The 55209-nt window shown below is 70.2% G+C and carries 58 protein-coding genes and 2 pseudogenes (2 of these 60 running past the window's edge); 41 read left to right on the top strand and 19 right to left on the bottom strand.

The genetic code is table 11. The features are described 5' to 3' along the window. Both B0A89_RS03895 and B0A89_RS03890 read right to left on the bottom strand, forming a co-directional pair. Positions 1-1287, bottom strand: partial view of an MFS transporter gene (locus B0A89_RS03895; RefSeq protein ID WP_085377008.1) — the 5' portion only. 345 nt of this gene lie to the left of the window's left edge; the window shows 1287 of its 1632 coding nt (coding positions 1-1287); it begins with the start codon at positions 1285-1287; its stop codon lies off the left edge, out of view. A gap of 140 nt (positions 1288-1427) precedes the next feature. Beyond that, positions 1428-1709: a GlsB/YeaQ/YmgE family stress response membrane protein gene (locus B0A89_RS03890; protein WP_085377007.1), complete on the bottom strand. Its 282-nt coding sequence runs from the start codon at positions 1707-1709 to the stop codon at positions 1428-1430. 346 nt (positions 1710-2055) lie between these two features. Here B0A89_RS03890 and B0A89_RS03885 point away from each other — a divergent pair, with 346 nt between their 5' ends. The 3 genes from B0A89_RS03885 to B0A89_RS03875 all read left to right on the top strand — a co-directional run bounded on the left by B0A89_RS03885 (position 2056) and on the right by B0A89_RS03875 (position 5244). Beyond that, a complete protein-coding gene (locus B0A89_RS03885) occupies positions 2056-2838 on the top strand; it encodes a L,D-transpeptidase (protein ID WP_085377006.1) in 783 nt (260 codons plus the stop codon). A 134-nt stretch (positions 2839-2972) separates the two neighbouring features. Continuing rightward, positions 2973-3650 carry a hypothetical protein gene (locus tag B0A89_RS03880; RefSeq protein WP_157115234.1) on the top strand — a complete coding sequence of 226 codons (678 nt, stop codon included), beginning with the start codon at positions 2973-2975 and terminating at the stop codon, positions 3648-3650. Between the two features lie 769 nt (positions 3651-4419). Then, a complete protein-coding gene (locus tag B0A89_RS03875) occupies positions 4420-5244 on the top strand; it encodes a lytic transglycosylase domain-containing protein (RefSeq protein WP_085378737.1) in 825 nt (274 codons plus the stop codon). Positions 5245-5999: 755 nt separating this feature from the next. Here the strand turns inward: B0A89_RS03875 and B0A89_RS03870 are convergent. From B0A89_RS03870 to B0A89_RS03860, 3 genes are all read right to left on the bottom strand, one after another. After that, positions 6000-7472 carry an ABC transporter substrate-binding protein gene (locus B0A89_RS03870; RefSeq protein WP_085378736.1) on the bottom strand — a complete coding sequence of 491 codons (1473 nt, stop codon included), beginning with the start codon at positions 7470-7472 and terminating at the stop codon, positions 6000-6002. A gap of 63 nt (positions 7473-7535) precedes the next feature. Next, the gene (locus B0A89_RS03865) at positions 7536-8234 is read right to left on the bottom strand and encodes a CDP-alcohol phosphatidyltransferase family protein (protein WP_085377004.1); all 699 of its coding nucleotides are present in this window, start codon (positions 8232-8234) and stop codon (positions 7536-7538) included. Between the two features lie 36 nt (positions 8235-8270). After that, positions 8271-8759: an Lrp/AsnC family transcriptional regulator gene (locus B0A89_RS03860; protein WP_085377003.1), complete on the bottom strand. Its 489-nt coding sequence runs from the start codon at positions 8757-8759 to the stop codon at positions 8271-8273. Positions 8760-8881: 122 nt separating this feature from the next. Here B0A89_RS03860 and B0A89_RS03855 point away from each other — a divergent pair, with 122 nt between their 5' ends. The 28 genes and pseudogenes from B0A89_RS03855 to B0A89_RS03725 all read left to right on the top strand — a co-directional run bounded on the left by B0A89_RS03855 (position 8882) and on the right by B0A89_RS03725 (position 34975). Next, on the top strand, positions 8882-9217 hold the full coding sequence (locus B0A89_RS03855) for a DUF2849 domain-containing protein (protein ID WP_085377002.1): 336 nt from the start codon (positions 8882-8884) through the stop codon (positions 9215-9217). Beyond that, positions 9210-10865, top strand: coding sequence for a nitrite/sulfite reductase (locus B0A89_RS03850; RefSeq protein ID WP_085377001.1), 1656 nt, complete (start codon positions 9210-9212; stop codon positions 10863-10865). Before B0A89_RS03855 ends, B0A89_RS03850 begins: the two co-directional genes overlap by 8 nt. Then, a pseudogene (locus B0A89_RS15070) lies at positions 10858-11595 on the top strand (phosphoadenylyl-sulfate reductase); the annotation flags it as partial. The gene B0A89_RS03850 and the pseudogene B0A89_RS15070, both read left to right, overlap by 8 nt. 129 nt (positions 11596-11724) lie before the next feature. Then, entirely contained in the window at positions 11725-12120 is a 396-nt protein-coding gene (locus tag B0A89_RS15065; RefSeq protein ID WP_169712187.1) for a DUF934 domain-containing protein, read from the top strand. Positions 12121-12163: 43 nt separating this feature from the next. After that, the gene (locus B0A89_RS03840; protein ID WP_085376999.1) at positions 12164-13003 is read left to right on the top strand and encodes a ferredoxin--NADP reductase; all 840 of its coding nucleotides are present in this window, start codon (positions 12164-12166) and stop codon (positions 13001-13003) included. Between the two features lie 115 nt (positions 13004-13118). Further along, positions 13119-13916, top strand: coding sequence for a DUF4142 domain-containing protein (locus B0A89_RS03835; RefSeq protein ID WP_085376998.1), 798 nt, complete (start codon positions 13119-13121; stop codon positions 13914-13916). Between the two features lie 149 nt (positions 13917-14065). Then, positions 14066-16909 (top strand): type I DNA topoisomerase, encoded by a 2844-nt coding sequence (topA, locus tag B0A89_RS03830; RefSeq protein ID WP_085376997.1) that lies wholly within the window; start codon positions 14066-14068, stop codon positions 16907-16909. 98 nt (positions 16910-17007) lie between these two features. After that, the gene (locus B0A89_RS03825; RefSeq protein ID WP_085376996.1) at positions 17008-17364 is read left to right on the top strand and encodes an MliC family protein; all 357 of its coding nucleotides are present in this window, start codon (positions 17008-17010) and stop codon (positions 17362-17364) included. 87 nt (positions 17365-17451) lie between these two features. Then, positions 17452-18156, top strand: a complete 705-nt coding sequence (locus tag B0A89_RS03820) for a CoA transferase subunit A (protein WP_085376995.1) — start codon at positions 17452-17454, stop codon at positions 18154-18156. Continuing rightward, complete coding sequence (locus B0A89_RS03815; protein ID WP_085376994.1) at positions 18156-18797, top strand: CoA transferase subunit B; 642 nt, start codon at positions 18156-18158, stop codon at positions 18795-18797. The genes B0A89_RS03820 and B0A89_RS03815 overlap by 1 nt, the downstream gene beginning before the upstream one ends. Beyond that, on the top strand, positions 18790-19356 hold the full coding sequence (locus B0A89_RS03810; RefSeq protein ID WP_085376993.1) for a putative glycolipid-binding domain-containing protein: 567 nt from the start codon (positions 18790-18792) through the stop codon (positions 19354-19356). The genes B0A89_RS03815 and B0A89_RS03810 overlap by 8 nt, the downstream gene beginning before the upstream one ends. Further along, on the top strand, positions 19353-19913 hold the full coding sequence (locus B0A89_RS03805; RefSeq protein ID WP_085376992.1) for a hypothetical protein: 561 nt from the start codon (positions 19353-19355) through the stop codon (positions 19911-19913). The genes B0A89_RS03810 and B0A89_RS03805 overlap by 4 nt, the downstream gene beginning before the upstream one ends. Positions 19914-20002: 89 nt before the next feature. Then, on the top strand, positions 20003-20398 hold the full coding sequence (gene ybgC, locus B0A89_RS03800; RefSeq protein WP_085378735.1) for a tol-pal system-associated acyl-CoA thioesterase: 396 nt from the start codon (positions 20003-20005) through the stop codon (positions 20396-20398). Positions 20399-20509: 111 nt separating this feature from the next. Then, a complete protein-coding gene (gene tolQ, locus B0A89_RS03795; protein ID WP_085376991.1) occupies positions 20510-21202 on the top strand; it encodes a protein TolQ in 693 nt (230 codons plus the stop codon). Beyond that, positions 21203-21652, top strand: coding sequence for an ExbD/TolR family protein (locus tag B0A89_RS03790; protein WP_085376990.1), 450 nt, complete (start codon positions 21203-21205; stop codon positions 21650-21652). It abuts the gene before it with no gap. After that, positions 21645-23261 (top strand): hypothetical protein, encoded by a 1617-nt coding sequence (locus B0A89_RS03785; protein ID WP_085376989.1) that lies wholly within the window; start codon positions 21645-21647, stop codon positions 23259-23261. Before B0A89_RS03790 ends, B0A89_RS03785 begins: the two co-directional genes overlap by 8 nt. A gap of 64 nt (positions 23262-23325) precedes the next feature. Beyond that, positions 23326-24705, top strand: a complete 1380-nt coding sequence (gene tolB / locus B0A89_RS03780; RefSeq protein ID WP_085378734.1) for a Tol-Pal system beta propeller repeat protein TolB — start codon at positions 23326-23328, stop codon at positions 24703-24705. Between the two features lie 44 nt (positions 24706-24749). Further along, entirely contained in the window at positions 24750-25280 is a 531-nt protein-coding gene (locus tag B0A89_RS03775; protein ID WP_085376988.1) for an OmpA family protein, read from the top strand. Then, positions 25280-26395 (top strand): tol-pal system YbgF family protein, encoded by a 1116-nt coding sequence (locus tag B0A89_RS03770; protein ID WP_240558630.1) that lies wholly within the window; start codon positions 25280-25282, stop codon positions 26393-26395. The genes B0A89_RS03775 and B0A89_RS03770 overlap by 1 nt, the downstream gene beginning before the upstream one ends. Further along, positions 26385-27629 carry a tRNA lysidine(34) synthetase TilS gene (gene tilS, locus B0A89_RS03765; RefSeq protein ID WP_085378733.1) on the top strand — a complete coding sequence of 415 codons (1245 nt, stop codon included), beginning with the start codon at positions 26385-26387 and terminating at the stop codon, positions 27627-27629. The genes B0A89_RS03770 and tilS overlap by 11 nt, the downstream gene beginning before the upstream one ends. Positions 27630-27689: 60 nt before the next feature. Then, positions 27690-29597, top strand: a complete 1908-nt coding sequence (ftsH, locus tag B0A89_RS03760; RefSeq protein ID WP_085376987.1) for an ATP-dependent zinc metalloprotease FtsH — start codon at positions 27690-27692, stop codon at positions 29595-29597. Between the two features lie 173 nt (positions 29598-29770). Then, the gene (sorA, locus tag B0A89_RS03755; protein WP_240558629.1) at positions 29771-30937 is read left to right on the top strand and encodes a SorA family sulfite dehydrogenase catalytic subunit; all 1167 of its coding nucleotides are present in this window, start codon (positions 29771-29773) and stop codon (positions 30935-30937) included. An 11-nt stretch (positions 30938-30948) separates the two neighbouring features. After that, the gene (gene sorB, locus B0A89_RS03750) at positions 30949-31242 is read left to right on the top strand and encodes a SorB family sulfite dehydrogenase c-type cytochrome subunit (protein ID WP_240558628.1); all 294 of its coding nucleotides are present in this window, start codon (positions 30949-30951) and stop codon (positions 31240-31242) included. Between the two features lie 75 nt (positions 31243-31317). Continuing rightward, on the top strand, positions 31318-31689 hold the full coding sequence (locus B0A89_RS03745; protein ID WP_085376984.1) for a chorismate mutase: 372 nt from the start codon (positions 31318-31320) through the stop codon (positions 31687-31689). After that, positions 31679-32557: a bifunctional methylenetetrahydrofolate dehydrogenase/methenyltetrahydrofolate cyclohydrolase FolD gene (gene folD, locus B0A89_RS03740; protein ID WP_085376983.1), complete on the top strand. Its 879-nt coding sequence runs from the start codon at positions 31679-31681 to the stop codon at positions 32555-32557. Before B0A89_RS03745 ends, folD begins: the two co-directional genes overlap by 11 nt. 77 nt (positions 32558-32634) lie before the next feature. Continuing rightward, positions 32635-33291, top strand: a complete 657-nt coding sequence (gene fsa, locus B0A89_RS03735; protein WP_085376982.1) for a fructose-6-phosphate aldolase — start codon at positions 32635-32637, stop codon at positions 33289-33291. Continuing rightward, positions 33288-34046, top strand: a complete 759-nt coding sequence (locus tag B0A89_RS03730) for a DUF484 family protein (protein ID WP_420814415.1) — start codon at positions 33288-33290, stop codon at positions 34044-34046. The genes fsa and B0A89_RS03730 overlap by 4 nt, the downstream gene beginning before the upstream one ends. Further along, positions 34043-34975 (top strand): tyrosine recombinase XerC, encoded by a 933-nt coding sequence (locus B0A89_RS03725; protein ID WP_085376981.1) that lies wholly within the window; start codon positions 34043-34045, stop codon positions 34973-34975. The genes B0A89_RS03730 and B0A89_RS03725 overlap by 4 nt, the downstream gene beginning before the upstream one ends. A gap of 87 nt (positions 34976-35062) precedes the next feature. On the opposite strand, the gene B0A89_RS03720 is transcribed toward B0A89_RS03725, so the two are convergent. The 6 genes and pseudogenes from B0A89_RS03720 to B0A89_RS03695 all read right to left on the bottom strand — a co-directional run bounded on the left by B0A89_RS03720 (position 35063) and on the right by B0A89_RS03695 (position 40996). Continuing rightward, on the bottom strand, positions 35063-35467 hold the full coding sequence (locus B0A89_RS03720; RefSeq protein WP_085376980.1) for a Na+/H+ antiporter subunit G: 405 nt from the start codon (positions 35465-35467) through the stop codon (positions 35063-35065). After that, positions 35464-35733 (bottom strand): K+/H+ antiporter subunit F, encoded by a 270-nt coding sequence (locus B0A89_RS03715; RefSeq protein WP_085378731.1) that lies wholly within the window; start codon positions 35731-35733, stop codon positions 35464-35466. Before B0A89_RS03715 ends, B0A89_RS03720 begins: the two co-directional genes overlap by 4 nt. Positions 35734-35735: 2 nt before the next feature. Continuing rightward, positions 35736-36227 carry a Na+/H+ antiporter subunit E gene (locus B0A89_RS03710; protein ID WP_085376979.1) on the bottom strand — a complete coding sequence of 164 codons (492 nt, stop codon included), beginning with the start codon at positions 36225-36227 and terminating at the stop codon, positions 35736-35738. After that, a pseudogene (locus tag B0A89_RS03705) lies at positions 36224-37818 on the bottom strand (monovalent cation/H+ antiporter subunit D). The gene B0A89_RS03710 and the pseudogene B0A89_RS03705 overlap by 4 nt, the downstream one beginning before the upstream one ends. Continuing rightward, positions 37815-38162, bottom strand: coding sequence for a Na+/H+ antiporter subunit C (locus tag B0A89_RS03700; protein ID WP_085376978.1), 348 nt, complete (start codon positions 38160-38162; stop codon positions 37815-37817). Before B0A89_RS03700 ends, B0A89_RS03705 begins: the two are co-directional and overlap by 4 nt. After that, positions 38162-40996, bottom strand: a complete 2835-nt coding sequence (locus B0A89_RS03695; protein ID WP_085376977.1) for a monovalent cation/H+ antiporter subunit A — start codon at positions 40994-40996, stop codon at positions 38162-38164. Before B0A89_RS03695 ends, B0A89_RS03700 begins: the two co-directional genes overlap by 1 nt. Positions 40997-41120: 124 nt before the next feature. On the opposite strand from B0A89_RS03695, the gene ruvC reads away from it, so the two are divergent. The 5 genes from ruvC (at position 41121) to B0A89_RS03670 (ending at position 45249) form a co-directional block, all read left to right on the top strand. Continuing rightward, positions 41121-41615: a crossover junction endodeoxyribonuclease RuvC gene (gene ruvC / locus B0A89_RS03690; RefSeq protein WP_085376976.1), complete on the top strand. Its 495-nt coding sequence runs from the start codon at positions 41121-41123 to the stop codon at positions 41613-41615. After that, the gene (gene ruvA / locus B0A89_RS03685) at positions 41612-42289 is read left to right on the top strand and encodes a Holliday junction branch migration protein RuvA (RefSeq protein WP_085376975.1); all 678 of its coding nucleotides are present in this window, start codon (positions 41612-41614) and stop codon (positions 42287-42289) included. Before ruvC ends, ruvA begins: the two co-directional genes overlap by 4 nt. 540 nt (positions 42290-42829) lie before the next feature. Next, the gene (ruvB, locus tag B0A89_RS03680) at positions 42830-43858 is read left to right on the top strand and encodes a Holliday junction branch migration DNA helicase RuvB (protein ID WP_085376974.1); all 1029 of its coding nucleotides are present in this window, start codon (positions 42830-42832) and stop codon (positions 43856-43858) included. Next, positions 43851-44039, top strand: a complete 189-nt coding sequence (locus B0A89_RS03675) for a hypothetical protein (protein ID WP_085376973.1) — start codon at positions 43851-43853, stop codon at positions 44037-44039. Before ruvB ends, B0A89_RS03675 begins: the two co-directional genes overlap by 8 nt. A 34-nt stretch (positions 44040-44073) precedes the next feature. Beyond that, entirely contained in the window at positions 44074-45249 is a 1176-nt protein-coding gene (locus tag B0A89_RS03670) for a pyridoxal-phosphate-dependent aminotransferase family protein (RefSeq protein WP_085376972.1), read from the top strand. 3 nt (positions 45250-45252) lie between these two features. Here the strand turns inward: B0A89_RS03670 and copM are convergent, their stop codons facing one another. The 3 genes from copM to B0A89_RS03655 all read right to left on the bottom strand — a co-directional run bounded on the left by copM (position 45253) and on the right by B0A89_RS03655 (position 47550). Next, a complete protein-coding gene (gene copM, locus B0A89_RS03665; protein ID WP_085376971.1) occupies positions 45253-45726 on the bottom strand; it encodes a CopM family metallochaperone in 474 nt (157 codons plus the stop codon). Between the two features lie 76 nt (positions 45727-45802). Beyond that, positions 45803-46636 carry a TIGR02186 family protein gene (locus B0A89_RS03660; protein ID WP_085376970.1) on the bottom strand — a complete coding sequence of 278 codons (834 nt, stop codon included), beginning with the start codon at positions 46634-46636 and terminating at the stop codon, positions 45803-45805. Beyond that, positions 46633-47550 carry a sulfite exporter TauE/SafE family protein gene (locus B0A89_RS03655; protein WP_085376969.1) on the bottom strand — a complete coding sequence of 306 codons (918 nt, stop codon included), beginning with the start codon at positions 47548-47550 and terminating at the stop codon, positions 46633-46635. Before B0A89_RS03655 ends, B0A89_RS03660 begins: the two co-directional genes overlap by 4 nt. Positions 47551-47670: 120 nt before the next feature. On the opposite strand from B0A89_RS03655, the gene surE reads away from it, so the two are divergent. The 3 genes from surE to B0A89_RS03640 are packed head-to-tail and all read left to right on the top strand — an operon-like array spanning position 47671 to position 50277. Next, positions 47671-48465: a 5'/3'-nucleotidase SurE gene (gene surE / locus B0A89_RS03650; RefSeq protein WP_085376968.1), complete on the top strand. Its 795-nt coding sequence runs from the start codon at positions 47671-47673 to the stop codon at positions 48463-48465. 5 nt (positions 48466-48470) lie between these two features. Further along, positions 48471-49163, top strand: a complete 693-nt coding sequence (locus tag B0A89_RS03645) for a protein-L-isoaspartate(D-aspartate) O-methyltransferase (RefSeq protein ID WP_085376967.1) — start codon at positions 48471-48473, stop codon at positions 49161-49163. 34 nt (positions 49164-49197) lie between these two features. After that, positions 49198-50277 carry a M23 family metallopeptidase gene (locus tag B0A89_RS03640; RefSeq protein ID WP_240558627.1) on the top strand — a complete coding sequence of 360 codons (1080 nt, stop codon included), beginning with the start codon at positions 49198-49200 and terminating at the stop codon, positions 50275-50277. A 49-nt stretch (positions 50278-50326) separates the two neighbouring features. On the opposite strand, the gene B0A89_RS14545 is transcribed toward B0A89_RS03640, so the two are convergent. The 4 genes from B0A89_RS14545 to B0A89_RS03620 form a co-directional block, all read right to left on the bottom strand. Next, complete coding sequence (locus tag B0A89_RS14545) at positions 50327-50479, bottom strand: hypothetical protein (RefSeq protein ID WP_157115231.1); 153 nt, start codon at positions 50477-50479, stop codon at positions 50327-50329. Positions 50480-50739: 260 nt separating this feature from the next. Then, on the bottom strand, positions 50740-51666 hold the full coding sequence (locus B0A89_RS03630) for a hypothetical protein (RefSeq protein WP_085376965.1): 927 nt from the start codon (positions 51664-51666) through the stop codon (positions 50740-50742). A 21-nt stretch (positions 51667-51687) separates the two neighbouring features. Further along, positions 51688-53043, bottom strand: coding sequence for a TolC family outer membrane protein (locus B0A89_RS03625; RefSeq protein ID WP_085378729.1), 1356 nt, complete (start codon positions 53041-53043; stop codon positions 51688-51690). A 53-nt stretch (positions 53044-53096) separates the two neighbouring features. Beyond that, positions 53097-53750, bottom strand: a complete 654-nt coding sequence (locus B0A89_RS03620) for a protein-L-isoaspartate O-methyltransferase family protein (protein WP_085376964.1) — start codon at positions 53748-53750, stop codon at positions 53097-53099. A gap of 160 nt (positions 53751-53910) precedes the next feature. Between B0A89_RS03620 and mog the strand changes: the two genes are divergently transcribed. After that, complete coding sequence (gene mog, locus B0A89_RS03615; RefSeq protein WP_085376963.1) at positions 53911-54450, top strand: molybdopterin adenylyltransferase; 540 nt, start codon at positions 53911-53913, stop codon at positions 54448-54450. Positions 54451-54560: 110 nt separating this feature from the next. On the opposite strand, the gene rsmD is transcribed toward mog, so the two are convergent. Then, entirely contained in the window at positions 54561-55115 is a 555-nt protein-coding gene (rsmD, locus tag B0A89_RS03610) for a 16S rRNA (guanine(966)-N(2))-methyltransferase RsmD (protein ID WP_085376962.1), read from the bottom strand. 92 nt (positions 55116-55207) lie between these two features. Between rsmD and rfbC the strand changes: the two genes are divergently transcribed. Next, positions 55208-55209, top strand: a 2-nt sliver of a protein-coding gene (gene rfbC / locus B0A89_RS03605; protein ID WP_085376961.1) for a dTDP-4-dehydrorhamnose 3,5-epimerase. The gene runs 577 nt beyond the window's last position; just 2 of its 579 coding nucleotides fall inside the window; only part of the start codon is in view: it crosses the right edge, with 2 bases visible at positions 55208-55209; its stop codon lies beyond the right edge, outside the window.

Raw genomic sequence — 55209 nt, 5'->3', positions numbered from 1 at the left:
CATGATCGGCCCCGACCGCCCGCGCAGATCCAGCGCCAGCTCGGGTTCCTGAAAGCGGTTCACCGGATCGAGATCGAGCTTGCCGAATTCGGGCTGGCTGAACCAGTGCCCGATGATCGCTCCCGCCAGCAGCACCAGCGCCGCCATCATCATGGCGCTGTCCACGCCCCGCGCCCCCGCGACGCCGCCCCAGACCCAGCTGCCCGCGGCCATCCCCCCGAATGTCGCCGTCTGATACAGCGCCAGCGCCCGCGCCACGACCCAGCGCGGGGTGGAGAGCTGGACCGTCACGTTGAACAGCGACAGCGCCATCACCCAGCTTGCCCCGGCCGGCAGCAGCACCAGCCCCTGCAGCCAGACATTATCCGTCCAGGACAGGACGGCGCAGGAGAACGCAAAGCCCAGGAACGCCAGCCGTACCACCGCTTCATTGTTGAACCGCTCGCGGATGCGCGGGTTGGCCGCGGCCCCCAGGATGGCGCCCAGCCCGTAACAGCCCAGCAGCAGCCCCAGCAGCAGCGATCCGCTGCCCGGATGGCCCTTGGCGATCAGCGGCAGCAGCGCAAGGATCGCCACCGCCGAAAAGCCGAACAGCCCCGCCCGCAGCAGCACCCGGACCAGATTGGGCGACAGCGCGACATAGCGCAGCCCCGCGGCAAGGGCGGGGCCGAGCGGCTCGGGCGCATAGGGGCGGGTGCGCGCGGGCGGATGCCAGCGGATCATCGCCGCGATCAGCGGCGCATAGCTCAGCGCATTGACGGCAAAGGCAGCTGCGGCACCAAAGCCGGCGACGATCAGCCCGCCTGCCGCAGGCCCGACCGACCGCATCAGGTTGAAGCCGACGGAATTGAGCGTAACCGCCGCGGGCAGATCCTCGCGCGGGACCAGATCGCCCATGCTCGCCTGCCAGGGCGGGTTATAGAGGGCCTGACCCATCCCGATCAGGAATGTCAGGCCGAGCAGGCTCAAGGGATTGAGCCAGTTCCAGAATGCCACCAGCGACAGCAGGACGGACATGCCCGCCATCACCGCCAGCGCCGCCAGCATCAGGCGGCGGCGTTCGAATATGTCGGCCAGCGCCCCCGACAATAGGGCGAATAGCATGACGGGCAGGGTGTTCGAGGCCTGCACCAGCCCGACCAGCGTGGCGCTGTCGGTCAACTGGGTCATCATCCATGCCGCTGCCACCGCCTGGACCATGCCGCCAAAATTCGACGCCAGCGTTGCGGCCCACAGGACGCGGAACGCCGGATGGCGGAAAGGGGCAAGGGCAGAAGGTCTCGGCATCGGCTATGCTGCCAGTTTGGGCCGCAGTCGGGCCGGCCGCAACCGGAAAGCGGAAGGGCAGGGGCCGCTGGGCATGTGAAAAAGACCCCCTGCCGCGGCAGAGGGCCTCATGGTCCGTCCCCTTGCGCGGGACGCGCCGCTCAGCCGCGATTGAACAGGCGCAGGATCAGCAGCAGGATGATGGCGCCGATGGCCGAGAAGATGATCGAGCCGATGATGCTGGTGCCGACCACGGCGTTGTCGACCGTCGCCGGGGCGGCGCCCAGGTTCCAGCCCAGCGCCGGGAACAGCCAGTTCGCCAGCAGGCCGCCGACGATGCCGACCACGATATTCATCAGGGTGCCCTGGCCATGGCCCTTGACGACCTGTCCGGCGATCCAGCCTGCGATGGCGCCGATGATGATGGCAATGATGAAGCCCATTGTGAGTTCCTTTTCAAACGCTTCGCGCGCCGAAAGTGGCGGCGGTTACGCCGTCTCAACCGCAACCATGTGCACAGGTTCCGGCCCGGCGGCGCCTTTGGGCCAAGTCGGGGTTTCCTGTCGCGGGGTGCGACAAAATTGCCACATCTCACGGCCGCTCAAAATATCGCGGGCGCGGCATTTATGTCACGCCAGGGCGCGGGGCCGGGCACAAAACTTGACGCTCGGGGGGATTGACGGCGTATGGCGGAATCCTGCCGCGATCTCCGAACTGCTCGTCGGGCGATTCGCGCGGCTTTCTTGCCACCTGCGGCCGCCATGCCGAAAACCCGAGGAATTGTCTGCGATGCGTATCGCCTCTGCTGTCCTTCTGGCCTGCGCCCTGGGCGTTGCCGCCTGCGGCCCCGAACCGGTCGTGCAGGCCCCCGCCGCCAGCATGCCGGTGCCCGACTATTATCAGTCGCGCACCGAAAGCGGCCCCAATGGCGAGCCGCTCGAGATCAAGGCCGTCAAGCCGGCCTATCTGCGCGAACGCAATGTGCGCGCCCAGGTGCCCTATAACGGCCCCGACGCGCCCGGCACCATCGTCGTCGATCCCTATGCCCGCTTCCTGTATCTGGTCGAACCGGGCGGGATGGCCACCCGCGTCGGCATCGCCGTGGGCAAGGCCGGCCTCGGCTTTGCCGGCGAGGCGACGATCAAGCGCAAGGCCCGGTGGCCCAGCTGGACCCCCACCGCCAACATGGTCGCAACCGAGCCGGAACTGTATGGCGCGGTCAAGAACGGCCTTCCGGGCGGTCTGACCAACCCCCTGGGGCCGCGGGCGCTGTATCTGTATCAGGGCAATGTGGACACAATGTATCGCATCCACGGCACCGTCGATCCGTCCTCGATCGGCAAGGCCACCTCGGCGGGGTGCATCCGGCTGTTCTCGCAGGACATCATCGACCTGTTCGACCGGGTTCCGCTCGGCACCCATGTCAAGGTGCGCACCCAGTCGGAATCGCTGGCGCTGGAGGGGCCGCTGAACGAAACCCCGGACGGCTATCTGGAGCCGGCCGGCGCCCCCGCGGCGGTTCAGGCATCGGCGGCGCCGGTCGTCGTGGCGGGCGGCGCCCTGCCCAACTGAGGGGCGGAGCGGCAGCGTCCCGGCCGGCAGGTGGCCATGGCCGGGACGTTTACCCGCCTGGGCGGTTCGTATAGGCTGGGCGCATCATCACCCAGCGCCGCTCTGCGGCGATCGAGCCCGAGGATCGTCCCATCATGGTCAGACAGACGACTGCTTTGCCCGGCACCGATCGGCCGGACACGGCCGTGCTTGTGGAAAAATCGCGCCAGCCTGCCTTGGGCAAGCATGCCGACCGCACGCTGAATGGCCTGGTGCGCAAGCTTGAGGCGGCGGTCGCGGCTGCGGGGGACGACGCCGATCTGGCCGCTGCCCTGCGCCGCGTCCGGGCCGAGGTGAAAAGGCGCCTGGCAAGCAACGGCGCCGATCAGGCGCCCCGCAAGGCCGCGGCCGGGCAGCAGGCCGGCGTTGCGGGCCGCGACGGCAAGGCAGAGCCGCGCGCGGCGGTCAGCCCGCCGCGCATGGCCCCCGCAGCCGCCGAGGACATGCCCGATCTGCCGCCCGCCGCCCTTCGCCTCGGGGGCTCCCCTTCGCCCGATGTCCTGCCGCGCGCCGTCACCGGCAGCGGGGTTGTGGAACGGAGCGGCAAGGGCGACAAGAAGGACAGCGCCGCGAAGGCTGCCGAAAAGGCCGACGCCAAGGCCCGCAAGGAAGCCGAAAAGGCCGAGCGCAAGCGCGTCAGGCAGGCCGAGAAGGCCGAGCGCAAGCGCGTCAAGGAAGCCGAAAAATCCGAACGCAAGGCCGCGCGCAAGGCGGAACGCAAGGCCAGCAAGCTGGCGGCGCAGAAGCCTGATGGAAAGCAAGACGACGCCTGACGCTCATGCGCGCCCTGTCGGCCCCGCCGCGATGGGCGCAGGGCGGTTTCCCTGTGCGGGCCAGTCTGGTAGATCGCGCATGACAGCTTTGACGAGGGCCGCCATGCGCTGGATTGTCGGGATCGCCGCTTGCGGACTGGGGTTGGGGCTGGGCGCTGCCTGGTCGGCGGACGATGCTTTGGCCCCGGCGCCTGCGTCAGAGATGCCGGCCCCGGTTCCCGGCACGGCCCCGACCCCCCGGATGGCGGCAGGCAATGCTGGTGGGGCAGGCGTAACCGCCGCGCCCGCATCGACCCCGCCCGCCGCTGCGCCCGCTGCGGGGGCCGAGGCCCCTGCGCAGCCGCCCGCCGCAGTCCCCGCGCCGGTTGCCGCCAAGGCGCCAGCCCCCAGCGACGCGACCATCCCGGCCCAGGCGCCCGCCCCCGGCGAAGCGCCTGCCCCGGCCGAGCCGTCCATCCAGAAGGCGCCCGCCCCTGGCGACGCGCCCGCTCTCGTCCCCACCGGTCCGGCACCGGCGGAGCCGGCCGTGCTTTCGCCCGCCGCGCCGCCGGCTCTGGCCGAGATGGCTCACGGTCCGCTGCTGCCGGGATCTGCAGGCGCTTCGGCACCCGCGCCGGCCGAGGCGGCGACGGCGGAGCCTGCGGGGGACGATGCCTCGCTTGATGCGCTGGCATCAAGCCCCGCGGCCCCGGCCGCCTCCTCTGCCCCCGTTGGGTCGACTGCACCGCCCCCCGCCGCGGACAAGGCGCGCACGGCACAGGGGCCGCAGATGCCCCCCAAGGAGGATGGCGCCCGCCGCTGCACCGTCGATGGGCGCAGCTGCATTGCCGCCAAGACCTATGTCGCCGATGTGTGCCGCGTGATCGAAACCGCGGCTGCCGAAAACCGGCTCGACCCCAACTTCCTTGCCCGGCTGCTGTGGAAGGAATCGATGTTCGAGCCGGAGGCCGTCTCGCCCGTCGGGGCGCTGGGCATTGCCCAGTTCATGCCGGAAACCGCCCGCATCAGAAAGCTGGACGATCCGTTCAACCCCGCCAAGGCGATTCATGCCTCGGCCGCCTATCTGCGTTATCTGATCGACGGCTTCGGCAATATGGGCCTGGCGGCCGTCGCCTATAACGGGGGCGAGGCGCGGGCCCTGCGCTTTTACAATGGCGGGCAGGTGCTGCCCTTCGAGACACAGGATTATGTCGAGGCCATCACCGGGCACAATGCCTGGAAATGGCGCGACGAGCCGCCCGCGGCTCTCGACATCCGCCTGGACAAGGACAGACCGTTCCACGACGCCTGCATGAAGCTGGCGCGCAACCGCACGCTCAAGGAGTTCACCACCAAGGCCCGCGCCTGGCCATGGGGCGTGATCCTGGCTGCCCATCCGCAGCAGTCGGGCGCCCAGCAACAGGTCAACCGCCTGAACCGGCAGCTGCGCCCGATCCTGGGCGGCAAGCGGGTGAGCTATGTGCGCAAGGCCGTGGGCGGGGCGGGCAGGCGGCTTTATACGGCGCAGATCGGCTATTCCTCGCGCGGCGAGGCAAACGCCTTCTGCCTGCAGTTCCGCGCCCTTGGCGGGCGCTGCATCGTCCTGAAGAACTGAAGGGCGGGGCGGCGGCGGTCGGGCGCCTTCGGGACGCTGAAGGCCCGCAAGCCCCTCCTGGCGGGCCGCGCGCCCATGCGGCTGATCCTGATGGCGGCCATGCAGCCCCTGTCCGGCTAGCCGCCTTAACCCCTTGCGCACCGGGCTGCGCGACAGGCCGGCATCCCGGCGATCTTTGACCTGCCAGAGGCGGGCCGGGGGCCGGACGCCCGGTCGGGATGCGACAGCGCAGGTCGGCACGGGCGCGCTCGCGCTTGTCGGGCGGTCTGCGCCGATGCCCCCCGAAAGCCTGAGGCAGGATGGGCCGGACCGGGCAGGCAGGCCAGCCTGCAAAGGCGGATCAATCAGGAAAGGCAGTCCAGCCCGCTGAGGCGGCTTGTCGTTGAAGGCAGGCCAGTCTGCGCAGCGCGTGCATCCGGCACCGCAGAAGCTAGCCGCAGCGTGAAACAGCCCCCCTCAGCCGGCCCATGCAGTCCTGTGCCTGTGCGTGCAGGCGCAGCCAGGCCCATGCCGGTACGAGCAGGCCCTTGCAGGCGGGTCCAGGCGAAGGGGGCAGGCGAGGGGGCCAAAGCGAGACGGAGCCAAGCAAGGCATGGCCAAGCGACGCATTGCCCGCCAGGCTGGATGCGGGCGGTGCCGACCCCAGCGCGCTCAGGCCCGGGGCAGCGGGGCGCGATCTGACAGGCAGGGGCCGGCCGCACGGATTGGCAGGACGGGACCGGCGCGCAGCATGTCATCCGCCGGTCCCGCAGGGTTCATTCGCGCCAGTGCACCTTGCTCAGATCATTGGCAGGCGAGGGGGCGTTCGCCCACAGCCCTTCGATCCGCGCGTCAGCCACCCCCGTCTTGGCAAGCTGGAACAGATAGGCGGCCGGGTGGTCTGCGGCCAGCTTTTCCTGCGCCTGCTTGAGGATGTCGCTCCGCTCGGCCAGGGTCAGTGCGGCTTTCAGCCGCTCCATCAGGGCGCGGTAATCGGCGTTGTCATAACCGATGTAATAGCCCTCGCGCGCATAGATATCGAGGTCCATCGGCTCGACATGGCTGACGATGGTCAGGTCGAAGTCGTGGTTCTTGTGGACCTGTTCCAGCCACTGCGCCCATTCCATGTTGGTCGTCTCGGTCTCGATCCCGACATCGCGCAATTCGGCCGCCACGATCTCGCCCCCGCGGCGGGCATAGGGGGGCGGGGGCAGGGCCAGCCGCAGCTTGAGCCCCGAAACGCCGGCCTCGGCCAGCAGCGCCCGGGCCCGCTCGGGATCATGCGGGGTCTTGGCGACCAGATCGACGTAATCGGGGTTGTGGGGGGCGAAATGGCTGCCGATCGGGGTGCCATAGCCGAACATGGCGCCGTCGATGATCGCCTGCCGGTCAACGGCCAGGGCGATCGCCTCGCGCACCTTGGGGTTGTCCAGCGGCTTGTTGCGGTTGTTCATCGACAGGATCGTCTCGCCCTCGGTCGTGCCGACGATCACCTGAAAGCGCGGATCGGCCTTGATCTGGTCCAGCGTTTCGGGCGCGGGATAGATCGGGAAGGCGTCGACATCCCCCGCCATCATTGCCGCGAAGGCAGCGGTCGGATCGGAAATGAACCGGAAGGTCGCCGATTTCAGCGCCGGCTTTTCGCCCCAGTATCCGTCAAAGGCCGCCAGCGTGACGTGATCGCCCTGTACCCATTCGCCGAACCGGAACGGGCCGGTGCCGACCGGATGCGTCGCATCCGTGGCGGCCGAGGCCGGGTCCAGCATCGCCGCATCGCCCCAGGCCATCTTCCACGGGAACAGCCCGTCCGGCTCCTTCAGCGTGACGCGTACCAGATCGGGCGACAGCGCCTCGACAGCGGTGATGTCGGCGAACAGCTGCTTTTGCGGGTTGGTCGAATCGGGCGCGCGGGCGCGGTCCAGCGAGAACACCACGTCCGATGCGTCAAAGTCGGCGCCGTCATGGAACCTGACGCCCTTGCGCAGATGGAACTCATAGACCTTGCCGCCGTCCTTGGCTTCCCACGATTCGGCCAGGCTGGGCACGATTGTCCCGTCGGGGGCAAAGCGGGTCAGCCCTTCGAACAGGTTGGCATAGGTGATCTCGTCGATGGCCGCGGCGGCGTTTGCCGTGGGGTCGAGGCCCGGCGGCTCGAGCACCATGCCGAGGCGGATCATGTCCTGCGCTGCCATCGCCGGCGCGGCAAGGCAGGCAAGCGCGGCGGCACTTGTCAGAAGTCGTTGAAACATCAGCATCCCCATGCGGCCGCTGCGGCCGTCTTGCGAGAGCCTAGGCGCGCCGATGCCCCTCGATCAAGCGCGCCGATGCTGGGGGATCAACTGCTGTGCCGCGCCTGCCAGCATCAGCCACAGCGACGTGACCATCAGCCCCCACAGCGCCCAGCTCTGCGGATGAAAGCCGACCATGATCGCCCAGCACGCGCAGACCACCCAGGCCCCTGCCATCGGCAGCGAAACCGCCCGCCAGCGTTCGGTGCGCACCGGATGGATGAACTTGATCGGCAGGAACATCGCCACCGTCAGCGGGATCACCACCCCCAGGATCACCCAGTAGGACGGTTTGAGCGCGAACAGCACCAGCACGACCATGTTCCAGCAGGCCGGAAAGCCCGCAAAGCTGTTGTCCACCGTCTTCATCCGCGTGTCGGCCATGTAGATGATGGACCCGTAGACGATGGCGATGATGCACACCCATCCCGTCCAGCCCGGCAGCAGGCCCGACTTGAACAGCGCAAAGGCCGGGATGAAGATGTAGGTGATGTAGTCGATCATCAGATCCATCACCACGCCGTCATAAGTCGGCCAGTTGTCCTTGACCCGATAGCGGCGCGCCAGCGGCCCGTCGATGCCGTCAACGACCAGCGCCACGATCAGCCAGGCGAACATCGTGGACCAGCGGCCCTCGACTGCGGCAAGCAGGGCCAGCATCGACAGGACCGCGCCGGTCGCGGTGAACAGATGGACCCCCAGGGCCTTGAAACGCAGGTTCATGGCGCCTTGTCGCATCAGCATGCAGACAGCGCAACCTCAGCCCGGCGGGATGGGCAGGGCGGTGGTGGCCTTCATTTCCTCCATCGACAGCAGGGCGGTCACGTTCTGGATGCGGATCTCTGAAATCAGCGACTGGTAGAAGCGGTCATAGGCGCGCGCATTGCGCACCACGACCTTGAGGATATAGTCGATATCGCCGGCCAGGCGGTGCGCCTCGATCACCTCGGGGCGGGTGCGCAGCGCCGCGAGAAAGCGGGCGGCCCAGTCCGCATCATGCTCGACTGTGCGGATCAGAACGAAAAAGCATGCCTCAAGCCCCAGCGCCTCGGCATCCAGCAGGGCGACCTGCCGGCGGATCACCCCCTGCTCGCGCATCCTGCGGATGCGGTTCCACACCGGCGTGCGCGAAGCGCCGACACGGGTGGCGATCTCCTCGAGCGGCAGGCTGGCGTCCTGTTGCAGCAGGGACAGTATCTTGCGATCCAGCTCATCCAGCCGGACAGCATCGCGGTCGGGGGCGGTCATGGGGAAAGGTCTTCCTTGAAACGGGCCTTTCGGCACGGATTGCGTCCTTATTTCCCCGCGGCTCTGGCGGGGTGCAACATGTTTTTCCTATTCTCTGTGATGTTGCCCGAAAGGATGCCGCCATGTCCAAGACCTTCGTTCCATCGCCCCGAACCCCCGCGGTGCTGACCGCGAACGATCTGCGCGGCGGGCACTGCGTCTGGATGGGGCAGGGCGGCTGGACCACGGATGCGGGCGCGGCGATCCTTTATGACGACCCCGCATCGGCCGATGCCGCGCTGGCCGCCGCCCAGGCGCAGGGCGGCATCGTGGTCGGCCCCTATCTGGTCGAGGCGGTGGTGGACGACGCGGGCCGCCCCGCGCCCGCCCATTTCCGCGAGGCCTTCCGCCAGGCCGGCCCCTCGACCGAGCCTGCCGCCCGCCACCCCGCCCGGTTCGACGAGGCCGCCCATGCTTGATGCCGCCGAGCCCCGATCCTATCTGCACCACCGCGCGGCCCAGTTCCGCGCCCAGGTCGCCCGCCGTCTGGACGGCAGCCTGACCGAGGACGAGTTCCGCCCCTTGCGGCTGATGAACGGCGTCTATCTGCAACTGCACGCCTATATGCTGCGCGTCGCCATTCCCTATGGCACGATCAGCCCCGGCCAGCTGCGCGGGCTGGCCCAGATCGCCGACCGCTGGGACCGCGGCTATGGCCATTTCACCACCCGCCAGAACATGCAGTTCAACTGGCCGCGGCTGGTGGACATCCCCGACATGCTGGACGTGCTGGCCGATGTGGGGCTGCACGCGATCCAGACCTCGGGCAACACCATCCGCAACGTGACCACCGACGCCTTTGCCGGTGCCGCCGCCGACGAGGTCGCGGACCCCCGCCCCTGGGCCGAGCTGCTGCGCATCTGGTCCACCGACCATGCCGAGTTCCAGTTCCTGCCGCGCAAGTTCAAGATCGCCGTCTCGGGCGGCGCGCGGGACCGGGCGGTGATCCCGGCCCATGACATCGGCCTGCGCCTGCGCCGGCAGGAGGGCGAGCTGGGCTTTCAGGTCTGGATCGGCGGGGGGCTGGGGCGCACGCCGCTGCTGGGCAGTGTGGTGCGCGAATTCCTGCCCGCGCCCGACCTGCTGCCCTATGTCGAGGCCATCCTGGCCGTCTATAATCTCAGCGGGCGGCGCGACAACAAATACAAGGCGCGCATCAAGATCACCGTGGCCGAGCGCGGGCTGGACGTGCTGCGGGCCGAGATCGAGGACGAGTTCGCCCGCCGCCGCGCGGTGTTCCGCGGCGTCGATCTCGACCTGCTGGCAGGGCTTGAGGCGCGCTTTGCCGCGCCCGCGTTCCGCGCGGCGGATGATGCGGCCTTTGACGCGGAATATGCCGCGAACCCGGCCTTCCGGTCCTTTGCCGACACGAACCTGTCGGCGCATCGCGCGGCCGGCCATGCCAGCGTGACCATCACGCTCAAGGCGCCAGGGGCCACGCCGGGGGATTGCACGGCCGACCAGATGCGGCTGATCGCAGATCTGGCCGAACGCCATGCCTATGGCGACATCCGCATCGCTCATGATCAGAATGTCGTGCTGCCCCATGTCCATCGGGCCGAGCTGCCCGCGCTTCATGCCGCGCTGCGCGGCGCGGGGCTGGCGACGGCCAATGCCGGGCGCATCACCGACATCGTGTCCTGCCCCGGCATGGATTTCTGCACCCTTGCCACCGCCCGTTCGGTTCCGATCGCGCAGGAACTGGCCGCCTATGTGCGCACCCGCGATCTGGAGGACGAGATCGGCGCCTTCGACCTGCGCATCTCGGGCTGCATCAATGCCTGCGGGCACCATCACCTGGGCCATGTCGGCATCCTGGGGCTGGACCGGGCGGGGGTGGAAAACTATCAGATCACCTTGGGCGGCGACGGCTATGAGATGCCCGCGATCGGCGAGCGTGCCGGGGCCGGTTTTCCCTATGACGAGGTCGTGCCCGCCATCGGCCGCCTGATCGACGCCTATCTGGCCCTGCGCGAGGCGCCCGAGGAGCGGTTCATCGACGCGCTGCGCCGGCTTGGCCCTGCGCCCTTCCGCGCCGCGCTCTACCCCGAGGCCGCGCATGCTTGACCTGAGCCTGGCCGAACGGGTGGCGGCGCTGAACGCCCGCTATCGCAACCACGCGGCCGTGCAGGTGCTGCGCCACGCGCTGGCCGACCCCGATCTGGGGCGGGTGGCACTGGTATCCTCGTTCGGGGCCGAATCGGTCGTGCTGCTGCATCTGCTGTCGGTCACCTCGCCCCATACGCCGGTGCTGTTCATCGATACGGGCATGCTGTTTCCCGAGACGCTGGACTATCAGCGCGCCATCGCCGAACGCCTGCCCCTGACCGACATCCGCGTGATCGGCGCCAGCGACGCCGAAATCGCGGCGGGCGATGCCGGCGGCACGCTGCACCGGCGCGACACCGATGCCTGCTGCAACCTTCGCAAGGTGGTGCCGCTGGAACGGGCGCTGGCCGATTTCGACGGCTGGATCACGGGGCGCAAGCGGTTCCAGGGCGGGCAGCGCGAGGAGATCGACTTCTTCGAGGTCGAGGCGCCCGGCCGCATCCGCGTCAACCCGCTGGCCCATTGGCGCCCGCAGGACCTCGTTGACTACATGGACGAAAACGCGCTGCCCCGGCACCCGCTGGTGGCGCGGGGCTATCCCTCGATCGGCTGCGCGCCCTGCACCTCGCCGGTGGCGCCGGGCGAGGATCCGCGTTCGGGACGCTGGCGCGGGCAGGCCAAGACCGAATGCGGCATCCATTTCATCGGCGGCAGGATCGTGCGCGGCCCCGTGGCGGCGCCCGATGCCCCGGACGCCAACCCCGAGCCAGACCAGGTGCCGATCGCCGCGACCGTGCCCGCCCATCCCCCCATCGACGCGCAGCCGGGCACCCCGGCCGCGCAGGATCGTTCCGAGGATCAGATCGTGACCACCCCCATGCCTGCCGCCATCCTTCCGCTGCGCGACGAGCCGGTGCTGGTGCGCGATGACGGCTTTCACCCGGTCGAGGGCGAGCCGCATGTCTCGCTGCCGCCCGACACCGATCCGGGGGTGCTGGGCCAGTATCTGAACGCGGGGCTGATCGCGGTCGAATTCCCCGCGATGACGGATGGGCGCGGCTTCAGCCTGGCGCGCATCCTGCGCGAGCTTGGCTATGGCGGGCGCATCCGCGCCACCGGGGCGCTGATCGCTGACCAGTATGCGATGGCCCGCCGCGTCGGCATCGACGAGGTCCAGATACCCGCCGCGCTGGCCCGCCGCCAGCCCGCCGCGCAATGGCTCGCCCGTGCCGACTGGCGCGACTGGGACCACCGCGCGCGCCTGGCGGGCTAGCCGCGGCCGCGCTTTTCCCCTAGATCATCCCGGACCCCGAACCATGACGCTGGATATCCCCGTGGCCGACGAGCCGAAATCGACCGCCAACCTGATGCCGGATGCGCAGATCGTCACGGCCGTCCGCCACTGGACGGACCGGCTGTTTTCCTTTCGCGTGACGCGCCCGGCCAGCCTGCGTTTCCGTTCGGGCGAATTCGTGATGATCGGCCTGCCCGGCGAAGGCGGCAAGCCGATCCTGCGCGCCTATTCCATCGCCTCGCCCAGCTGGGACGACGAGCTGGAATTCTATTCCATCAAGGTGCCTGACGGGCCGCTGACCAGCCGCCTGCAGCATATCCGGCCGGGCGACCAGATCATCCTGCGCCCCAAGCCGGTCGGCACGCTGGTGCTCGATGCGCTGCTGCCGGGCAAGCGGCTGTGGTTCCTGGCCACGGGCACCGGCCTTGCGCCCTTCGCCAGCCTGATGCGCGACCCCGAAACCTTCGAGCGCTATGAGCAGGTGGTGATGATGCACACCTGCCGCGAGGCGGGCGAGCTGGACTATGGCCGCGAGCTGGTCGGATCGCTTAGGCACGACCCGCTGCTGTCCGAGATGTTCGGCGAGGGCTTTGCCGAGCGGCTGCTGTATTACCCCACCACCACGCGCGAGCAGGGCGCGCGCATGGGCCGCATCACCGACAACCTGACCTCGGGCAAGGTGTTCGCCGATCTGGGACTGCCGCCCATGAACCCGGCCGAGGATCGGGCCATGGTCTGCGGCAGCCTTGCCTTCAACGTGGATGTCAAGGCCGTGCTGGAAGGCTTCGGCCTGGCAGAGGGCGCCAACAGCGAGCCGCGCGAATTCGTCGTCGAAAAGGCCTTTGTCGGCGAGGGCATCTGAGCGGACGCAGCCTGGCTACCCGTGCCCTGCCGGGGTCACTAACATATGTCGTGGCAACCCATGTCACGCCCCGGCGGTTGACCTCTCATCGAACCCAGCCGATGAGGTTACCCCCATGAAGATCGCTATCCTTGCAGCCACCCTGGCTGTCAGCGCCGCCACGGCGCTTGGCGCGCAGACCGCAACCGGCACCGCCTCGGGTGCGGCAGGCGGATCGTCCGACGGCATGTCCTCGGGCATGACGGGCACCAATGCGGGCGCCAGCATGACCAGCAGCGGCATGACCGACGCCGGCGCCGCCAGCAATGCCAGCGCGGCAGGCAGCGGCGTGACCGGGGCATCGGGCACCGGCACCACCGGCAACGGTGTTGCTGCGGATACCGCCGGCAGCGCCGGGGCCGGCATGGCCACCAGCGCCGGCCAGCCCGCCAATACGGCCGGCACCAATGCCGCCGCCCCCGTCCAGGGCGCAGCGGCTGTCCAGATGCAGCCCCTGCCCGCCCAGGATTTCGTCACCGCCGCAGCCAGCGGCGGCCTGTTCGAGGTTGAATCGAGCAAGCTGGCGCTGGAGCGCAGCAAGTCGGACGCCGTCAAGCAGTTCGCCCAGATGATGATCGCCGATCACAGCAAGGCCAATGACGAGCTGAAGGCGATCGCCACTGACGCCAAGCTGGAGGTTCCTGCTGTGCCCGCGGGCGCGCCGGCCGAGCATCTCAAGGCCGTGCAGGATGCCTCGGATGCCGATTTCGACCGCACCTACCTGATGCATCAGGACCAGGCGCATGACGAAACGCTGGCGCTGTTCACTGCGCAGGCGGGCGCCACCAGCACGCCGGAACTGGCCGCCTTTGCCGCCAAGACGCTGCCGACGCTGAAAATGCACGCCGAGCACGTCAAGAAGCTGGTCAAGTAAGCCTGCTTCGGCCGCAGACCGGGGGCGCCGCAACCAGCAGGGGGCGGCGCCCCTTTCCTGTGCAGCGGTCCCGCCGGGCGACGGCGCGACATTGACACCCCCCGGCAGGGTGCCCATGTTGCCGGCCCGAATCCCGTGGGAGGTCAGCCATGCCCGTCGTCGTCGTCGAATCCCCGGCAAAGGCCAAGACGATCAACAAGTATCTGGGTGACGACTACACCGTGCTGGCGTCCTTCGGGCACGTCCGCGACCTGCCGCCCAAGGACGGATCGGTCGATACCGACGCCGATTTCGCCATGAAGTGGGAGGTCGCCGCCGACAGCCGCAAGCACGTCAAGGCGATCAAGGACGCGCTGGCGTCAGACCCCAACCTGATCCTGGCCACCGACCCCGACCGCGAGGGCGAGGCGATCAGCTGGCACCTGCGCGAGGCGCTGGCGAGCAGCCTGAAAAAGGCGCAGGTCAGCCGCGTGACCTTCAACGCGATCACCAAATCGGCCGTGACCGAGGCGATGAAGGCCCCGCGCGAGATCGACCAGCCGCTGGTCGATGCCTATCTGGCGCGCCGGGCTCTGGATTATCTGGTGGGCTTCAACCTCTCGCCGGTGCTGTGGCGCAAGCTGCCGGGCGCGAAATCCGCGGGCCGCGTCCAGTCCGTCGCCCTGCGCATCATTGTGGACCGCGAGATGGAGATCGAGGCCTTCCGCGCCCGCGAATACTGGACCGTCCACGCCATGCTGGCGACCCCGGCGGGGCAGGAATACCGCGCCCAGCTGGTCAGCTATGCCGGGAAAAAGCTGGAACGCTATGACCTGGCGGACGAGCAGGCCGCGCGGCTGGCGGTCGCGGCGGTGGAAAGCCGCGACCTGACCGTGACCTCGGTCGCCAGCAAGCCGGCGAGCCGCAACCCCTGGCCGCCCTTCATGACCTCGACCCTGCAACAGGAGGCCTCGCGCAAGCTGGGCCTTGGCGCGCGGGCCTGCATGTCGGCGGCCCAGCGGCTCTATGAGGCGGGCCATATCACCTATATGCGGACTGACGGCATCGACATGGCGCCCGAGGCGGTGATGGCCGCGCGCGATGCGATCAGGGCGCGCTTCGGCACGGAATATGTCCCGGCATCGCCGCGGATATACAAGAACAAGGCCAAGAACGCCCAAGAGGCGCATGAATGCATCCGCCCGACCGACATGATGCTGTCCCCCGACAAGCTGAATGTCGAGCCGGAACAGCGCAAGCTGTATGACCTGATCTGGAAGCGCACGCTCGCATCCCAGATGGAGGCCGCGCGGATCGAGCGCACCACCGTCGAGATCGCGAGCGCCGACGCTCAGGTGGGCCTGCGCGCCACCGGCAGCGTCATGCTGTTCGACGGCTTCCTGCGCGTCTATGACCAGGGCCTTGACGACGATGAGGGCGAGGACAGCGCCCGCCTGCCGCAGATCGCGCAGGGCGAGGCCGCGCACAAGCGCGAGGTCGTCCCGGAACAGCATTTCACCCAGCCGCCCCCCCGCTATACCGAGGCGACTCTGGTCAAGCGGATGGAAGAGCTGGGGATCGGCCGCCCGTCCACCTATGCCAGCATCGTCACGACCATTCAGGACCGCGACTATGTCCGCAAGGACAGGAACCGCCTGATCCCCGAGGACAAGGGCCGGCTGGTGACGGCGTTCCTGACCCGCTATTTCCCGCGCTATGTCAGCTATGACTTCACCGCCGACATGGAGGGCGAGCTGGACGACATCAGTTCCGGCTCGCGCGAATACCGCGAGGTGCTGCGGCGGTTCTGGCGGGACTTCACCGCCGCGCTGGCCGACACCAGCGAGCTGCGCATCAGCGAGGTTCTGGCGGCGATCGACGAGGCGCTGGCCCCGCATCTGTATCCCGCCCGCGCCGATGGCGGCGATCCGCGCGAATGCCCGGTCTGCCATGCGGGGCGGCTGAACCTGAAAACCGCGCGGTCGGGCGGGGCGTTCATCGGCTGCTCGAACTATCCCGAATGCCGCTATACCCGGCCCATCTCGGGTGCCGAGGGCGAGGCGATGGTCGATACCGTCCTGGGGCTTGACCCGCAGGGCATCGAGGTCAGCCTGAAAAACGGCCGCTTCGGCCCCTATGTCCAGCGCGGCGAGGCGACCGCCGAGCAGCCCAAGCCGCCGCGCGCCTCGATCCCCAAGGGCTGGGACGCGGCCGGGATGGATCTGGAAAAGGCGTTGATGCTTCTGGACCTGCCGCGCCAGATCGGCCCCCATCCCGAGGACGGCGTGATGATCGAGGCGGCCATCGGCCGCTATGGCCCCTTCCTGAAGCACGGGCCGAAATACGCCAATCTGAGCGAGGTGGACGAGGTCTTCACCATCGGCATGAACCGCGCGGTCGAGCTGCTGGCCGCGCCGCCCCGCCGCGGCCGCGCCGCGCCCGCCGCGCCGCTGGCGAACTTGGGCGAGCATCCCGAGGGCGGCCCGGTGCAGGTGCTGAACGGGCGCTTCGGCCCTTATGTCAAATGGGGCAAGGTCAATGCCACGCTGCCCCGCGACCTTGCGCCCGAGGCGGTCACGATGGACCAGGCGCTCGACCTGATCGCCGCCAAGGCGGCCAGGGGCGGCAAGCCTGCCAAATCAGGGGCGCGGGCGGGCGCAACCGGGACTGCTGCCACCGGCAAGGCGGCCGCGAAGAAGGCACCGGCGAAGAAGGCATCAGCGGCAAAGCCCGCCAGGGCCGCCGCGGCAAAGGCCGCGGGCGCATCGCCTGCCAGGGACGGCGCGGCTGGGAAAACGGCGGCCGATGCCGCGCTGCCCGCCGCCAAGGGCCGCGCCGCCGCCAGGAAGGCCGCCCCCGCGGCGGCCGGTGAAGCGCCTGCGGCCAAGCCGCGCAAGGCGGCAGGTCGCGCCGCGGCCGCAGACGAGGCCCAAGGCGGCGCATCCGGCAAGGCGCCGGCGCGGCGCAGGGCCAAGGCCAAGGATGCAGGCGGCGGCGAGGGCGGCGCGGCATGATCACGCCAAGCTGATTGGCCGGCGGCTTGCAGGGGCGCGGGTGTGTCATGTTATAGTGTAACCACTGCAACCGCACAGTCACCGCAAAGGACATCATCGTGACCAGGCCCGCCGCTGCCCTCGCCCCCTTTCTTCTTGCCCTGTCGCTCATCGCTGGCCCGGCGCTGGCCGATCCCTCCGGGGCGGTGACGCACAGCCTCTATTCCTGCGCCGGCAACGAGACGCTGGATGTCGTCTATGTCACGCCCGACAGCGGCGACAGCTATGCCGTCGTGCTGGAAGAGGATGAGCTGTTGCCCATGGTGCAGGTCAGGTCCGCCTCGGGCGCGGTCTATGAGCCTGTCAGCCGCGACTACCAGTATCAGCTGGCGACCAAGGGCAACGAGGCGACGCTGTATGCCACCACGGACGGCAAGGAAGAGGCGGTCAAGAGCGACTGCAAGACCTCGGGCTGACCGCCCGGCTGTCCCCCCGGCGGGGCTGCGTTGACAGCCCCGGCCGGCAGGTGCAGAACGTTTGCCGACGAAAGCCATGGGGGGGCCATGAAAAAGATCTATGATACGGCGGATGCAGCCCTGGACGGCCTGCTGCGCGATGGGATGTCCATCGCCGCCGGGGGTTTTGGCCTCTGCGGCATCCCCGAACTGCTGATCGCCGCCATCCACAAGGCCGGCGTCAGGGACCTGACCATCGCCTCGAACAACTGCGGCGTGGACGGCTTCGGCCTCGGCATCCTGCTGGACAGCAAGCAGATCCGGAAGATGCAGTCGTCCTATGTCGGCGAGAATGCCGAGTTCATGCGCCAGTATCTGTCGGGCGAGCTGGAGCTCGAGTTCAACCCCCAGGGCACGCTGGCCGAACGGATGCGCGCCGGCGGCGCGGGAATCCCCGGTTTCTATACGAAAACCGGCGTCGGCACCGTCATCGCCGAGGGGAAAGAGGTCAAGACCTTCGACGGGCAGGATTACATCCTCGAACGCGGGATCGTCACCGACCTGTCCATCGTCAAGGCATGGAAGGCCGACGAGACGGGCAATCTCGTGTTCCGCAAGACCGCCCGCAACTTCAACGTGCCGGCTGCGACCTGCGGCAAGGTCTGCGTCGCCGAGGTCGAACAGATCGTCCCCGCCGGCAGCCTCGATCCCGACCACATCCACCTGCCGGGCATCTATGTCCACCGCCTGATCCAGGGACAGCACGAAAAGCGCATCGAACAGCGCACCGTCCGCAAGAGGGAGACCGCGTGATGGCCGAGGCAAGCAAGGGCTGGGACCGCAACCGGATGGCCGCCCGCGCCGCGCAGGAGCTTGAGGACGGCATGTATGTCAACCTCGGCATCGGCATCCCGACGCTGGTGGCGAACTATGTCGGCGACAAGGACATCACGCTGCAATCCGAAAACGGCATGCTCGGCATGGGTCCGTTCCCCTATGAGGGCGAAGAGGATCCCGACCTCATCAATGCCGGCAAGCAGACGATCACCGAACTGCCCCGCACCGCCTATTTCGACAGCGCGACCAGCTTTGCGATGATCCGCGGTGGCAAGATCGCCGCCGCCATCCTGGGCGCGATGGAGGTCGCCGAGAACGGCGATCTGGCGAACTGGATGATCCCCGGCAAGCTGGTCAAGGGCATGGGCGGCGCGATGGACCTGGTGGCGGGCGTCGGCCGGGTGATCGTGGTCATGGACCACACCAACAAGGCGGGCGAATCCAAGGTGCTGAAAGCCTGCACCCTGCCGCTGACCGGCAGGGGGGTGGTGGACCGCATCATCACCAATCTGGGCGTTCTGGACGTGGTCCCCGGCGGGCTGAGGATCGTCGAAACCGCCGACGGCGTGACCGAGGCCGAACTGCGCGCCGCGACCGAGGCCACCATCGTTGGCTGACACCGCCCGCGCGGTCCGCTGGGCCGATGGCGAGGGCAGGGGGCTGGAACACGGCCCACTCGCCCTCGGCCCCGCAGGGCCGGTGCTGGAAGGCGTGGTGAAGGGCGCGCGGCGCGGTGATTTCGGCAGGCATAACGGCCTGCGCGCCAATGGGCAGGGCCGCATACGCAAGGTGCGGGCCTGCTATACCGGCGGCGCCGACCTGCATGTCGGCGCCGATGAAAAGGCGCGCTGGCGGGACGAGACAGGGGGCCAATCGCTGCCGGATCTGGGCGCCTGCCCTGATGCGGCCATCGGGGCCAGCCCGGCCATCAATGCCCTGCCGATTCGCCGCCCTGGCCGGGCGTTGCGCGAGGCGGCCGAGATCAGGGTCGCCTGTGTCCCGCTGCACTCGCGGATGGGTGGCGCGTTCCTGCCCCGTCCCGCCCGGCAGCGTCATGCCCGGCTTGCGGATCGGCTGCGGCGCCATGAGGGGCTGTTTCGCAACGTCACTGCCGGCCTGCCGGTGGATGAGCCTGATCTTTTTCCATGCCATCCCTCCCTGCTTCGCCGCGCATGAAGCCCGAGGACATCGCCGCCCTGTTCACCGCGCCGGACGGCACCTTCCTGTGCGCCCGCTGGGCGCGGCCGGTGGCCCCGGTCGTGTTCGGGATGGACGATGCCTCGCTGGCGGTGTTCCGGGCGGCGCTGACGGCGGTGTTCGCCCATGCCCGCCATCCGCTGACCGACACCGATCCCGAGATGGGCGCGAACCTGATGGTCTTTGCCGTGGCCGAATGGGGGGCGCTTGCCGACGTGCCCGATCTCGACCGCCTGACGGGAATGGCGGATCTGCCCGCCCGGCTGACGGGGCAGGGGGCGCGCCATTACCGCCTGCTGCGCTTTGACGCGGGCGGGGGCATCCGCGCCTGCCTCAGCTTTCACCGGCTGGAGGATGGGGCGATCCATCCCGCGCGGCTGGGCGAATCCGTGGCCGTCAATGCCGCGCTGAGCTGGGCGCACCCTGTCAGCCCCAGCCCCGATCTGGCCCGGCTGATCCGCGCGGCCTATGACCGGCTGCTGCCGGACGCCGCGCGCGATGCCAGCCATGCCCTGCGCCTTGCCGCGCGGCTCTAGCCCTTCTGCATGCAGGTCTTGCGCGGATCGGGGGCGGGCCTTTTTGCCGGCCCTTGCCGCCGGCAGGGCGGACGTGGTTGAAGGCGGCCATGACCCATAGCCTGCCCATCCGCGTCTATTACGAGGATACCGACCTCGGCCAGGTCGTCTATTACGCCAACTACCTGCGCTTCATCGAACGGGGGCGCAGCGAATGGCTGCGCGCCTGCGGCGTGGATCAGGGGGCGCTGCTGGCTCAATCCGGTGCGGCCTTCGTCGTGCGCCGAATCGAGGCGGACTATCTGCGCCCGGCCCGCTTCGACGACCTGCTGGATGTGGTGACGGTGCTGCGGTCCGCGGCCGGATCGCGCATCGAGCTGGACCAGTGCGTCCGGCGGGCCGGCACCGAGCTGTTCACGGCGCGCGTGCTGCTGGTCTGCGTCGATGTCGCCCTGATGCGCCCGCGGCGGCTGCCGCCGGCGGTGGCGGCCGCGCTGGGAAATTGAGGGCCAAGGGCCGCCTTGCACGGAACTGTGTTTCCACGGGACTGGCATTGTGCCCCCCTCTCGCGGCACAAGACGCCCACAGCCAAGGACAGGCCAAGGACCCGCGAACCGATGGAAAACCTGACGCTCGGCCCCGCGGCCGATTTTTCTCTGGTCGCGCTGTTCCTGCGGGCCTCGCTGACGGTCAAGGCCGTGATGGTGATTCTGGTGCTGGCTTCGGCCTGGTCCTGGGCGATCATCATCCGCAAGCTGCTGGTCCAGGCCGCGGCGCGGCGCGACAATGCGGGGTTTGATCGCCGTTTCTGGTCGGGCGAGCCGCTGGACGATCTGTTCGACCGCATGGGGGCCAGGCCCCGCGGCGCGGCCGAGCGGGTCTTCGCCGCCGGCATGACCGAATGGCGCCGCTCGCAGCGCGAGGACGGCGCGCTGATCCCCGGCGCGCAATCGCGCATCGACCGGGCGATGAACGTCGCCACGCTGCGGGAAGGCGACCGGCTGACGCGCGGCCTGCCGTTCCTGGCGACGGTCGGATCGACGGCGCCCTTCATCGGCCTGTTCGGCACCGTCTGGGGCATCAAGACCGCCTTCGAGGGCATCGCCCTGTCGCAGGACACCAGCCTTGCCGTGGTCGCGCCGGGCATCGCCGAGGCGCTGGTCGCCACGGCGCTGGGCCTGCTGGCCGCCATTCCGGCGGTCATCTTCTACAACAAGCTCGTCACCGATGCCGACCGCATCACCGGCCAGCACGAGGCATTTGCCGACGAATTCTCGACCATCCTGTCGCGCCAGATCGAGGACAGCTGAATGGCCGGCGGCACCATCCGCCCTGCGGGGCGCCGCAGCCGCCGGCGCGCCGCGCCGATGGCCGAGATCAACGTCACGCCCTTCGTGGACGTGATGCTGGTGCTGCTGACGATCTTCATGGTGGCGGCGCCGCTGCTGACCGTCGGGGTTCCGCTGCAACTGCCGCAGACCGCGGCCGATGCGGTGCGATCGGAGCCCGAGGAGCCGCTGACCGTCTCGGTTCCTGCGCAGGGCCCGCTGGTCCTGATGACGACCGAGGTGCCCGAGGCGGAGCTGGTCACGCGCCTGCGCGCCGTGGCCGCCGAACGCAAGTCGGGGCGCATCTATCTGCGCGCGGACGGCGCCGTGCCCTATGCGCGCGTGATGCAGGTGATGGGGGCGCTGAACGCGGCCGGTTACCGCGACATCGTGCTGGTCACCGACGCGGGCGGCCCGCGGATGGATGGCTGACCCGTTCCCCCCGTCCGAGGCGCGAGAGCGCCGGATCGGCGCGATCGTCTCGGGCGCGCTGCATGCCGCCCTGATCGGTGCGCTTGCGCTGGGCGGCGCGCTGTTCCGCGCGCCGCAATCGCCCGCGATCCGCATGGCCCCGGTCGAGACGATGAGCGTCGCCGATTTCGAGGCCATGGCCGCCGCCAGCCGGGGGGCTGGCCCCGTGTCGGACGCGGCCAGCGCAACCCCTGCCCAGCCCCGTCCGCCCGCCGTCGAGATCGTCCCCGGCGGCCCTGCCGCTATGGCGCCCCCGGCGCCCGACCCCGATCCCACTGCGCTGCCCGCGCCCGCGCTGTCTGGCGAGGCCGCCCCCAATCTGTCGGACCTGCAGGTGCCGCAGACCCCGGTTGCGGTGGCGACCGTCGCGCCCGTTCCCCAGTCGCCCCCCCAGGCAGAGGATGCGCTGACGGGTCAGGCGGTGGCGGCGCTCGCCGGCCCGCCCCCGGCGGCGGCCGCCCCGGCCCTGAACGCGCCCGATACCGCCGCCGAACAGCCCGCAGTGCCCGCGCCCGCCCCTGCGCTGACGACATCGGATGCGCCGTTCCGCGTCGCCGCGGCCCGTCAGCGGCTTGCCGCCCGGCAGGCGGCCGAGGCGGCAGCGGCGCAGGAAAGGGCCGCCGCCGCGGAACGGCAAGCCGAGGCAGAGCGGCAAGCCGAGGCAGAGCGGCAAGCCGAGGCACAGCGGCAGGCCGAGGCAGAGCGGCAGGCCGAAGAACAGCGCATCGCTGCCGAAGCCGCCGCCCGCCGCGCGGCCGAGCGCGCCGCGGCCGAAGCCGCCGCCCGCGCCGCCGAGCGTGCCGAGGCCGAGGCCCGCGCCCGTGAGGAGGCGGAGCGTCAAGCCGCGCTTGAGGCAGAGGCGCAGGCAGCCGAGGCGGCGCGCCGGCAGGCCATTGCCGAGGCCGAGGAGCAGCGCGAGGCCGAGGAGCAGCGCAAGGCCGAGGAGCAGCGTAAGGCCGAACAGCAGCGCGCCGCCCAGCGCCGCGCCGAGCAGCAGCGCGCCGCCGAACGCCGCCGCGCCGCCGAGGAAGCCGCCGCCGCCGCCGCTGCCGAGGAACGCGCCCGCGCCGCCGAGGACGCGCGCGCCCGCGCCGCCGCCGAGGCGCGCGAGCAGGCCGAGGCCCCCCGCCAGGCCCCCGACGAGGCCGACCCCCTGACCCGCGCGCTGGCCGAGGCGATGGCGGCAGCGCCCGAGGGGGCGGGTGCGGATGGCGGCGCAGGCCGCGCCCCGCAGGGCCCGCCTTTGTCGCGCGGGGAAAAGGAAGGGCTGCGCCTGCAGATCGAGGCTTGCTGGAACATCGGCTCACTGTCGCGCGAGGCGCAGCGGACCTCGGTCAGCCTGTCCTTCACCCTGACGCCCGAGGGCATGCCCGAGGCGGATTCGATCCGCATGGTCGGTGCCGAGGGCGGCTCGGACGCGGCGGCCGGGCAGGCCTTCGAGGCGGCGCGCCGCGCGATCCTGCGCTGCGCGCTGCAGAACAACGGCTATCAGCTTCCGCCCGAGAAATATGAACGCTGGCGGCAGACGATCATCGACTTCCGCCCGCAGGGCGGCCCGTCGATCCGCTGAAAACCGCGCCCCTGCCGCGTTGCGGCATGGCGCTTGAATCCTGTTCCGTCTAAAGATGCGCATCATGACCAACACCTCGACCATCACGCGTCTCGCGGCGCTCGCGGCCCCCGCACTGCTGAGCCTTGCGCTGCTGGCCCTGCCGCGGCCTGGCCTGGCGCAGGATGCCGCCGGGGGCGCGGCCGACGACCAGGGCCCCCTGCGGATCGAGATTTCCGGCGGGCAGGTCGAACCGATGCCGCTGGCGGTCGTTCCCTTCTTTGACGAGGGCGGCGCGGGCGATCTGGCGGACCAGATCCGCCAGGTGGTCGCGGCCGACCTGACCGGCACCGACCTGTTCCGCGAGATCGCGCAGGCCGCGCAGGTGGCCCGGCCCGAAGGCTTCGACGATCCGGTCGCCTATCCCGACTGGCGCGCCGTCAATGCCGAGGCGCTGGTGCTGGGCGCGGTTTCGGTCAAGGATGATGCGGTCACGGTCAAGTTCCGCCTGTTCGACGTGTTCGCGGGCCAGCCGCTGGGCGACGGGATGCAGTTCGACGCCCCGCGCGAGGGCTGGCGCCGCGTCGCCCACAAGGTCGCCGACCAGGTCTATGCCCGCATCACCGGCGAGACGGCCTATTTCGACAGCCGCGTCGCCTTTGTCTCGGAAACCGGGCCCAAGGATGCGCGGCGCAAGCGCATCGGGATCATGGATTACGACGGCGCCAACCCGCTATGGGTCACGGATGACAGCGCGCTGGTCGTCTCGCCCCGCTTTTCGCCGGACGGGCAGCGCCTGGTCTACACCAGCCTTGCAGGCGGGATGCCCGAAATCATGCTGATGGACCTGGACAGGGTGCAGGCCCGCCCCCTGAGGACCGAGGCGGGGACGATGAGCTTTGCCCCCGCCTTTTCCCCCGATGGGCGCTGGATCGTCTATTCGCGCGAAAAGGGCGGCAATACCGACATCTGGCAGATGGACGTGGCCACCGGGGCCGAACGCCCGCTGGTCGAAACGGCGGCGATCGAGACCTCGCCGGGCTTTTCCCCCGATGGCCGGCAGATCGTCTTTGAAAGCGATCAGTCCGGCAGCCAGCAGATCTATGTCATGCCCGCGGATGGATCGGGCGAGCCGACCCGGATCAGCTTTGGCGAGGGCAGCTATGGCACCCCGGCCTGGTCGCCCAAGGGCGATCTGGTCGCCTTTACCAACCAGCAGGGCGACAAGTTCCACATCGGCGTCATGCGGCCCGATGGAACCGAGGAAAAGATGCTGACCGAATCGTTTCTTGACGAAGGGCCGAGCTGGGCGCCCAATGGGCGCGTGGTGATGTTCACGCGGCAGACGCCGGGCGGGGATGGCACGCCGCGCCTTCATTCGGTGGACGTGACCGGCCGGAACATGCGGCCGCTGGACATCGAGGGGGCCGCGTCCGATCCCGACTGGGGCCCGCTGCTGCCATGACGGATGCCGCAACGAAAAGGCGCAAGCTGAGGAGTGCTGCTGCCATGAGGAACGGATGCCGGAAGGCCATGGCGGTTGCGGCATTGGCGGCGCTTGCCGCCTGTGCGCAGCCGGTGCCGCCCCCCGCCCCGGCCGATCCCTATGCGGGAACGGGGAACGTGGCCCGTTATACGGGCACGATCAGGCAGGGCGATCTGCCCGGCACGGTGACGGCGGCCGATTTCGTGCGCACCGCAGGCGACACGGTGCTGTTTCCCGAAAACGACGCCGCGCTGGACGGCACGGCGCGCGCCACACTCACGCGGCAGGCCGACTGGCTGAAAAAGAACGGCAGCTTTTCCAGCGTGGTCGAGGGCCACTCGGACGAAAAGGGCACACGCGAATACAACCTGGCCCTGGGCGCACGCCGCGCCGGGGCGGTGCAGGAATATCTTGTCGCCCAGGGTGTCGATGCCGGCCGCATCCGCACCAGCTCATACGGCAAGGAACGTCCCGCCGAGGTCTGCTCGACCCCCGAATGCCAGATCAAGAACCGCCGGGCGGTGACCATCGTCAAGCCCGGCGCGGGCGTCTGATGCGCGGCCGGCTGACCCTTGCCGGGGGGCTGGCGGCCGCGTTCATGCTGGGCGCCGCAGCGCAGAACGCGGCGGCGCAGCAAAGGCCCGTGCCCTCGGCCAGGGGGGATGCGGCGGCAGGCCGGGCAGGGGCGGCACAGGCCCCCGCGCCGCAAGGGGCGGCGGGCGAGGACGCCGGGGGCGGAGCGTCCGGGGATCAGGGGCAGGCGGGCGCGCCATCGGCGGCGACGCTGGCCGACCTGCGCGCGCAGCTGGCATCGCTGTCGGCATCGCTGCAGGGCCTGCGGGCAGAGCTGAACGCCTCGGGCGCGGCCGGCTTTGCGGCGGCGGGGGGCGAGCGCGCCATCGACCGCATGAACGCGATGGAACGCCAGCTGACCCGCCTGACCGGCGAGACCGAGCGGCTGCGCAACCGCATCGAGCGTGTGGTCCGCGACGGCACCAACCGCGTTGGCGATATCGAATTCCGCCTGTGCGAGATGGAGGAAGGCTGCGACCTGGGCGCGCTGACCACCCCGCAACTGGGCGAGGATGCAGCGCCCGGAACCGGCGGCGGCGCAGGCCTGGGGGCCGTGGGCGCGATGCCTGCCGGCGGGCCTGCGCGGCCGGCAGCCGACATGCCCCTGACGGCCGCGGAAAAGACGGCGTTCGATGCCGCATCGGCTGCCCTGCAGGGCGGCGACTTTACCCGCGCCGCGGCGCTGTTTGGCGATTTTGCGCGCGATCATGCCAGCAGCCCCGCCGCGGCCGAGGCGCAGTATCTGCGCGGCGCGGCGCTGGACAGTGCGGGCGATGCGCCCGGTGCGGCCGCGGCATGGCTGTCGGCCTTTGCCGCCGCGCCCGCAGGGCCGCGCGCGCCCGACGCGCTGCTGGGCCTGTCGCGGGTGTCGGCGATCGGCAAGTCGGCCGATGCGGGCTGCGTCTATCTGGACGAGCTGACGACGCGCTTTGCCGGCACGCCCCAAGCCGAAGAGGCCGCGCGGCGCAGCCTGGCTGCCGGATGCGCCGCGCCGGATCAGGCGCTGCCCGGCGCAGCCGAAGACAGCCTGGGCGATGCATCGGGCGCAGCCGATGCGCCGCCTGCCGGCGGGGCCGCGCCTGACGATGGCGCCTGACCCCAAAGGGATCGTTCCTGCCGAACTTGACCGGATCGCCGGCAGCCTCACGGCACTAGGCATCGCCGTCTCGGGCGGAAGCGATTCCACCGCCTTGCTGCATATCGCCGCACGCTGGGGCCGCGCCGCCGGGGTGGCGATCGAGGCCGCCACCGTGGATCATGCGCTGCGCCCCGGCTCGGCCGCCGAGGCGCGGGCCGTGGGGCAGGCATGCGCCGGCCTGGGCGTGCCTCATGCGGTGCTGACCTGGGATCACGGCGGGCGCGTCGCGGGCAACCGGATGGCCGCGGCACGCACGGCCCGGATGGGCCTGCTGGCCGGCTGGGCGCGCGCGCGCGGCCTGGGGGGCGTGGCGCTTGGCCATACGCAGGACGATCAGGCCGAAACGCTGCTGATGCGGCTGGGCCGGGGGGCGGGCGTGGACGGGCTGTCCGCGATGGCGGCGCGGCGCACCCAGCAGGGCACCCTGTGGCTGCGGCCCATGCTGGGCATGCGCCGGGCGGCGCTGCGGGCCTGGCTGGGCGGGCAGGGCATCGGCTGGATCGACGATCCCACCAATGACGAGCGCGCCTATGAGCGGGTGCGGGTGCGGCGCGCGATCGAGGCCGCGGACCTGCCGGTCGCGGGGATCGCGCGCTCTGCCGCCCTGCTGGCCGAGGCGCGCGCCGCCCTGGCCGAGGTGGCCGCCGCCGCCGCCGCCCGGGCGCAGGCCGATCGCGGGATGCTGCGCCTGCCCGCCGCGGTGCTGGACCAGCCCGCCGAGATCCGCCGCCGCGTGATCGTTGCGGCGCTGCGATGGATCACGGGGGATGACTATCCCCCCCGCGGTGATGAGGTGACGCGCCTGGCCGAAACGCTGCGGGGCGGGGGGCAGGGCACGCTGGGCGGCGCGCTGGCGCGGGTCCGCGGCCCCTGGATCGAGGTGATGCGGGAGCCGGCCGCGGCCCGCCATGCCGCCCTTGAGGCCCTGTGCGGCGGGGGGCTGGTCTGGGATGGCCGCTGGCTGATCAGGGGGCTGCCGCCCGGCGCGGCGGTGGCGGCGACGGGCGAGGCCGATCTTGCCGGGCGAGAGTGGCGCGCGGCGGGGCTGCCGCGCCTTGCGCTGCTGTCGGCGCCCGCCGTGCATCTGGACGGGGCCGCCGCCGTCCTGCCGCTGCTGGACGGGGCGGCGGGAATCGCGCTTCGGCCGCTGCGCGAGACGGGCGACTATTTCTCGCTGCTGCGAGCGCATTGATACCGGCGCGCGCAGCCCCTATTTTCATGCAAACGCCTTTACCCCCGCGGAGGATATGGCTTGGGCAACGCGCGCAACATCGCCTTCTGGGTGGTCCTGTTCCTGATGATCCTGGCGCTGTTCAACGCCTTTGGCGGCGGCAGCGCCCAGTTGAACGGCAGCCGGATCAGCTATTCCGAGTTCCTGAACCGGGTCGAGAACGACCAGGTCAGCGCCGCCACGATCGACGGCGAGACGGTCACTGGCATCGGCAAGAACAGGGAGCAGTTCACGACCGTGCGCCCGCTGGGCGAGGATCTGGCCGAAAAGCTGGTCGCCAAGGACGTGGATGTCAGCGTCAAGCCGCAGCAGCAGTCGGGCCTGATGTCGATGCTGTCGGTCTGGCTGCCCTTCATCCTGCTGATCGGGGTCTGGATCTTCATGATGAACCGCATGCAGGGCGGGGGCAAAGGCGGCGCCATGGGCTTTGGCAAGTCCAAGGCCAAGCTGCTGACCGAAAAGCATGGCCGCGTCACCTTCGACGACGTGGCCGGCATCGACGAGGCCAAGGAGGAGCTTGAGGAGATCGTCGAGTTCCTGCGCAACCCGCAGAAGTTTTCCCGCCTGGGCGGCAAGATCCCCAAGGGCGCGCTGCTGGTCGGCCCGCCGGGCACCGGCAAGACGCTGCTCGCCCGCGCCATCGCCGGCGAGGCAGGGGTGCCCTTCTTCACCATCTCTGGCTCCGACTTCGTCGAGATGTTCGTCGGCGTCGGCGCGTCCCGCGTGCGCGACATGTTCGAGCAGGCCAAGAAATCCGCGCCCTGCATCGTCTTCATCGACGAAATCGACGCGGTGGGCCGCGCCCGCGGCGTCGGCATCGGCGGCGGCAATGACGAGCGCGAGCAGACGCTGAACCAGCTTCTGGTGGAAATGGACGGCTTCGAGGCGAATGAGGGGATCATCATCATCGCCGCGACCAACCGCAAGGACGTGCTGGACCCGGCCTTGCTGCGGCCCGGCCGCTTCGACCGCCAGATCCATGTCCCCAACCCCGACATCAAGGGGCGCGAGAAGATCCTGTCCGTCCATGCCCGCAAGGTGCCGCAAGGCCCCGATGTGGACCTGCGCATCATCGCCCGCGGCACGCCCGGCTTTTCGGGCGCGGACCTGATGAACCTCGTGAACGAGGCGGCTCTGGCGGCCGCGCGCATCGGCCGGCGTTTTGTCACCATGGAAGATTTCGAGAACGCCAAGGACAAGGTCATGCTGGGCGTCGAGCGCCGCAGCATGGTCCTCACGCCCGAGCAGAAGGAAAAGACCGCCTATCACGAGGCTGGTCACGCCATCGTCGGCCTGTCGCTGCCCAAATGCGATCCGGTCTACAAGGCGACGATCATCCCGCGCGGCGGCGCGCTGGGCATGGTGGTCAGCCTGCCGGAGATGGACCGCCTGAACATGCACAAGGACGAGGCCAAGCAGCGCATCACCATGACCATGGCGGGAAAGGCGGCCGAGATCATCAAATATGGCGAGGAAGGCGTGTCCAACGGCCCGGCGGGCGACATCCAGCAGGCCAGCGCCCTGGCCCGCGCGATGGTCATGCGCTGGGGCATGTCCGACAAGGTCGGTGCGGTGGACTATGCCGAGGCGCATGAGGGCTATCAGGGCAATACCGGCGGATTTTCGGTCAGCGCCTCGACCAAGGAACTGATTGAGCAGGAAGTGCGCGAGCTGATCGAGCAGGGCTATCAGCATGCGCGCCAGATCCTCATCGACAAGGAAGAGCAGTTCGAGCGGCTCGCCAGGGGCCTGCTGGAATATGAAACCCTGACCGGCGAGCAGATCGGCAAGGTGATCCGGGGCGAGCCGCTGGACGGCGGCGATGATGCGCCGCCCTCAAGCTCGATCCCGTCGGTCGGGGGCGGCTCGCTGCGCGAGCGGCCGGCACCCCGCCCCGTGATCGCGGCCGAGCCGCATCCCCAGCCCTAGGGGGCTGTTCCCGATCGCAGCTGATCGACGCGCCGCCCCGTCAGGGGGCGGCGCGCTGCCATGTTGCGGGATGATCGGCCCTATGGAATGACTGTGCTGCATAGGCTGCGGCGCAAGGGGAGACTGGCGGCATGCTTGACAGAAGAGGGCTTCTGGCCGGGGCCGGCGCCGGAATGCTGGGGCTCATGGGCGGCGGGCGCACCCTTGCTGCGCTGGCCGGTTCGGTCACCCTGCCCTTTGCCAACGGGGAACGGCCCCTTGTGACCTATCCGGGCAAGCGCGCGATGATCGGCCTGACCAGCCGCCCCCCGCAGCTGGAAACGCCGTTCCGCGTGTTCGACGAAGGGGTGCTGACCCCGAACGACGCGTTCTTCGTGCGCTATCACCTGGCCGGCATCCCGGAGAGCATCGACACCGATGCCTACCGGATCACGGTCGCCGGCAAGGTCGCGACCCCGCTATCGCTGTCGCTGAAGGATCTGCGCGAGGGCTTCACCCCGGTCGAGATCGTCGCGGCGCACCAGTGTTCCGGCAACAGCCGGGGCTTTGTCGAGCCGCGCGTCGCCGGGGGGCAGCTGGCGAACGGCGCCATGGGCAATGCCCGGTGGACGGGCGTGCCGCTGAGGGCGGTGCTGGAAAGGGCCGGCATCGATCCGTCGGCGGTCGAGGTCGCCTTTGGCGGGCTGGACGGGCCGGTGCTGGAAGGCACCCCCGATTTCGAGAAGTCGCTGAAGCTGGATCACGCCCTGGATGGCGAGGTGATGCTGGCCTGGGCGATGAACGGCCAGGATTTACCCTGGCTGAACGGCTATCCCGTGCGGCTGGTCGTGCCGGGCTATTTCGGCACCTACTGGATCAAGCATCTCGACACCATCACCGTGCTGGACAAGCCCTTCGAGGGCTATTGGATGACCAAGGCCTACCGCATCCCGGACAATGACACCGCCTCGGTCCCGCCGGGCACCAAGCCGGACAAGACCCGGCCCATCGGCCGCTTCGTGATCCGCAGCTTCATCACCAGCGTGGTGGACGGCGATCAGGTCAGCGCGGGCGCCGAAACGATGCTGCGCGGCATCGCCTTTGACGGCGGCAGCGGCATCGCCAGGGTCGAAGTATCGATCGATGACGGCGCGACTTGGGCCGAGGCGAAGCTGGGCGAGGACCTGGGCAGGTATTCCTTCCGCCAGTGGACGCTGCCCGTGACGCTGAAGGCGGGGAATCACAGCCTCAAGGTCCGCGCGACCAGCACGGCGGGAGAGACGCAGCCGACCGAGCTGCGCTGGAACCCTGCCGGTTACATGCGCAACGTGGTCGAGACGACCCGCATCACCGCGGCATGAGGAAGGATGACATGATCGACCGTTCCGCGATCGCCGTGGCCGCCCTGATGCTGGCCGCCCCCGCCCTTGCCGCCGAATACGCGCTGCCCGAGGACAGCGCGGTTCTCAGGCCCGGCGCCAATGTCGAGCTGGCCGAGGCAAACTGCCAGACATGCCATTCGGTCGATTACATCCTGAGCCAGCCGCCGCAGAAGGGGCATGACTTCTGGGCCGCCGAGGTCAAGAAGATGATCGAGGTCTACAAGGCGCCCATTGAACAGGCCGATGCCGGCAAGATCACCGACTATCTCGAAAAGACCTACTGACACTGCCGGCCCCGGCGCCGTCCGCAGGCGCGCTGGGGTCTTGAACCTGACGGGCAGGCGGGCAATCAACGCGCCATGACCGATCCAGCCCCCAACCCAGCCCCCCACCCAGCCTGCGGCCCGGCCTCGGCCCTGCCGACCCCTGACGAGATCGCCCGCCTGCCGGACATGACGGCGCTGCGGGTTGCGATGGACGGCGTGGACCGCGAACTGGCCCGCCTGTTGGGGGTCCGCTCGCGCATCGTCGACCGTGCCGCCCAGATCAAGGCCGCCGCCGGCCTGCCTGCGCGCATCGACGCGCGGGTCGAACAGGTCGCTGCCAATGCCCGCCGCAACGCCCTCGCCGCAGGCTATGATCCCGACCTGGCCGAGACGCTGTGGCGGGTGATGATGGATCATTTCATCCGCCAGGAAGCCCGCGTGCTGGGAGAAACCGATGACTGCTGACATTATCGACGGCAAGGCCCTTGCCGCCGATCTGCGCGCCCGGATCGGCGCACAGGTCGCCGCGATGCGATCCACCCACGGGATCGTTCCGGGCCTTGCCGTGGTGCTGGTCGGGGACGACCCGGCATCGGCCGTCTATGTCAGGTCCAAGGCGAGGGCCACGGCCGAGGCGGGAATGCAGGGCTTTGAACATCGCCTGCCCGCGGACACGCCGCAGGAAACCCTGCTGGCGCTGGTCGGGCGGCTGAACGACGATCCGGCCGTGAACGGCATCCTTGTCCAGCTGCCGCTGCCCCCGCATGTGGACGAGACGGCGGTCATCAACGCCATCGCGCCCGAAAAGGACGTGGACGGCTTTACCGTGCTGAACGCGGGCCGCCTTGCGACCGGGCAGCGGGCGATGGTGCCCTGCACGCCGCTGGGCTGCCTGATGCTGCTGCGGGATCGGCTGGGTTCGCTGGCGGGGCTGGATGCGCTGGTGATCGGGCGGTCGAACATCGTCGGCAGGCCGATGGCGCAACTGCTGCTGGCGAACGACGCGACGGTGACGGTGGCCCATTCCCGCACGCGCGAGCTGCCCGCGCTGTGCCGGCGCGCCGATATCGTCGTGGCCGCGGTCGGGCGGCCCCGTTTCGTCCAGGGCGACTGGATCAAGCCCGGCGCGACGGTGATCGATGTGGGCATCAACCGCACCGATGCGGGGCTGGTGGGCGATGTGGATTTCGACGCCGCGCGGCGGGTGGCGGGGGCGATCACCCCGGTGCCGGGCGGGGTCGGGCCGATGACCATTGCCTGCCTGCTGGCCAACACGCTGACCGCGGCGGCGCGTGTCAACCGCCTGCCCGAACCCGATGGGCTGACGGCCTGAGAGCGCAGCCGGGGTTCCGGCGGGCGCCCATTCACGTTAAACCCCTTGCAACCGGGTTCAACCAGAGGCCTTCCGCCATGAGATTCTTCGTCGATACCGCCGACATCGCCGCCATCCGCGAGCTGCACGAGCTGGGGATGGTGGACGGCGTCACCACGAACCCCTCGCTGATCCTCAAATCCGGGCGCAATATTTCCGAAGTCACCAAGGAAATCTGCGAACTCGTCCCCGGCCCCGTTTCCGCCGAGGTCGTGTCCGACAAGGCCGACGACATGATCCGCGAGGGCAAGCACCTGGCCGCCATCGCCCCCAATGTCACCGTCAAGGTGCCGTTGACCTGGGACGGGCTGAAAGCCTGCAAGGCGCTGAGCGACGAGGGGCACATGGTCAATGTGACGCTGTGCTTCACCTCGGCGCAGGCGATCCTTGCCGCCAAGGCCGGCGCGACCTTCGTCAGCCCCTTCATCGGCCGGCTGGATGATATCGGGCTGGACGGGATGGAACTGATCGCCGATATCCGCACGATCTATGACAATTACGGGTTCGAGACGAACATCCTGGCCGCCTCGATCCGTTCGGTGAACCATATCATCGAATGCGCGCGCATCGGGGCCGACGTGATCACCGCCCCGCCCGCCGTCATCAAGGCGATGGCAAACCATGTCCTGACCGACAAGGGCCTGGAGCAGTTCAACGCCGACTGGGCCAAGACCGGCCAGAAGATCGGTTCGTGACCCAGGATCGGCCCAGCGATGCGGGCGCACCCGACGGGATCTCGCCCGACGGGGCCGGGCCGGATACGGCCGGACTGGACGAGGCCACGCGCAGCCGGCTGCTTGCCGATCCGGCGCTGATCCTGGGCGATCGCGCGCTGATGCGCGCGCTGGTGGCCGCGCGCGAGGCCGAGCTGGGCGACAATGTCGTCGATATCCGCGGCCGCGCGATGGAGGCGCTGGAACGCCGGCTCGACCGGCTGGAAAGCACCCATGAAAGCGTGATTTCCGCGGCCTATGAAAACCAGTCCGGCACGCAGGTCGTCCACCGCGCCGTGTTGGCGCTGCTTGAACCGCTGGATTTCGCGGCGTTTCTGGAAACGCTGGAAACCGATGCCGCCCCCATCCTGCGGGTCGAGACGCTGAGGCTGGTGATGGAATCGGCCCAGGGCGCCGCGGCGCCCGACGGCGATTCCGGCCCGCTGGTCGTGCTGCCCGAAGGCAGCGTGGCGCGGATGATCGCCGCCGGCCGCAAGGCGCCGCGCGGCGATGATATCGTGCTGCGCCGCGCCAGCGCCGAGACGCGCGCCGTTCACGGCACCGATGTCGCGTCCGAGGCGCTGCTGCCGCTCGACCTCGGCCCCGGCCGGCGCCCGGCCTTGCTGCTGATGGGATCGCTCGAGCCGACCCGGTTTTCGCCCGCGCACGGGACCGACCTGCTGCGGTTCTTTGCGCAGGTGTTCCGGCTGGTGCTGATCCGCTGGCTGCGGGAATGACCGGGCCGCCGCTGGCGCTGGCCCCTGCGATGGCCGATGCGCTGGCCCGATGGCTCGAGGGCGAGCGGGCCGTCCGCGGCCGCTCGGCCCATACCATTACGGCCTATCAGGGTGACCTGCTGGCCTTCCTGTCCTTCCTGGGCGGCTATCACGGCGCCCCTGCGCTGCCCGGAACCCTGACGGCGCTGACCCAGACCGACATGCGCGCCTTTGCCGGGGCCGAGCGCGCCCGCGGCCTGTCGCCGCGCAGCCTGGCGCGCCGCCTGTCAGCGGTGCGAAGCTTTCTGCGCTGGCTGTCCGACCGCGAGGGCTTTGACGCCAGCCGCGCCCTTTCGGCGCGCGGGCCACGCTATCGGCGCAGCCTGCCCCGGCCCATTCCTGTCGATCAGGCGCGCGCGGTGCTGGCGCTGGCGGGCACGCGCCATCCCACGCCCTGGGTCGCGGCGCGTGATGCGGCTGTGCTGACGATGCTTTACGGCCTTGGCCTGCGCATATCCGAGGCGCTGGCGCTGGACGGCGAGGACTGGCCCTTCGGCGACACGCTGGTCATCAAGGGCAAGGGCGGGCGCGAGCGCGTGGTGCCGGTGCTGCCGGTCGCCGCTGCCGCGGTGGGGGAATATCTGCGCCTGGCGCCTTGGTCCCCCTCGCCCGGCGCGCCCCTGTTCCGGGGGGTGCGGGGGGGCAGGCTGGCGCCGGGCGCGGTGCAGCAGGCGATGGTTTCACTGCGTCAGTCGCTGGGCCTGCCGGAAACGGCCACACCGCATGCGCTGCGCCACAGCTTTGCAACGCATCTGCTGGCGGCAGGGGGCGATCTACGCACCATCCAGCAACTGCTGGGCCATGCCAGTCTTTCGACCACGCAGGTCTATACCGGCGTGGATGACGCGCATCTGCTGGCCGTCCATCGCGCCGCCCATCCCCGCCGCTGAGGGGGAAGGCGCAAGGGCCATGCCGCCCGGCATCATCGCGGAACGGGTCAGGTCCGCGCGGCCGCGGGTGCAGGGGGGCTGCGCCCCTCAGCGGCGGTGCGGGGGCGGGGGGGCTGCTTCGGTTGCCGGGTTTGCCGCCGCGCGCTCGGCATAGGTGGCCCAGTCGGTATCGGCGCCCGGACGGGGCAGTTCGTCCCGCTGCCAGGACAGGTGCAGATGCGCCTTGGCGATGAACAGCCCCGTCAGCGGCGCGGTGACGAACAGGAACAGCGCGACCAGCAGTTCATGCCAGCTGACGATCCCGTGGCGAAACCACATGGCCGCCATGGATGCGACCAGCACCGCGCCCACGCCCAGCGTGGCCGCCTTGGTCGGGCCGTGCAGGCGCGTCATCGGGTCGGGCAGGCGCACCAGCGCCCAGCTGCCCACCGCGCCGAAGGCGCCGCCGATGACCAGCAGCGCGGCAATGGCGATCTCGGCCGGCGCGGTCATTCGATGATGTCCCCGCGCAGCACGAACTTGGCAAAGGCGACGGTGGACACAAAGCCGACCAGCGCGAACAGCATCGTCGCCTCGAAATAGATCGCCGTGCCCTGGCGGATGCCGAACAGGGTGATCAGGGCGATCATGTTGATCGTCATGGTGTCCAGTGCCAGCACCCGGTCTGACAGCCCGGGGGCGATCACCACGCGGTAAAGGCAGAACAGCTGCGCCAGCACATAGCAGCCGATCGCAAAGCCGAGCGCGAGTTCCAGGATCGTCACCGGAATATCTCCTTCAGGCGGGCCTCGTAACGGGTCTTGATCTCGTCCAGGACCGAGGCCGGATCGGGCGCGTGCAGGCAGTGGATCAGCAGGGCGCGCCCGTCCTCGGACAGATCGCAGCTAACGGTGCCGGGGGTCAGCGTGATGGTCGAGGCCAGCACCGTGATCGCCTCGGGCGAGGTCAGGTCCAGCGGCACTGTCAGCCAGCAGGGCCGCAGGGCGGCGCGCGGCATGAACAGCACGATCCGCGCCACTGCCAGGTTGGCCTTGATGATGTCCCACAGCACGATCAGCCCATAGGCTGCGATGCGCAGGGGGCTGCCGATGCGCGGGCGTCCGGGCCAATAGGGCGCGGTGACGGCGGGGATCACCAGCCCCAGCACCAGCGCGAACACGGCCGAGCCCCAGGCCAGGCGGTTGACCAGCAGCATCCAGACCAGCGCGACCGCCAGCGACAGCAGGGGATGGGGCAGGATGCGGCGGATCATTTCGTCCCCTCCTGCCCGGTCAGTACCGCCTGGACATAGGCGGCGGGGTCGGCCAGCTGGCGGGCGGTTTCCTGCGCATAGCGCATCACCGGCCCGCCCATGATGGTCAGCAGCGCCATGGCCGCGACCAGCGCCGCCGCCGCCGCCAGCGCCAGCGCGGGCGAGGCGGCATCGGGCAGATCCTGCACCGGCTCCTCCGGCTCGACCCGCGGGGGCAGGGGGCGCAGATCAGGGCGGGGGCGGCCCTCGACGGCAGGCGCCACGCCTTGCTGGTGGGCGCGCCAGAATACCAGCGATCCGGCCCGCGCCAGCCCATAGATCGCCGCCAGCGAGGCGCCGAGCATGCAGGCCCAGATCAGCACCGGCGCATCCCCGTTGCGCACGGCCTGAAGGATCGCCAGCTTGCCCAGGAACCCCGACAGGGGCGGCAAACCGGCAATGCCGATGGCTGCGGCAAGAAACAGCGCCCCCACGATCCCGCCCTGCGCGATCGGCGGCAGCGGGCGCAGCGCGAGGCTGCCCCCGCTGCGCCGCGCGCCGATCAGATCGACCGCCAGGAACAGCGCGGCGGAGGCCAGCGTCGAATGGGCCAGATACCAGATCCCCGCGGCCAGCCCCGGCTGGCGGAACTGCGCCACCGCGGCCATCAGCGTGCCGACCGAGCCAAGCGCGGCAAAGGCCGCCATGCGCCCCAGATGGCGCGAGCCGAGAACGCCCACCTGCCCGACGATCAGCGTGACCAGCGCCGCCGGCAGCAGCAGATCGGCGCCGAAGCGTTCGATCACGCTGTCGGCGGGAAAGACGAGGGTGAAGAAGCGGATGATCGCATAGACCCCGACCTTGGTCATGATCGCAAACAGCGCGGCGACCGGGCCGGGCGCGCGGGCATAGGTCGCCGGCAGCCAGAAATGCAGCGGCACCAGCGCCGCCTTGATGGCAAAGACCAGCATCAGCAGCACCGCCCCCACCCTGAGCAGCGCGGTGTCGGTGGCGGGCATCTGCGCGACGCGCACCGACAGGTCGGCCATGTTCAGGGTGCCGGTCACGGCATAGATGGTTCCCAGCGCCGCCAGGAACAGCGACGATCCGGCAAGGTTGTAGACGACATACTGCACCCCGGCGCGCAGCCGCAGATCGCCCCCCCGTGGATCATCAGCCCATAGCTGGCGATCAGCAGGATCTCGAAGAACACGAACAGGTTGAAGGCGTCTCCGGTCAGGAAGGCGCCGGACAGGCCCATCAGCTGGAACTGCCACAGCGCATGGAAATGCCAGCCCTTGCGATCCCAGCCCGAGCCGAGGGCGTAGAGCTGCACCACCAGCGCCAGCCCCGCCGTCAGCACCAGCATCAGCGCCGCCAGCCTGTCCAGCATCAGCACGATGCCGAAGGGCGCGGCCCAGTTGCCCAGCCGATAGACCTGCACCGTCCCGTCCATCGCCTGCACCATCAGGCAGACGGCGATGGCCAGTTGCAGCGCCGTGGCCGCAATCGAGGCAACGCGTTGCAGGACCAGGTCATGGCGCATGCCCAGCACGATCAGCGAGCCGACAAAGGCCGGCAGCACGACGGGCGCGATCAGCCAGTGGTTCATCGGTCCGCTCCGCCCCGTTCGCGCCGGGGCAGGTCCACCCGGTCGTCGCCCCCTTCCAGAAAGGCGCCGAGCGCCATCAGCACCACGACCGCCGTCATCCCGAACGAGATGACGATGGCCGTCAGCACCAGCGCCTGCGGGATCGGGTCGGTATAGGCGGTGACGCCATCGCGCAGGACGGGCGGCTGGTCCACGACGATGCGGCCGGCGGCGAACAGGAACAGGTTGGTGGCATAGCTCAGCATCGTCATGCCCAGCACCACCGCAAAGCTGCGCTTGCGCAGCGTCAGATAGACGCCCGCGGCGGTCATGAAGCCGATGGCGGATGCGATCAAGATCTCCATCAGCGCGGCCTTTCGGGGTGGATGTCCATCGGCTCGGCGTTCACGCGCTGGCCGGCGGCGCGGGCGATCCGCGAGAGCGAGTTCAGCGCCAGCATCACCGCGCCCACGACTGCCAGGAACACGCCGGTGTCAAAGCCCATGGCGGTGGCAAGCTCGAACGGCTCGACCCCGATCAGGTGAACATAACCGAAGGCCGAGGTGAGGAACGGCTTGCCCGCGAACCAGGCGCCCGCGCCGGTGATGCCCGCACACAGCACGCCCAGCCCGATCAGCGTGTGATAGGGGATGTTCTGGCGCTGCATCGCCCAGGCAAAGCCCGAGGCCATGTATTGCATGACCAGCGCCACCGATACGATCAGCCCCGCGACGAAGCCGCCCCCCGGCGCATTGTGCCCGCGCAGGAAGATATACAGCCCCACCACCAGCGAGATCGGCAGCAGAACCCGCGTCGCCACCACCAGCATCAGCGGGTGCCGGTCACCCGCGCGGCGCATGTCGCCCTTCCACGCCGAAAGGCGCCGCCCCGACCGCCCGGCCAGCAGCGTTTCGGTCAGCGCAAAGATGGTCAGCGCGGCGATGCCCAGAACGGTGATCTCGCCATAGGTGTCATAGCCGCGGAAATCGACCAGGATCACGTTCACCACGTTGTCGCCGCCCCCCAGATCGTGGCTGGTGGCCAGCATGTAGTCCTTGATCGACGGAAAGGCGAAATCGCGCCGCATGATCGCATAGGCCAGGATGCCGACGCCAAGGCCGGTCAGCGCGGCCACGAAGGCGTCGGCGCCGCGCTTGACGTTGCCGGTGTCCAGCACCGTCCGCTTGGGCAAAAAGTTCAGCGCCAGCAGCAGCAGCATGACCGTCACCACCTCGACCGTGATCTGCGTCAGGGCCAGGTCGGGGGCGGACAGATAGACAAAGGCGCAGCTGACGATCAGCCCCACGATCCCCACCAGCACCAGCGCGAGGATGCGGCGGCGATGCAGCGCGACCATCGTGCCGGTGGCCAGCATCGCCATCACCCAGCCCAGGGCCGCGATCGGGGTGACGGGCAGCATGGGACGCACCTCGGGCCCGGCCCGGCCGGTCTGCCAGGCGGCAAAGCCCGCCGCGGTGGCCGTCAGCATCAGCAGCGCCAGCGCCCGCGACATCGACCCGTTGGTGACGCCGCTCGTGAACCGGCGCGCCCAGGCCGCCGCCGTCCCGGTCATGTCGTCAAAGATCGCCCCCGCGTCGGGGCGGGGCAGCGCCAGCCTCAGCCCGTTGGCCGGCCGCCACAGCGCCAGCAGCGCCGCGCCCCCCAGGATCGCCGCCAGCGACATCTTCAACGCCGGGGTAAAGCCATGCCACAGCGCGAAATGGGGGTGCGGATGCGCGCCCGTGACGGCGGCCGCGGCGGCCTCGACCAGCCAACCCAAGGTCAGGTTCGGTGCCAGCCCCCCCACGACCACCAGCGCCGCCAGCAGCGCGGGGGCCAGCCACAGCCCGATGCCCGGATCATGCGGCGGGGCCGGATGATCCTGGCGCACCGGTCCCAGGAAGACATGCACGATCATCCGCAGCGAATAGGCGACCGAGACCAGCGCCCCCAGCGTCGCCAGCGCGCCCACCAGCCAGGCCATCCCGCCGAGATCGGCGCGCGCGGCGTTTTCCAGCATCAGTTCCTTGGAAATGAAGCCGCTGAAGGGCGGGATCCCCGCCATCGACAGCGCGGCGACCAGCACGATGGCGAAGGTCAGGGGCATCAGCCTGCGCAGCCCGCCCAGCCTGGCGATCGAGCGGGTATGCGCTTCGTGATCGACGATGCCGGCGGCCATGAACAGCGCCGCCTTGAAGGTCGCATGGGCGATGATGTGGAACACGGCGGCGACGGCCGCTTCCTCGGTCCCAAGGCCCAGCAGCATGGTGATGAGGCCCAGATGGCTGATCGTGGAATAGGCCAGCAGCCCTTTCAGGTCATCCTGAAACAGCGCGATCACCGCCCCGGCCAGCATCGTCACCAGCCCCGCGGTGGCGACGATGCCTGTCCATTCGGGCGTGCCTGCCAGCACCGGCCACAGCCGCGCCATCAGGAAGATGCCCGCCTTGACCATCGTAGCCGAGTGCAGATAGGCGCTGACCGGCGTGGGCGCGGCCATCGCGCGGGGCAGCCAGAAATGGAACGGGAACTGCGCCGACTTGGTGAAGGCGCCGATCAGGATCAGCACCAGCGCCGGCAGGTAGAGGGGCGATCCCTGGATGGCCCCGCGCACCGCAAGGATGTCGGAGAGGCGGTAACTGCCCGCGACCTGACCCAGCATCAGGCAGCCGGCGATCATCGCCAGCCCGCCAAGGCCCGTCACGGTCAGCGCCATGCGCGCGCCCTGCCGGCCCTCGGGCAGATGCTTCCAGAACCCGATCAGCATGAACGAGGACAGCGAGGTCAGTTCCCAGAAGACAAGCATCATCAGGATGTTGTCCGACAGCACGATGCCCGTCATCGCGCCCTGGAACAGCATCAGCCAGGTGAAGAACGGCCCCGCCGCATCCGCCTGCGACAGATAGTGCCGGGCATAGAGGATGACCAGCAGCCCGATCCCCAGGATCATGATCCCGAACAGCAGCCCCAGCCCGTCGAGCCGGAAATCGGCGTTCAGGCCGATCTGCGGCATCCACTGGATGCGCGTGGCAATGACCTCGCCTGCGGTGATGGCGGGCGCATGCAGCAGCAGGCCCAGCAGCGCCAGCGCGCTCGCCGCGGCGCAGGCGCTCGCGGCGGCCGACCGGCCCGCGCGGACCATCAGTCCCGGCAGCAGCGCCCCGATGAACGGCAGCGCAGCAATCAGTGCTGGCGACATGCATTTCCCCCGTTTGGCCCGGTTTCCCAAGGCTGGCGCCATGTGTCAAGCAAACGGCCCAAAAGACGCTAGGCGGTGTTCGCGCTTCGTGCTAGCCGGGGGCAAAAGGCGAGCGAGGCAGGCGATGAGGGTTCTGGGCATAGATCCCGGCCTGGTGAACATGGGCTGGGGCGTGATCGTGGTGGACGGCTCGCGCATCTCCCATGTGGCGAACGGCATCGTGCGGTCGGGCGCGGCCAGTCTTGCGGCCCGGCTGTGCGATCTGCACCGGGGCCTTGCGGCGGTCATCGCCGCCCATGCGCCCGATGCCGCCGCGGTGGAACAGACCTTTGTCAACAAGGACGCGGTCGGCACGCTGAAGCTGGGGCAGGCGCGGGGGGTGGCGCTGCTCGCGCCGGCGCAGGCCGGGATCGAGGTCGGGGAATATGCCCCCAATGCGGTGAAGAAGGCGATCGTCGGCGTCGGCCATGCGCAAAAGCAGCAGGTCGAACACATGGTCCGCCTGGTCCTGCCGGGGGTGGACCTGGCCGGGCCGGATGCCGCCGATGCGCTGGCCATCGCCATCTGCCACGCCCGCCATCTGCAAAGCCGCGTGCTGCGCATCAAGGTGGTCGCGTGATCGGCCGCATCGCTGGGATCATCCTGCACCGCGCCGCCGACCATGTCCTGATCGACGTGCGGGGCGTGGGCTATATCGTCCATGTGAGCGAGCGGACCGCCGCCAGCCTTCCGCCGGTGGGGCAGGCGGCGGCGCTGTATACCGACCTGCTGGTGCGCGAGGATCTGCTGCAGCTGTTCGGCTTTCCCAGCCTGCTGGAAAAGGAATGGCACCGGCTGCTGACATCCGTGCAGGGGATCGGGGCGAAAGCCTCGCTGGCGATCCTGGGAACGCTGGGGGCCGAGGGGGTGGGGCGCGCCATCGCGCTGGGCGACTGGTCGGCGGTGCGCAAGGCGCCCGGCATCGGCCCGAAACTGGCGCAGCGCGTGGTGATGGAGCTGAAGGACAAGGCGCCCACGATCATGGCGATGGGGGGCGATCTGACGGTGGATGCGGGCGCGCCGGTGATCGAGGCGGACAGCCCCGCCGCGCCCATGCCCTCCCCGCCCCCCGGTGTCCGCCGGAACCCCGGATCGGCGGCGGCCTCGGCCGAGGCGCTGTCGGCGCTGACCAATCTTGGTTATGGCCCCTCCGAGGCGGCCGGGGCGGTCGCCGAGGCCGCGGCGCGCGAGCCCGAGGCGCCGACGCCCGCGCTGATCCGCGCGGCGCTGCGCGCACTCGCCCCCAAGGAGTGAGGGCGCCCCGCATCCCGGCCGGCGGGCAAAGCCGCAGGCCAGGACGCCCCGCACTGAGCCGGACAGCATCCGCAGGGGCCAAGGGGTTGGCGCAGCGCCCCGTTCGGCCGGGCAGCGCCCTTTGCCTGTAGCGGATCATGCACACCGCCATGCGGGCCCCGCCCGCCTCATCCTGCGCCGCAAGGCCGGCCCTTGCCGCCAGCCCGTCCAGGGCGCGCGGAAAACCGGCATGTATCGCCAACCGGATCAGCACCTTGGCGATGTCCTGCCCTGCCGGGCCGAGGCTCAGCCCGGCACGGCTATGCATCTCAAGCCGTTGGCCCGCAGCACTACCAGGAACTGCGGCCCTTCCATCCCGCTGGCAGACCCATCCGCCTGCCCGTCGCGCAGGGCGCCCGGCAGGTGCACCGCCTGTCAGTCATGGCGCGGGATGTCGCGGCTGACCCTGCTATTTTTCTGATTCAAAAGGGCATTTTGTTTGAGCCTGCCTCACGTCAAGCCCCTCTGGCCGGCGCCGGGCGGCGCCGCTAAGCTGGCCTCATGACCCAGCCCGACCCCACCCTGCGCCCCGAACCGATGGAGGGTGACGCCGAGGACCGCGCCTTGCGGCCCCAGCGGCTTGAGGAATTCATCGGCCAGGCCGAGGCGCGCGCCAACCTGCGCGTCTTCATCGACAGCGCGCGGATGCGCGGGCAGGCGATGGATCATACGCTGTTCCACGGCCCCCCCGGCCTTGGCAAGACGACGCTGGCGCAGATCATGGCGCGCGAGCTGGGCGTCAATTTCAAGATGACCTCTGGCCCGGTGCTGGCGCGGCCGGGCGATCTGGCGGCGATCCTGACCAATCTCGATGCCCGCGACGTGCTGTTCATCGACGAGATCCACCGCATGAACCCGGCGGTCGAGGAGATCCTTTATCCCGCGATGGAGGATTTCGAGCTGGACCTCGTGATCGGCGAGGGGCCGGCGGCGCGGACGGTGCGGATCGAATTGCAGCCCTTCACCCTGGTCGGGGCGACGACCCGTCTTGGCCTGCTGACGACGCCGCTGCGCGACCGTTTCGGCATCCCGACACGGCTGCAGTTCTATACGACCGAGGAACTGGACCAGATCGTCACCCGCGGCGCCAGGCTGATGGGCATCAGGTCCGAGCCCGAGGGCACCCGCGAGATCGCCCGCCGCGCCCGCGGCACGCCCCGCATCGCCGGACGCCTGCTGCGCCGTGTGGTCGATTTCGCGCTGGTCGAGGGCGACGGGCGGCTGACCCGCGATCTGGCCGACATGGCGCTGACCCGGCTGGGCGTGGACGATCTGGGGCTGGACAGCGCCGACCGGCGCTATCTGACGCTGATGGCCGAGCATTACGGCGGTGGCCCGGTCGGGGTGGAAACGCTTTCCGCCGCGCTGTCGGAAAGCCGGGATGCCATCGAGGAGGTGATCGAGCCCTATCTGCTGCAACAGGGCTTGATCCAGCGCACCCCGCGCGGCCGCATGCTGGGCCAGATCGGCTGGCGGCATCTGGGGCTGGACATCCCGAAGGTGGCACAGGCGGGATTGTTCGATGAATGACGTGGAAAGCCGCCTGCGCGCCAGTTTCGCGCGCCAGACGATGATGCAGACGCTGGGCGCCACGATGGAGGAGGCCGCCGAGGGGCGCGTCACCATCGCCCGGCAAGGCGCTGATCGCGCGCCTGCGCCTGTGCCCGGGCAGGGGCGCGCCGGGCTGGACGGAGCCGGCCGGGCGGCATAGCACAGGGGGCACTCCTTGCCCCACAGGATCCCTGATGAGCTTTGCCGCCGGCCACCCCATGCTTGCCATTCCCGGCCCCTCGCCGGTCCCTGACCGGGTGCTGCGGGCGATGCACCGGCCATCGCCCGACATCTATGGGGCCGAGTTGGCCGAACTGAACCTGCGGGTCATGGCCGGCCTGCGCCGCCTTGCCGGCACGCGCCACCATGTCGCCCCCTATATCGGCAACGGCCATGCCGCGTGGGAGGCCGCGAATATCAACCTGTTCGCACCCGGCGACCGGGCGCTTGTGCTGGTCAGCGGGCATTTCGGCCGCGGCTGGGCCGCCGCCGCCCGAGGGATCGGGGTCGAGGTCGAGACGATCGAGTCCGCCCCCTTTGCCGCCCCTGATCCGCAGCATCTGGCCGACCGGCTGGCCGCGGACCGCGAGGGGCGCATCCGCGCGGTGCTTGTCTGCCAGGTTGACACGGCCAGTTCCGTGCGCGCCGACATTCCCGCGATCCGCGCCGCGATGGGCGATCACCCGGCGGCGCTGGCGGTGGACGCCATCGCCTCGCTGGGATGCGAGCCGATGCGGATGGACGAATGGGGCGTGGATGTTCTGGTTTCAGCCAGCCAGAAGGGGCTGATGGTCCCGCCCGGCCTGGGCCTTGTCTGGTTTTCGGACAAAGTCGCGGCAGGGCGCGGGGCGGCGACCCCCTATTGGGACTGGCGGCCCCGCATCACTGCGTCCGAGCTGTGGCAGTTCTGGGGCGGCACCCCGCCGGTCCAGCATCTCTATGGCCTGGCCGAGGCGCTTGACATGCTGCTCAAGGGCGAGGGGCTTGAGGCCGCCTGGGCACGCCACGAAGGGCTGGCCGCGGCCACATGGGCGGCGCTGGAGGCTTGGGGGCAAGGCGGGGCGATGCGCGCGCAGGTGGCGGATCAGGGCGCAAGGGCGCGTTCCGTCACCGCCGTCGCGCTGCCCGGCGCGGCGCGGCTGCGTGAATGGACGGCGCGCAATGCCGGGCTTACACTGGGGGTCGGGCTGGGCGCGGCCGAACCCGATGACGCGATGCGCATCGCGCATATGGGCCATCTTTCGGCCCATGCCCATCTGGGCACGCTGGCGGTGATCGAGGCGGGGATGACCGCGCTGGGCCTGCCGCATGGGGGCGGCGGCGTTGCCGCCGCTGCCGCCGAGATCGCCTGCCGCAGCGCCGCGGGCTGAGGCTCAGTTCGCTGGGCGGGGCTGGGGCGCAGCGCCCGCCGCCGGGTGCGCGGGCATCGCTTTCATCCCTGCGGCATCGGCGCCCCCGGCATCGGGCGCATGGCGGTCGAGCCATGCCTGCATATGCGCGATCTCCTGTTCCTGGGCCTTGATGATTGTCTCGGCCAGGCGGCGCAGCTCGGGATCCTTGCCGTATTCAAGCTCGATCCGGGCCATGTCCACGGCGCCCTGATGGTGGGGAATCATGCCGCGCACGAAATCGACATCGGCATTCCCGGTGGGCGCGACCATCATGCCCTTGTGCATCCTCTCCATCGCGGCGGCGAATGCGTCATTGGCGGTGGCGGGCTTTGCCGCAGGGGCGGAGGCGCTGGCTGCGGCGACGGGGTTTGGCGCGGGCGCGTTCTGGGCCGCGGCCGGCAGGGCCAGCAGGCCCGCGGCGCAGGCGATCAGGACGCGGGGAAGGGCACGGGTCATGGCAAGGCTCCGTTCATTGACGAAAGGACAACGCGCGGGCCGGCCCGTCAGTGCCCGCACGATCGGGTGAGCGCGCCTATCCTCGCCGCAGCGCGCGGAACCCCGCCGAGGCGCCCCAGCCCGCCGCGACCGCCAGCGCCAGCGACAGCAGCCCATACCAGAAGGGCCGTTCGAGGCTGAGCCGATAGACCCAGCGTTCCAGCCCGACCTTGCGCACCCGGATCGGGGCTTGGTTGCTGTCGATCACCTTGCCGTCGCGGACAAGAAAGATGCGGGCGCGGTAATCCCCCTCGACCAGGTTCGAGGGCATCCGCACATCGGCCTCGAACAGGATGCCGTCGGTGATCTTGACCGCGCCCTCGTCCACCCGATAGCGCCCCGCCTGCGTGCGCAGCGCCAGCAGCGCGGCGGTGAACGGCGTCGCATCCTCGGCCGCGGTCATGCCCGACAGCGCCCGGATGGCCAGCGCGGGCGATATGCGGTGGCGCACATCCTCGTCCCGTTCGAGCATCAGCGGCAATCGCCCGCTGGTCGCCACGGCATAGAAATCGGGTGCGGCCCCGATCCGCACCGTGCGGGTGTTGATCCAGATGCCGCCCACCCGCTCCTTGCGGCGCACGGCGACCTGCTGGGCGGGGCCTTCCACCGTCACGATGATGCCCAGCGGGCGCCCGGTTTCGGGCGGGGCATCGCGGCGGATCGCGCCATAGATCAGGATGTCTGACCCGGTGAAGCTGGTGTTGATCGACACCGCGTCTTGCGACAGGCCGGTGACGATGCGCTCGGCCGGCGCGGCGGGCGGGGCCGCCGTCGCAAGCGGGACAGCCGGCGCCTGCCGGGCCGGCGCATCCTGCGCCATGGCCAGCACCGGCAGCAGCAGCGCCGCGGCAAGGGCCAGCCAGCGCCTCATGGCCGGACGGGTGCGATCGAGAACAGCTCGGCCGGCGGCAGCACCAGATCGAATGCCAGCCGCCCGCAGACCACCAGCACCAGCAGCGCCAGCAGCACCCGCAGCTGTTCGGCCCGCAGCCGCGCGCCCAGCACGGTGCCGATCTGCGCCCCCACCACCCCGCCCAGGATCAGCAGCAGCGCCAGCATGATATCCACGGTATTCGAACTGACCGCATGCATCAGCGTGGTGAAGGCGCTGACCGCCGCGATCTGGAACAGCGAGGTGCCGATCACGACCTTGGTCGGCATCCCCAGCAGATAGATCATCGCCGGCACCATGATGAAGCCGCCCCCCACCCCCATGATCGCCGCCAGCACCCCGACCGCCAGCCCAACCAGCAGCGGCGGGATCACGCTGATGTAAAGACCCGAGGCGCGGAAACGGGCCTTCCATGGCAGGCGATGGACCCAGCTGCGCTGGTGCAGCCGCCGCCGCACCCCGCTGGATCGGCGCGCCGCAAGCAGGGCCGACAGGCTTTCGCGCAGCATCGTCAGGCCGATCAGCCCCAGGAACACCACATAGCAAAGCTGCACCACCAGGTCGATCTGGCCGATTCGCGCAAGCAGGTTGAACACCAGAACGCCCAGGCCCGAGCCGGCGATGCCCCCCACCAGCAGCACGACCCCCATGCGGATATCGACGGTTCCGCGCCGTAGATGCGCCAGAACGCCCGAAAAGGACGACGCGACCACCTGGTTTGCCCCCGTGGCCACCGCGATCGCGGGCGGGATGCCGATGAAGAACAGCAGCGGCGTGATGAGAAACCCGCCGCCCACGCCGAACAGCCCGCTCATCAGCCCGACGATCGCGCCGAGGCCGATCAGCGTGAGGGCGTTGACCGACACTTCGGCGATGGGAAGGAAAATCTGCATGGCTGCCCGGTTTGCCGCATCCTGCCGCCCGCCGGCGCCGCGGTCAAACCCTGATTCGCCTTTGCTTGCGCACGACCGCTTGGGGGCGCTAATCAAGGGGCGGAACCGGCCGGGACAGTCATGCGCATACTCATCACAAACGACGACGGGATCAATGCTCCGGGCCTCGAGGCGCTGGCCGCCATCGCGGCCGAGATCGCCGGCCCCGACGGCGAGGTCTGGACGGTCGCGCCGGCCTTCGAGCAGTCGGGGGTGGGCCATTGCATCAGCTATACCCAGCCCACGCTGATCGCCGAGCTGGCCCCCCGCCGCTGGGCGGCCGAGGGCAGCCCGGCCGATTGCGTGCTGGCGGCGCTGGGCGACATCATGGCTTCATCACCCCCGGCGCTGATCCTGTCGGGCGTGAACCGCGGCAACAATGCGGGCGAGAACGTGATGTATTCGGGCACGATCGGCGGCGCGATGGAGGGCGCGCTGCAGGGCATTCCCGCGATTGCGCTGTCACAGTATCTCGGCCCGCGGACGGCCGGGCTGGCCGACCCGTTCGAGGCCGCGCGCGCCTGGGGGCCGCGCATCATCCGCGCCCTGCTGGACCGCGCCGATTGGGCGGGGGACGACGGCCATGCGCTGTTCTACAACGTGAACTTTCCGCCCGTGGGTGCGGACGGGGTGCGCGGGCTGCGCGTGGCGCCGCAGGGCCGCCGCGCCGGCGTCCGCTTTGGCGCGCATCCCTATGTCGCGCCCAACGGGCGTCGCTTCCTGTGGGTGACGGGCGGGGCGCAGGATGCGCAGGCCGCGCCCGGCAGCGATGTCGAGGCGCTGATGGCGGGCTATGCGGCCGTCACGCCGATGCGGCCCGACCTGACCTGCGCGGCAACGACACGGCGTCTTGCCGTCCTGCTCGACGAGGGCTGAGGGCGATGCGTTCCGCAGGCGGCCATGGGGAACAGGATGTGCCGTCGGGCGGGTGCGGCGATGAACCGGCCGAGCGGCAGATGCGGTTCCTGTTCCAGCTTCGCTCGCGCGGGGTGACCGATCCGCGCGTGCTTGCCGCGATGGAGCGGATCGACCGCGGCGCCTTCGTGCGCGGCCATTTCGAGGATCGCGCCTATGAGGATACGCCCCTGCCGATCGCCTGCGGGCAGACGATCAGCCAGCCTTCGGTCGTGGGGCTGATGACGCAGGCGCTGAACCCCGGTCCGCGTGACATGGTGCTCGAGATCGGGACCGGATCGGGCTATCAGGCGGCGGTGCTGTCGGTGCTTTGCCGGCGGGTCATGACGGTTGACCGTCACCGCCGTCTCGTGGCCGAAGCCGAGCAGCTGTTCCGGCAGCTGGGCCTGACCAACATCACGGCGCGGGTGGCGGACGGCTCCTTCGGGCTGCCCGAACAGGCGCCCTTTGATCGCATCATGGTGACCGCGGCAGCCGAAGACCCGCCGGGGCCGTTATTGTCGCAGCTGAAGGTCGGCGGTATCATGGTCGTGCCGGTGGGGCAGTCGGACGCGGTGCAGACCCTGATCCGCGTCACCCGCACCGAAACGGGCTATGCCTATGATGAGATGCGGCAGGTGCGGTTCGTGCCGCTGGTCGAGGGGTTGGGACAGACATGACCCCCGCAACACCACAGACGATGAGGACGGGCAGATGGTCACCAGGGGTTTCACGCATCGCGATTGCGGTCCGCTGAGGCGCGCAGGCGCGGGCGCAGCGGCGCTGGCTCTGGCGGTGGCGGGCTGCACGGCCCCCGGCGGAACCGGCCAGGGCGCCCCCGGCGGCGGAACGGGCCTGGTCGTGCCGCGCCTGTCCATGCCGGTGATCCAGTGGCCGCTGGGGCAGGCGGGCACAAGCGGAGGGGGGGCTGCAAGCCGCACCGGGGCCGCCGCAGGCGCAGGCGCCAAGCCGCAGGTGGTTGATCCCTTTGCCGGGCAGGGGGTGGCGCAACCTGCGATTCCGAAATCGGGCGGCACGGCCAAGGCTGCCGGCTCGACCGCGGCGCCTGCGCGCGCCGGGTCCGGGCCGGGCGCCCCAGCCAGGGCGCCGCAGGATGCGCCCCAGGCCGGGGCGGGGCGCACCCATACCGTCGCCACGGGCGAGACGGCCTGGTCGGTCGCGCGCAAATATGGCGTGTCGATCCAGGATCTGGCGCGCGCCAACAACCTGCCCGAGACGATGAGCATCCGCGTTGGCCAACGCCTGGCGATCCCGGCCGGAGGCTCTGCCGATCCCGTCACCAGGGTCACGGCCCCGGGCGCCGGATCGCCGACACCCCAGCCGCCTTCGGCATCCGAGCCGCTGCCTTCTGAAACGACAAGGCCCGCGACCGCTCCGGCCCCGAAATCCGACGTGCCCAATCTGGGCAAGACCCGCACCAAGGCGTCGGGTAACGGCCGGCTTGCCATGCCAGCCAATGGATCGATCGTGCGGACTTACAAGAAGGGCACGAACGAGGGCATCGACATCTCGGCCCCGCCCGGCTCGGCCGTGTCGGCTGCGGCCAGCGGCACGGTTGCCGCCGTCACCCGCGACACCGATGGCGTGCCGATCGTCGTCGTGCGCCACGACAGCGGGCTGATGACCGTCTATGCCGGTGTCGACAAGCTGACCGTGTCCAAGGGCGACAGCGTCAAGCGCGGCCAGAGCATCGGCACCGCCCGCAACAACGGCCTTGTGCATTTCGAGGTCCGCAACGGCTTCGACAGCGTCAATCCCGAGGACTATCTGTAACCCTCGGGGGCGGGGGCGGGGAACGGCTCGGGCAAGGGCCGGAACTCGATCAGGCGGGCATGGCCAGCGCCTCGGTCAGCGCCAAGGCGAGTTCCTCGCGCACCAGGCGGCGCAGGTCGGTGTCAAGCTGCCGGCCGATTTCACCGCGAAGCTCGTCACGGATCGCTTCTCGCAAGAGATCGCGGATGGGTTGGGCATTCATGCGGTGCTCCATAAGCTGTGCCATCGAGGGTGCGGGAGTGGTGCCTGGGGCGGCCGCCGGGGAAAGGGCGGTGCCGGCGTGCTGCGTTCCGGCCGCCGGCACGGGCATATCCGCCCTGGGCTCGGCGGCAGAGCGGGCCGGGGCCGGCTGCGTGCCCGGCATTTGCATCTCCACCGGCTGCGTGGCCGCGGCGCCCGGCCAGGGGGCCGCGCGCTCAGCCGCGGCCGGCATGCCGCCGAACGCGGCATCCCTGCGGGCTGTCAGGTCCGGGGGCGCTTTGGCGTAGCCGTCACGGGCACCGATTGCCTCGCCAGCAGGCAGGACAGGGGCCCCGGCAAAGGCCGTGCTGCCGCCAGCCGCTGCGCCGGCCGGATCGGATGGCGCGCCCCCCAATGCATGGTCCAGCCAGAGGGGGCAGGGGGGGCAGCAGCGGGTGCGGCGCTTTGAGCAGCAGCCCCGGCGCTTGTCCCCCCTGCACTTGCCAGGGACGGGGGCGGCGCAGGTTCGGCCGGGTTGTCGCCCGCTGCTTCGACCCCAGCATCGCCCCACACCGGCGAGAGGGGCTGAGCGGTTAAGGGCCGGGGCGACAGCGCCTGAGCCGGGCCGGCATGCATGGCAGGGGGCGCGGCCGGGATCAGGGCATCGGGCCGCAGCCGGAAGGGCGGCTCGGCGGAATCGTCGGGCATGGCATGTTCCTCAGGGGCGGCGGGGCGGGCGGTTTCGGCCATGCGTGCGGCAGCGGCCCCGACCGCTTCGGCCAGCGAGGCGGTCAGTTCGGCCGTGCCGGCAGGCGACAGCGGCAGCACCCCTGCGGGCGCGGCAGGCGTCTGCAAGGCCGCCGCCGGCGTGACGGGGGTGCCGGATGGCAGAAAGGCGGGGCGTGCGGGCGCGGTGCCGAAAGACGGAAACGCGACAAGCCCGGCAGATTCCGCACCAGTCGTGCGTTCCAGACGCAAGGGTCCGGGCTGTTCGGCCCCGCCCCCGGCCGCGTCCCGGAACGCAGGGGCGGGCGCAGCCATTCCGGCTGCCGGGCGGGGAAAGCCTGTCCCATCCGCGGCGGGCGCGGCCGCTGTCCCGGAGGGACCATCATCCTGGGCGATCAGGCGGCGGATCGAGGCCAGCACGTCGCCCATGTCCTCGTCCCCGCCAGGGGCGCGGGCGCGGTCGATCCGCAGCGGGTCGGTCATGGCCGACCCCCGTCCCCGGGTTCAGTTGCGGGCGGGGCCTTTCTCGTCCTTGCCGATGGCGCGCAGCACCCGGTCAAGGTTCTTGCCCTGCGTGCTGGTATAGGGGGCGTCACGCACCGCGCTGTAATAGGCCGATGGGTCATAGGTCGGGATTCCCAACTTGAGGTCTTTAACCGTCAAGAGTCCCATAGCGGCCAGAAGTTGATAATGTGCTAACTGCAGATTGGCTTCGGCGGAAACCTTGTCCACCTGCGCCTGCAGCAGTTCCTGTTCTGCGTCCAGAACGTCCAGCGTGGTGCGTGCGCCCAGCGTCGCTTCCTCGCGCACGCCCTCATAGGCCTGCCGCGCGGCCGAGATCTGTTCGTCGATGGCGCGGATCTGCGCCCCTGCCACGTCGATGTTGGACCAGGCGTTGCCGACCGCCTCGTTCACCTGGCGCGAGGTGTTCAGCAGGGCCGAGCGCGCCGAATCGCGCTGGGCCATCGCCCGGCGGTGCAGCGCCGGCAGCCGGCCGCCGGAATACAGCGTCTGCGATGCCTCGACCCCGGCGCTGAGCGTGGTGGTGTTTTCCGGCGCCCCGTTGCCGAAAAGCGATGTCGAGGGCCGCCGGACCGTGCCCAGCCCCAGCGAGCCGGTCACCGTCGGGCGGCGCTGGGCCGCGGCCGCGGCGACGCTCAGCTCGGCCGCGGCGACGGTGCGCTGCGCCTGCCGGATCGAGGGATGGGTCTTGAGCGCGATGGCCCGCGCCGCCTCGATCGAGGCAGGGCGCTTGGGCAGGGGCGGCGGCGCATTCAGATTGCGGGGATAGTTGCCCACGGCCGTGTTGAACGCCTCGCGTGCCGTGGCCAGCGTGCCTTGCGCGGACACCAGCTGCGCGCGCGACTGGGCAAGCTGCGCATCGGCTTGGGCCACATCGGTTGTGGTGATCTCGCCCACGTCAAAGCGGTCCTGCGCCGCCTGCCGTTCGCGCGAGAGCAGCTCGACCGAATTCCGGTTCAGCGCCACCGCCTGCTCGGCCGATCGGACCTGCAGGAAGGCCTGCACCGCCTGCAGCAGGATGTTCTGTTCGACCGCGACCAGCGATTCGCGCGTCGAGAGAACCTGTTCCTTGGCGATGTCGATGGCCAGCTGGTTGCGCCCCCAGTCATACAGCGTCATCTGCGCGGAAAGCTGGACGCTGTCGGCGACCACCTCGACCCCGTCGGGGCGCGAGAAGGTGTGCGAGGCCACCCATTGCAGCACCGGGCGCAGCGCCGCCATCGCGCTGGCCACGTCCTCGTCGGCCGCGCGCAGCACGGCGCGGTTCTGGTCCAGCAGCGCCGAATGGCGATAGGCGGCCACCAGCGTGTCGGCCAGCGATTCCGCCCGGGCGGGCATGCCGCCCAGCGCGGTGCCCAGCGCCAGCGCCGCGGCAAGAACGAACCGCCGGCTCACAGCACGAACTCGGCTTGGCGGGCGAAGCCCGGCAGGACGGGCGCGGCGGCATGGAAGGCAAGCCGCCAGTCGATCCGGCCCTCGCGCTTGAACCCCAGCCGCACCAGCCCCAGTGCGCCTTCCCGGAACAGAGCGATGATGCGTCCTCCTTCGGCAAGCTGGCCCGCGAGGGCCTCGGGCAACCGCTCGATCCCGCCGCTGACCATGATGATGTCGTAAGGCCCCTGCGAGGGATAGCCGGCCGCCAGTTCACCTTGGACGGCCGCCACGTTGTCCGCCCCGGCTGCCGCCAGCCTGGCCGGAGCCGCCGCCGCCATGTCGGGATTTTCCTCAAGCGCCACGACGGCCTGAGCCAGCCGCCCCGCCACCGCGGCCGAATAGCCATAGCCGCTGCCCACGTCCAGGAGCAGCTCTGAGGGCTGGATGTCCAGCGCGTCCAGCATCTTGGCCAGGGTGCGCGGCTCAAGCAGGACGCGGCCCCCGCCCAGGTCGATATTGTCGCCCATATAGGCGACATCGCGGCGCGCATCGGGCACGAAATCCTCGCGCGGGATGTCGAGCATCGCGGCAATCACAGGATAGCGGGTCACGTCATTGGTGCGGACCTGGGTGTCCACCATCATCGTTCGGCGCTGTTGGAAATCGGTCATCGCTGGCAAATCCGGCTGTCGGGCTGACCTCTCTTGGCACGAATGGCGGATGCGGGCAACGGCGGGCGAAGGGCCGCGCCCTTCATGGCAGGGGCGGGTTCACTTTTGCCCGCGCCGCGGTCAGGATGGCGCCGCCCCCTGTCCTTGCCCCAGAGCCGCCATGTCCCAGCGCCAGACCGCCCGCATCGCCGTCGTTACCGTGTCAGACCGTGCCAGCCGCGGCGAATACGAGGATCGCGGCGGCCCTGCAGCCGAAGCCTGGCTGCGCCAGACCGTGACCTCGCCGGTCGAGATCGTCCGCCATGTCGTCCCCGACGGGCGCGAGGGCGTTGCCGCGACGCTGCGGCAGCTGGCGGACGGCGCTGGCGCGGACCTGATCCTGGTCACCGGCGGCACCGGGCCGGCCCCCCGAGACGAGACGCCCGAGGCGCTGGCCGATGTGATCGAAAAGGAACTGCCCGGCTTTGGCGAGGCGATGCGCCGCGCCTCGCTGGCCGAAGGGGTGCCGACCGCGATCCTGTCCCGCCAGACGGCAGGCATCCGCAACGCCTGCCTGATGATCCTGCTGCCGGGCAAGCCGGCGGCCATCGCCACCTGCCTGGATGCGGTGTTCGCCGCCGTGCCCTACTGTCTTGACCTGATCGGGGCGGGGCGGATCGAAACGGACGAAAAGCGCATCCGGGCGTTCCGGCCGGCCTGAGATGCCGCCCCGCCCGAGGCGGAGCCCGGTCGCGGGGCCGGCCCGCGCTGTCCGGCAGGGCGGGGCCGGTTTCGGTGATCGGCCGCGCGGAACGCGCCGCCGAACCTGCTTCAGCATCTGAGCAGCGTCACCACCGTGCTGCCATAGCGCCGCTGGTCGATCTGCGTCAGGCCGGGCGGCAGGGCGGGGGCGGCGCCTTCCTCCCACACCACCAGGGCGCCGGGGGCCAGCCAGCCCCCCGCCCGGGCCGAGGCGAGCGCCGCTTCGCCCAGGGCCTGCCCGTAAGGCGGGTCGAGAAAGACCGCATCATAAGCCGGCCCGCGGTTGGGCCCCAGATTGGCGGCATTGCGCCGCCAGATGTCGGTTGCCCCCATCGCGCGGGCCTTTTCCACATTGGCGCGCAGCAGGGCCCGCGCCGCCGCGCCGTCATCGACGAAGGCCACGCGCGCTGCCCCGCGCGAAAGCGCCTCGAGCCCCAGCGCCCCGGTGCCCGCGAACAGGTCCAGCACCCGCGCCCCCTCGAGCGAGATGCCGTGGCTGTTCTCGATCAGGTTGAACATCGCCTCGCGCACCCGGTCGGTGGTGGGTCGCAGATGCGCGGCCGGATCGCCCGCGCCGATTTCGGCAAGTTTAAGCCCGCGCAGCCTTCCTCCGACGATCCGCATCTGCCCTCTTGCGACTGTGCCCTTCCGGCCACGCTTTCCCTTTGTGACGGAAAATGGCAAGGGACCGCCCACCATGACCTTCAGGTGATCCCAT

Source organism: Paracoccus contaminans, assembly GCF_002105555.1.
In the GTDB taxonomy this organism is placed as follows: domain Bacteria; phylum Pseudomonadota; class Alphaproteobacteria; order Rhodobacterales; family Rhodobacteraceae; genus Paracoccus; species Paracoccus contaminans.
Note: the sequence above shows the minus strand (reverse complement) of the source record. Positions and strands in the feature narration are given on the sequence as shown.

Bases quoted from the DNA above. Each gene is read 5' to 3' on its own strand.
- B0A89_RS03890 (WP_085377007.1), bottom strand. From the start codon at position 1,709: ATGGGCTTCATCATTGCCATCATCATCGGCGCCATCGCAGGCTGGATC.
- B0A89_RS03885 (WP_085377006.1), top strand. From the start codon at position 2,056: ATGCGTATCGCCTCTGCTGTCCTTCTGGCCTGCGCCCTGGGCGTTGCC.
- B0A89_RS03880 (WP_157115234.1), top strand. From the start codon at position 2,973: ATGGTCAGACAGACGACTGCTTTGCCCGGCACCGATCGGCCGGACACG.
- B0A89_RS03875 (WP_085378737.1), top strand. From the start codon at position 4,420: ATGCCCCCCAAGGAGGATGGCGCCCGCCGCTGCACCGTCGATGGGCGC.
- B0A89_RS03870 (WP_085378736.1), bottom strand. From the start codon at position 7,472: ATGTTTCAACGACTTCTGACAAGTGCCGCCGCGCTTGCCTGCCTTGCC.
- B0A89_RS03865 (WP_085377004.1), bottom strand. From the start codon at position 8,234: ATGAACCTGCGTTTCAAGGCCCTGGGGGTCCATCTGTTCACCGCGACC.
- B0A89_RS03860 (WP_085377003.1), bottom strand. From the start codon at position 8,759: ATGACCGCCCCCGACCGCGATGCTGTCCGGCTGGATGAGCTGGATCGC.
- B0A89_RS03855 (WP_085377002.1), top strand. From the start codon at position 8,882: ATGTCCAAGACCTTCGTTCCATCGCCCCGAACCCCCGCGGTGCTGACC.
- B0A89_RS03850 (WP_085377001.1), top strand. From the start codon at position 9,210: ATGCTTGATGCCGCCGAGCCCCGATCCTATCTGCACCACCGCGCGGCC.
- B0A89_RS15065 (WP_169712187.1), top strand. From the start codon at position 11,725: ATGCCTGCCGCCATCCTTCCGCTGCGCGACGAGCCGGTGCTGGTGCGC.
- B0A89_RS03840 (WP_085376999.1), top strand. From the start codon at position 12,164: ATGACGCTGGATATCCCCGTGGCCGACGAGCCGAAATCGACCGCCAAC.
- B0A89_RS03835 (WP_085376998.1), top strand. From the start codon at position 13,119: ATGAAGATCGCTATCCTTGCAGCCACCCTGGCTGTCAGCGCCGCCACG.
- topA (WP_085376997.1), top strand. From the start codon at position 14,066: ATGCCCGTCGTCGTCGTCGAATCCCCGGCAAAGGCCAAGACGATCAAC.
- B0A89_RS03820 (WP_085376995.1), top strand. From the start codon at position 17,452: ATGAAAAAGATCTATGATACGGCGGATGCAGCCCTGGACGGCCTGCTG.
- B0A89_RS03815 (WP_085376994.1), top strand. From the start codon at position 18,156: ATGGCCGAGGCAAGCAAGGGCTGGGACCGCAACCGGATGGCCGCCCGC.
- B0A89_RS03805 (WP_085376992.1), top strand. From the start codon at position 19,353: ATGAAGCCCGAGGACATCGCCGCCCTGTTCACCGCGCCGGACGGCACC.
- ybgC (WP_085378735.1), top strand. From the start codon at position 20,003: ATGACCCATAGCCTGCCCATCCGCGTCTATTACGAGGATACCGACCTC.
- tolQ (WP_085376991.1), top strand. From the start codon at position 20,510: ATGGAAAACCTGACGCTCGGCCCCGCGGCCGATTTTTCTCTGGTCGCG.
- B0A89_RS03790 (WP_085376990.1), top strand. From the start codon at position 21,203: ATGGCCGGCGGCACCATCCGCCCTGCGGGGCGCCGCAGCCGCCGGCGC.
- B0A89_RS03785 (WP_085376989.1), top strand. From the start codon at position 21,645: ATGGCTGACCCGTTCCCCCCGTCCGAGGCGCGAGAGCGCCGGATCGGC.
- tolB (WP_085378734.1), top strand. From the start codon at position 23,326: ATGACCAACACCTCGACCATCACGCGTCTCGCGGCGCTCGCGGCCCCC.
- B0A89_RS03775 (WP_085376988.1), top strand. From the start codon at position 24,750: ATGAGGAACGGATGCCGGAAGGCCATGGCGGTTGCGGCATTGGCGGCG.
- B0A89_RS03770 (WP_240558630.1), top strand. From the start codon at position 25,280: ATGCGCGGCCGGCTGACCCTTGCCGGGGGGCTGGCGGCCGCGTTCATG.
- tilS (WP_085378733.1), top strand. From the start codon at position 26,385: ATGGCGCCTGACCCCAAAGGGATCGTTCCTGCCGAACTTGACCGGATC.
- sorA (WP_240558629.1), top strand. From the start codon at position 29,771: ATGCTGGGGCTCATGGGCGGCGGGCGCACCCTTGCTGCGCTGGCCGGT.
- sorB (WP_240558628.1), top strand. From the start codon at position 30,949: ATGATCGACCGTTCCGCGATCGCCGTGGCCGCCCTGATGCTGGCCGCC.
- B0A89_RS03745 (WP_085376984.1), top strand. From the start codon at position 31,318: ATGACCGATCCAGCCCCCAACCCAGCCCCCCACCCAGCCTGCGGCCCG.
- folD (WP_085376983.1), top strand. From the start codon at position 31,679: ATGACTGCTGACATTATCGACGGCAAGGCCCTTGCCGCCGATCTGCGC.
- fsa (WP_085376982.1), top strand. From the start codon at position 32,635: ATGAGATTCTTCGTCGATACCGCCGACATCGCCGCCATCCGCGAGCTG.
- B0A89_RS03725 (WP_085376981.1), top strand. From the start codon at position 34,043: ATGACCGGGCCGCCGCTGGCGCTGGCCCCTGCGATGGCCGATGCGCTG.
- B0A89_RS03720 (WP_085376980.1), bottom strand. From the start codon at position 35,467: ATGACCGCGCCGGCCGAGATCGCCATTGCCGCGCTGCTGGTCATCGGC.
- B0A89_RS03710 (WP_085376979.1), bottom strand. From the start codon at position 36,227: ATGATCCGCCGCATCCTGCCCCATCCCCTGCTGTCGCTGGCGGTCGCG.
- B0A89_RS03700 (WP_085376978.1), bottom strand. From the start codon at position 38,162: ATGGAGATCTTGATCGCATCCGCCATCGGCTTCATGACCGCCGCGGGC.
- B0A89_RS03695 (WP_085376977.1), bottom strand. From the start codon at position 40,996: ATGTCGCCAGCACTGATTGCTGCGCTGCCGTTCATCGGGGCGCTGCTG.
- ruvC (WP_085376976.1), top strand. From the start codon at position 41,121: ATGAGGGTTCTGGGCATAGATCCCGGCCTGGTGAACATGGGCTGGGGC.
- ruvB (WP_085376974.1), top strand. From the start codon at position 42,830: ATGACCCAGCCCGACCCCACCCTGCGCCCCGAACCGATGGAGGGTGAC.
- B0A89_RS03675 (WP_085376973.1), top strand. From the start codon at position 43,851: ATGAATGACGTGGAAAGCCGCCTGCGCGCCAGTTTCGCGCGCCAGACG.
- B0A89_RS03670 (WP_085376972.1), top strand. From the start codon at position 44,074: ATGAGCTTTGCCGCCGGCCACCCCATGCTTGCCATTCCCGGCCCCTCG.
- copM (WP_085376971.1), bottom strand. From the start codon at position 45,726: ATGACCCGTGCCCTTCCCCGCGTCCTGATCGCCTGCGCCGCGGGCCTG.
- B0A89_RS03660 (WP_085376970.1), bottom strand. From the start codon at position 46,636: ATGAGGCGCTGGCTGGCCCTTGCCGCGGCGCTGCTGCTGCCGGTGCTG.
- B0A89_RS03655 (WP_085376969.1), bottom strand. From the start codon at position 47,550: ATGCAGATTTTCCTTCCCATCGCCGAAGTGTCGGTCAACGCCCTCACG.
- surE (WP_085376968.1), top strand. From the start codon at position 47,671: ATGCGCATACTCATCACAAACGACGACGGGATCAATGCTCCGGGCCTC.
- B0A89_RS03645 (WP_085376967.1), top strand. From the start codon at position 48,471: ATGCGTTCCGCAGGCGGCCATGGGGAACAGGATGTGCCGTCGGGCGGG.
- B0A89_RS03640 (WP_240558627.1), top strand. From the start codon at position 49,198: ATGGTCACCAGGGGTTTCACGCATCGCGATTGCGGTCCGCTGAGGCGC.
- B0A89_RS14545 (WP_157115231.1), bottom strand. From the start codon at position 50,479: ATGAATGCCCAACCCATCCGCGATCTCTTGCGAGAAGCGATCCGTGAC.
- B0A89_RS03630 (WP_085376965.1), bottom strand. From the start codon at position 51,666: ATGACCGACCCGCTGCGGATCGACCGCGCCCGCGCCCCTGGCGGGGAC.
- B0A89_RS03625 (WP_085378729.1), bottom strand. From the start codon at position 53,043: ATGCCCGCCCGGGCGGAATCGCTGGCCGACACGCTGGTGGCCGCCTAT.
- B0A89_RS03620 (WP_085376964.1), bottom strand. From the start codon at position 53,750: ATGACCGATTTCCAACAGCGCCGAACGATGATGGTGGACACCCAGGTC.
- mog (WP_085376963.1), top strand. From the start codon at position 53,911: ATGTCCCAGCGCCAGACCGCCCGCATCGCCGTCGTTACCGTGTCAGAC.
- rsmD (WP_085376962.1), bottom strand. From the start codon at position 55,115: ATGCGGATCGTCGGAGGAAGGCTGCGCGGGCTTAAACTTGCCGAAATC.